The organism is Paenibacillus sp. MAH-35, from assembly GCF_058135425.1.
Genome location: NZ_JBYUPU010000003.1, coordinates 288,358 through 346,028, shown reverse-complemented (window position 1 = coordinate 346,028; position 57,671 = coordinate 288,358). Strand labels below are relative to the sequence as shown.

36 protein-coding genes and 1 riboswitch (2 of these 37 only partly in view) are annotated in these 57,671 nt (G+C 56.4%); of the genes, 30 read left to right on the top strand and 6 right to left on the bottom strand.

What is annotated here, in order from left to right; genetic code table 11:
• Positions 1 to 40: riboswitch (cyclic di-GMP riboswitch) on the top strand (it extends 103 nt beyond the left edge of the window).
• 108 nt (positions 41 to 148) lie between these two features.
• The 4 genes from AC3Y2E_RS04915 to AC3Y2E_RS04900 all read left to right on the top strand — a co-directional run bounded on the left by AC3Y2E_RS04915 (position 149) and on the right by AC3Y2E_RS04900 (position 4,958).
• A complete protein-coding gene (locus AC3Y2E_RS04915) occupies positions 149 to 790 on the top strand; it encodes an HD-GYP domain-containing protein (protein WP_379207750.1) in 642 nt (213 codons plus the stop codon).
• Between the two features lie 275 nt (positions 791 to 1,065).
• The gene (locus AC3Y2E_RS04910; protein WP_379207747.1) at positions 1,066 to 2,217 is read left to right on the top strand and encodes a serine hydrolase; all 1,152 of its coding nucleotides are present in this window, start codon (positions 1,066 to 1,068) and stop codon (positions 2,215 to 2,217) included.
• 150 nt (positions 2,218 to 2,367) lie between these two features.
• A complete protein-coding gene (locus AC3Y2E_RS04905; RefSeq protein ID WP_379207745.1) occupies positions 2,368 to 3,102 on the top strand; it encodes a response regulator transcription factor in 735 nt (244 codons plus the stop codon).
• Entirely contained in the window at positions 3,099 to 4,958 is a 1,860-nt protein-coding gene (locus AC3Y2E_RS04900; RefSeq protein ID WP_379207743.1) for a sensor histidine kinase, read from the top strand. The genes AC3Y2E_RS04905 and AC3Y2E_RS04900 overlap by 4 nt, the downstream gene beginning before the upstream one ends.
• 203 nt (positions 4,959 to 5,161) lie before the next feature.
• Here AC3Y2E_RS04900 and AC3Y2E_RS04895 read toward each other — a convergent pair whose 3' ends face one another.
• Entirely contained in the window at positions 5,162 to 5,476 is a 315-nt protein-coding gene (locus AC3Y2E_RS04895) for a protein YxiS (RefSeq protein ID WP_379207741.1), read from the bottom strand.
• Positions 5,477 to 5,539: 63 nt separating this feature from the next.
• Here AC3Y2E_RS04895 and infC point away from each other — a divergent pair, with 63 nt between their 5' ends.
• The 22 genes from infC (at position 5,540) to AC3Y2E_RS04785 (ending at position 46,156) form a co-directional block, all read left to right on the top strand.
• Positions 5,540 to 6,013, top strand: a complete 474-nt coding sequence (infC, locus tag AC3Y2E_RS04890; RefSeq protein ID WP_379207739.1) for a translation initiation factor IF-3 — start codon at positions 5,540 to 5,542, stop codon at positions 6,011 to 6,013.
• Between the two features lie 192 nt (positions 6,014 to 6,205).
• Entirely contained in the window at positions 6,206 to 6,646 is a 441-nt protein-coding gene (locus AC3Y2E_RS04885; protein WP_332075043.1) for a MarR family winged helix-turn-helix transcriptional regulator, read from the top strand.
• Between the two features lie 395 nt (positions 6,647 to 7,041).
• Positions 7,042 to 10,254, top strand: coding sequence for an efflux RND transporter permease subunit (locus AC3Y2E_RS04880; protein WP_379207736.1), 3,213 nt, complete (start codon positions 7,042 to 7,044; stop codon positions 10,252 to 10,254).
• Between the two features lie 213 nt (positions 10,255 to 10,467).
• Positions 10,468 to 11,790: a replication-associated recombination protein A gene (locus AC3Y2E_RS04875; protein WP_379207734.1), complete on the top strand. Its 1,323-nt coding sequence runs from the start codon at positions 10,468 to 10,470 to the stop codon at positions 11,788 to 11,790.
• An 883-nt stretch (positions 11,791 to 12,673) separates the two neighbouring features.
• On the top strand, positions 12,674 to 14,476 hold the full coding sequence (locus AC3Y2E_RS04870; protein ID WP_379207732.1) for a right-handed parallel beta-helix repeat-containing protein: 1,803 nt from the start codon (positions 12,674 to 12,676) through the stop codon (positions 14,474 to 14,476).
• Between the two features lie 326 nt (positions 14,477 to 14,802).
• Positions 14,803 to 18,912, top strand: coding sequence for an immunoglobulin-like domain-containing protein (locus AC3Y2E_RS04865; RefSeq protein WP_379207730.1), 4,110 nt, complete (start codon positions 14,803 to 14,805; stop codon positions 18,910 to 18,912).
• A gap of 257 nt (positions 18,913 to 19,169) precedes the next feature.
• On the top strand, positions 19,170 to 20,804 hold the full coding sequence (locus tag AC3Y2E_RS04860) for an extracellular solute-binding protein (RefSeq protein WP_379207728.1): 1,635 nt from the start codon (positions 19,170 to 19,172) through the stop codon (positions 20,802 to 20,804).
• Between the two features lie 62 nt (positions 20,805 to 20,866).
• Positions 20,867 to 22,708 carry a sensor histidine kinase gene (locus tag AC3Y2E_RS04855; protein ID WP_379207726.1) on the top strand — a complete coding sequence of 614 codons (1,842 nt, stop codon included), beginning with the start codon at positions 20,867 to 20,869 and terminating at the stop codon, positions 22,706 to 22,708.
• A gap of 77 nt (positions 22,709 to 22,785) precedes the next feature.
• Complete coding sequence (locus tag AC3Y2E_RS04850) at positions 22,786 to 24,405, top strand: response regulator (RefSeq protein WP_379207723.1); 1,620 nt, start codon at positions 22,786 to 22,788, stop codon at positions 24,403 to 24,405.
• A 13-nt stretch (positions 24,406 to 24,418) separates the two neighbouring features.
• On the top strand, positions 24,419 to 25,708 hold the full coding sequence (locus AC3Y2E_RS04845; protein WP_379207721.1) for an ABC transporter substrate-binding protein: 1,290 nt from the start codon (positions 24,419 to 24,421) through the stop codon (positions 25,706 to 25,708).
• A gap of 157 nt (positions 25,709 to 25,865) precedes the next feature.
• The gene (locus tag AC3Y2E_RS04840) at positions 25,866 to 31,736 is read left to right on the top strand and encodes an OmpL47-type beta-barrel domain-containing protein (RefSeq protein WP_379207719.1); all 5,871 of its coding nucleotides are present in this window, start codon (positions 25,866 to 25,868) and stop codon (positions 31,734 to 31,736) included.
• A gap of 254 nt (positions 31,737 to 31,990) precedes the next feature.
• Positions 31,991 to 33,022 (top strand): SGNH/GDSL hydrolase family protein, encoded by a 1,032-nt coding sequence (locus tag AC3Y2E_RS04835; RefSeq protein ID WP_379207716.1) that lies wholly within the window; start codon positions 31,991 to 31,993, stop codon positions 33,020 to 33,022.
• A 58-nt stretch (positions 33,023 to 33,080) separates the two neighbouring features.
• A complete protein-coding gene (locus AC3Y2E_RS04830; protein ID WP_379207714.1) occupies positions 33,081 to 34,262 on the top strand; it encodes a M20 metallopeptidase family protein in 1,182 nt (393 codons plus the stop codon).
• 239 nt (positions 34,263 to 34,501) lie between these two features.
• Positions 34,502 to 35,278 carry a DeoR/GlpR family DNA-binding transcription regulator gene (locus tag AC3Y2E_RS04825; protein ID WP_379207712.1) on the top strand — a complete coding sequence of 259 codons (777 nt, stop codon included), beginning with the start codon at positions 34,502 to 34,504 and terminating at the stop codon, positions 35,276 to 35,278.
• A 155-nt stretch (positions 35,279 to 35,433) separates the two neighbouring features.
• The gene (gene phnX / locus AC3Y2E_RS04820; RefSeq protein ID WP_379207709.1) at positions 35,434 to 36,243 is read left to right on the top strand and encodes a phosphonoacetaldehyde hydrolase; all 810 of its coding nucleotides are present in this window, start codon (positions 35,434 to 35,436) and stop codon (positions 36,241 to 36,243) included.
• Positions 36,240 to 37,382, top strand: coding sequence for a phosphonoacetaldehyde reductase (locus AC3Y2E_RS04815; protein ID WP_379207707.1), 1,143 nt, complete (start codon positions 36,240 to 36,242; stop codon positions 37,380 to 37,382). The genes phnX and AC3Y2E_RS04815 overlap by 4 nt, the downstream gene beginning before the upstream one ends.
• A 42-nt stretch (positions 37,383 to 37,424) precedes the next feature.
• Positions 37,425 to 39,080, top strand: coding sequence for an extracellular solute-binding protein (locus AC3Y2E_RS04810; RefSeq protein ID WP_379207705.1), 1,656 nt, complete (start codon positions 37,425 to 37,427; stop codon positions 39,078 to 39,080).
• 19 nt (positions 39,081 to 39,099) lie between these two features.
• Entirely contained in the window at positions 39,100 to 39,990 is an 891-nt protein-coding gene (locus AC3Y2E_RS04805; RefSeq protein WP_190932102.1) for an ABC transporter permease, read from the top strand.
• Between the two features lie 16 nt (positions 39,991 to 40,006).
• Positions 40,007 to 40,897 (top strand): carbohydrate ABC transporter permease, encoded by an 891-nt coding sequence (locus AC3Y2E_RS04800; RefSeq protein WP_379207702.1) that lies wholly within the window; start codon positions 40,007 to 40,009, stop codon positions 40,895 to 40,897.
• Between the two features lie 41 nt (positions 40,898 to 40,938).
• Positions 40,939 to 41,856 (top strand): metallophosphoesterase family protein, encoded by a 918-nt coding sequence (locus AC3Y2E_RS04795; RefSeq protein ID WP_379207700.1) that lies wholly within the window; start codon positions 40,939 to 40,941, stop codon positions 41,854 to 41,856.
• A 449-nt stretch (positions 41,857 to 42,305) separates the two neighbouring features.
• The gene (locus tag AC3Y2E_RS04790) at positions 42,306 to 44,063 is read left to right on the top strand and encodes an ABC transporter ATP-binding protein (protein WP_379207698.1); all 1,758 of its coding nucleotides are present in this window, start codon (positions 42,306 to 42,308) and stop codon (positions 44,061 to 44,063) included.
• A 17-nt stretch (positions 44,064 to 44,080) separates the two neighbouring features.
• Entirely contained in the window at positions 44,081 to 46,156 is a 2,076-nt protein-coding gene (locus tag AC3Y2E_RS04785) for an ABC transporter ATP-binding protein (protein WP_379207776.1), read from the top strand.
• A 78-nt stretch (positions 46,157 to 46,234) separates the two neighbouring features.
• Here AC3Y2E_RS04785 and AC3Y2E_RS04780 read toward each other — a convergent pair whose 3' ends face one another.
• Genes AC3Y2E_RS04780 through AC3Y2E_RS04765 form a run of 4 tightly spaced genes read right to left on the bottom strand, consistent with a single transcriptional unit; the run spans position 46,235 to position 50,357 of the window.
• Positions 46,235 to 47,374, bottom strand: a complete 1,140-nt coding sequence (locus AC3Y2E_RS04780; protein WP_379207695.1) for a GerAB/ArcD/ProY family transporter — start codon at positions 47,372 to 47,374, stop codon at positions 46,235 to 46,237.
• Positions 47,375 to 47,391: 17 nt separating this feature from the next.
• Positions 47,392 to 47,622 carry a hypothetical protein gene (locus tag AC3Y2E_RS04775; RefSeq protein WP_379207693.1) on the bottom strand — a complete coding sequence of 77 codons (231 nt, stop codon included), beginning with the start codon at positions 47,620 to 47,622 and terminating at the stop codon, positions 47,392 to 47,394.
• Between the two features lie 5 nt (positions 47,623 to 47,627).
• Positions 47,628 to 48,827: a Ger(x)C family spore germination protein gene (locus AC3Y2E_RS04770; protein WP_379207691.1), complete on the bottom strand. Its 1,200-nt coding sequence runs from the start codon at positions 48,825 to 48,827 to the stop codon at positions 47,628 to 47,630.
• 12 nt (positions 48,828 to 48,839) lie between these two features.
• Complete coding sequence (locus tag AC3Y2E_RS04765; RefSeq protein WP_379207689.1) at positions 48,840 to 50,357, bottom strand: spore germination protein; 1,518 nt, start codon at positions 50,355 to 50,357, stop codon at positions 48,840 to 48,842.
• A 150-nt stretch (positions 50,358 to 50,507) separates the two neighbouring features.
• Here AC3Y2E_RS04765 and AC3Y2E_RS04760 point away from each other — a divergent pair, with 150 nt between their 5' ends.
• From AC3Y2E_RS04760 to AC3Y2E_RS04750, 3 genes are all read left to right on the top strand, one after another.
• The gene (locus AC3Y2E_RS04760) at positions 50,508 to 51,602 is read left to right on the top strand and encodes a GerAB/ArcD/ProY family transporter (protein ID WP_379207687.1); all 1,095 of its coding nucleotides are present in this window, start codon (positions 50,508 to 50,510) and stop codon (positions 51,600 to 51,602) included.
• Positions 51,603 to 51,693: 91 nt separating this feature from the next.
• Positions 51,694 to 52,131 carry an Hsp20/alpha crystallin family protein gene (locus AC3Y2E_RS04755; protein ID WP_379207685.1) on the top strand — a complete coding sequence of 146 codons (438 nt, stop codon included), beginning with the start codon at positions 51,694 to 51,696 and terminating at the stop codon, positions 52,129 to 52,131.
• Between the two features lie 997 nt (positions 52,132 to 53,128).
• A complete protein-coding gene (locus tag AC3Y2E_RS04750; protein WP_379207683.1) occupies positions 53,129 to 54,706 on the top strand; it encodes a MutS-related protein in 1,578 nt (525 codons plus the stop codon).
• An 889-nt stretch (positions 54,707 to 55,595) separates the two neighbouring features.
• Here AC3Y2E_RS04750 and AC3Y2E_RS04745 read toward each other — a convergent pair.
• On the bottom strand, positions 55,596 to 56,480 hold the full coding sequence (locus tag AC3Y2E_RS04745) for a LysR family transcriptional regulator (protein ID WP_379207680.1): 885 nt from the start codon (positions 56,478 to 56,480) through the stop codon (positions 55,596 to 55,598).
• A gap of 113 nt (positions 56,481 to 56,593) precedes the next feature.
• On the opposite strand from AC3Y2E_RS04745, the gene AC3Y2E_RS04740 reads away from it, so the two are divergent.
• Positions 56,594 to 57,671, top strand: the 5' portion of a protein-coding gene (locus tag AC3Y2E_RS04740) for an adenylosuccinate synthase (protein WP_379207677.1). The gene runs 200 nt beyond the window's last position; only the first 1,078 of its 1,278 coding nucleotides appear in the window; the start codon lies at positions 56,594 to 56,596; the stop codon falls past the right edge of the window.

The window sequence follows — 57,671 nt, the reverse complement described above, 5'->3', positions numbered from 1 at the left end:
GGATGCAACCGTATTACGTCATGCCAGCCAGGTCGCCGAACTATGAGACGGGACCCCTCTAACCTGAGGGTTTTTTTGTTGATCGGAACCCCGCGATTATCAGGCCGACACACGATTTCAGCTTATTGCCGATGAAGGGGGAGAAGTAATGCTGTACGCGATCAACCGTCTTTTGCAGCGATTGTCGGATAAAGACAGGGAGACGTTCGAACATGTAGGCCGGGTCGGGGCGCTCGCCCAGTGCTGGGTCACGCATTATCCGTTGGCCGGACCGGAGGACCGGCAAGTTTTTATTGTGGGATGCTGTGTGCATGATGTAGGGAAAATTAAAATCGAAACAGCCATTTTGCAAAAAACGTGCAAGCTTGACCAGGGCGAATGGGACCGGATGCGGACGCATCCCGAATCGGGCAGCGAACTGCTGATGCAGGAAGGGATGAAAGATGCCCGGCTGCTGGATATCGTCAAGTATCATCATGAGCGGTGGGACGGGTCCGGTTATCCGACGGGGCTCGGCAGCAGCCGGATTCCCCGGTTGGCCCGCATGTGCTCGATCGTGGACGCGTTCGACGCCATGACCTCGGACAGGCCTTACAAAAAAGGAAAAACGGTCGAACAGGCCAAGGTAGAACTTCTCGAGCAAAGCGGCATCCAGTTCGATGAAGAGCTGGTGCGGCAATTTCTGAGCTTGCCGGATCATCTGTTGCGCAATCCTCCGGCGGTGAGGCTGGATGAAGTGGCGGAACAGGGAGATTTGTTTTACGAGTTGACCTCGCACCGCAAAAACTGAATACAAGCAGCTCCGTTCTGCGCACAATCCGAAGCCCGAACCTGCCCGCCTCCTGTCTAGGAAGCGGAGCGCGTTCGGGTTTCGCCGCGAAATTCAATGAATTAAGGTGCCGTTAAGGTACGGTTTGAAGTCAGGTAAGCTTCGTCCGGTACAATACGACTAGTACAAAGTCGGAGGCGCGGCTGGAGAACGGCTGGATGGCCGCCGAACCCGTTGATGGCAGACACGTAAGTTTGACTTGTATCAGGTAATCAATGACCGGGAGGAGACTTATCTTGAAACTTTGGATGTGGATCGGAATTGGCGTCGGGACGTTGCTTGCAGGTGCGGTTATTTGGATCGGGGGGACGGCGTATTGGGCGAAAAAAGCGAATGCCGACTATGTATGGAAATTCGTAACGAACAATCCGGAGAAGGCGGCCATTACGCTTCGGAGGGACGGTCAAACGATTGCGCAGTCGAATTCGGACCGGGTCATGCCGCTGGCGAGCGCCGTGAAAACGATGATTGCGATCGAGTATGCGAAGCAGGCCGCGGCCGGCACGATTCATCCGGAAGAGCGGGTGCCGCTGTCTGTGCTGGACCGTTACTATTTGCCGAATCTGGACGGAGGGGCTCATCCGGCCTGGCTGGCGTATATCGAGGAAAGCTCGAAGGCCGAAGGCGACGCCGTGACGCTGGAAGAGGTGGCGAAAGGCATGATCCGGTACAGCTCAAACGCCAATACCGACTATTTGCAGGATAAGCTTGGTCTGGAGCGGATTCACGGGACTATCGCCGAGCTCGGACTCCGGCATCACGAGCCGTTGTTCCCGCTTAACGGGGCGCTGCTTATCCCGTACGAACTGATGAAGGGGTATTCCGGGCTCGACGGGAATGAGGCGAAGGCGAAAGCCAAGGAGGAGCTGTTCGCCATGCCTGCCGATGTGTTCCGGGCGATGGCCGTCCAGACAAGCGGCAAGCTGAAGGCGGATGCGGACGGTTCCTACAAGCGGGAGGCGAACCTGCGGAGCTGGTACGATCCGGAGTTCGACCGGTTCTATTCCGACCGTCTGACCGGATCGACCACACAGGAGTATGCCTCGGTTATGGCTAAGCTGAACGGCCGCGACCATTTCACTGCGGAGGTGCACCGGTACCTGGACCCGGTGATGGAGGGGCTGATGGAAAACCCGGCGAACCGGGAGCTGTTCCGGCATGCCGGCCGCAAGGGCGGGTCGACGGCGTACGTGCTGACGGATGCGATCTATGCGACCGCGAAGGACGGCACCCGGACCGAGCTGGCTTTATTTTTCAACGGTCTGAACGCCGTCGAGATGATGAAGTTGTCGGCCAGTCTGAACGCCTTCGAGCTGAAGCTGCTGACAGAGCCGTTATACGCGGAAACGGTCGGCCGCAAGATCGGGAGCGGGGAAGCCCGGCCGTAATTTCTGAACCTGATTGCAATCCGCAATCCGCAAACTGCAACCCGGCCGATTCAGCCGCGGTTAAGGCTCCGTTAAGGTTCCGGTAAGCGAATGCGCCAGCCGGTTATGATACAATGCAGAGGTAAAGTCGGCAAGAGGAGTGAACTACCGATGGAGTTGCTGGAGGCTAACCTGCTGCTGGTCGACGATGAACCGGCTATTTTGCGGATGATGAAAACCGTGCTGGAGAAGGAAGGCTTTAAGTGGATCGAGACGGCCGCTTCGGGTGAAGAAGCGATCGCCGCCTGCGAAGCGGCGGTGTTCGATCTGGTCGTGCTGGACGTGATGCTGCCCGGGCGCAGCGGGTTCGATATATGCCCTTTTATCCGCCGCACGACCGACGCGCCGGTGCTTTTTCTGACGGCGAGAACGACGGACCTGGACAAACTGACCGGATTTGCCGTAGGCGGCGACGATTATATTACGAAACCGTTTAATCCGCTCGAAGTGGTGGCCCGGATCAAGGCGCAACTGAAGCGGTATTTGAAACCAGGGACGGCTCAGGCTGCCCGGACGGCGGCGGAGCGGAACGTGTACGATTACGGCCGATTCCAGCTGGATGCGGATGCAGGCGAACTGCGAGTGTGCGGCGAACCGGTCGTTTGCCCGGCGCAAGTGTTTCAGCTGCTGCTGTTTCTGTGCCGTCATCCGAACCGGATCTTCACGAAGTCTCAGCTGTACGAGCACGTATGGGGCGACGAATGTCTCGGTGACGACAATACGGTGATGGTGCATATACACCGGATTCGCGAGCGCATCGAGCGTAATCCGTCGGAGCCCGAGCTGCTGCTGACGGTGCGGGGACTCGGCTACAAGCTGGTGCGGCGGGAGGAAGGCGGCCTGTGAGCGGCGGCAGGAAGGAGACGAGGGCGGGAACGCTGCCGGTGGTCAGGAACAGCAGGCAAGTGCGCTCGAAGCTGATTTGGCATTTTGTGCTGAGGCTTGTTGCGGCGGGCATGATCGCGATCCTGCTGTTGTTCGGAGTATGGCTCGCGGTGGCGGACCGGATGATGAAGGAGGATCTGAAAGGGAATTTTGCGGAAGCCGGATTGCCGCTTCTCGTGGATTCGGTACAGCTTCGCGATGGACGGGAGGAGTACGATCCGAAGCTGCTCGACGCGGTCCGCCGAAGCGGAGGATGGCTCCAGACGCTGGACGAGCGGGGGACGGTTACCTCTTCCTTTTATACGCCGGACGATGTGCCTTCGCATTACGATCCCGGAGAACTGACCGACTACTGGATGAAAAACAAGCCGTTCCGCTATTCGCTGTATGTATGGATCGAGAAAAAAGAGGGGCGGACGTACACGCTTCTGTACGGGGTGAAGCGAACCGGGGAACGCCTTCTGGAGCGGCTCCACACGGAAGCGGTCTATGAGGAAGGCCGGTTAAAACTGGCCGAGCCGCTGCTGCAGGAGCTTGTGCGCAACCGGGCGTCGGTGCAGCTCGTGAACGGGGAAGGCGGCGAGCTCGCTTCGCTGAACAAAAGAGAGGGCATTCCGGACCGGTATACGGTCGAGGAGCTGGTCTTGCGCAGCGGTTACCCGAACCGGTATGGCCTGGAGACGGCTTCCCGCTACGACGAAGCGAGCGGGCGGACCTGGATCGTAACGGTGCCGCTCGGGCTGCCGGGCGACGGGGATTCGGGGCAATCTCCCGCAGGAGATCAGACTCCGCATACGACGATTTTGCTGGGCGGGGTATTCGTGTTCGTGACGGCGGTGCTGGTCTTATTGCTTGCCTTGTCGATCTGGTACGGCCGCAGATTCGGAACGCCGATGCTGCACATGATGGACTGGCTGCACACGCTGAGCCAAGGCGTATACCGGGAGCCGGAGGGGCGGTCGGGCATCCCCCGCAGCAGGAAGAAAAACGGCAAACTGAGACGAAAATACAGGCTGTACGAGGATGTGCTCCGGTCGCTCGACCGGCTGACCCACACTCTCAAAGATAATGAAACCGTAAAGCGCAAGCTCGAGCAGACCCGCGAGGAATGGATCGCCGGGGTGTCCCACGACTTGAAGACGCCTTTATCCTCGATCGTCGGTTATGCCCATATGCTGGAGACGGACGCGTACGAGTGGACGAACGAAGAAGTGCGCGAGTTCGCCTCTACGATGAAGGACAAAGCCGCGTATATGGACCGGCTGATCAACGACCTCAGCTTGACGTACCGGCTGAAAAACGGGGCGCTCCCTATTGAGCGGGAACTGTGCGACGTCTCGGAGCTCGTCCGGCGCTCGGTGTTGTCGTTTGTGGACGATCCCCGGTTTGCCGGAACGCCGGTAACGTTCTCCGGACCGGACGAACCGGTTCTGTACCATGTCGATCCGAAATGGTTCCGGCGCATCGTCGATAATGTGCTGGCGAATGCGCTTCTCCACAATCCTCCGGATACGGAAGTGAAGCTGTCGGTATGCCCGCTGGAGCCGGACGGTTTTACACTGGACATCGAGGACCGGGGGAGAGGGATGAACAAGGATACGGTCGACCGGCTGTTCGAGCGGTATTACCGGGGGACGAATACGGAAGGGGCGGGCAACGGTACCGGGCTGGGCATGGCGATCGCTAAGCAGCTTGTGCTGGAGCACGGAGGTACGATCAAGGTAACGAGTGAAGTGGGACGGGGAACGCGGGTTATTTTGACGTTCGGGCGACAGGGCCGCATTTCCGGGAACGGGGCCAGGGAGATTGAAGAATAGGCTGTCGGAAACGGGGGCGAGCCAGCCTGATGGCGGACCGTACCCGTACAGTCCGGAGAGGCTGCGGCAGCTTGAGGAAGCCGCTGCTCGGCGGCCGGCCGGATGCGAAGCTTGCGTGTACAGGTAGAGCTGGTGTGTCCCGACGGAATGGAGTTTGCGCGTACAGGTAGGGATGGTGTGTCCCGGCGGAGTGGAGCTTGCTGTCAGCTTTGTGCCTTTTTCCTGCCCCGCTTGGCGATCTGTTCGGTGACGACGAAGGCGAGCTCCTCGTTGCCGAATAAGGACAAGACACCGAGCACAGTCTCGTCGGGTATGTCCCCCGCTTCGTGCTTGGATACGGTCAAGTCGACGGCTTGCTGCAGGGCGGCATTTTCGGCCTGGTCCGGATAAGCCTGCTTGTACAAAGCTGGCGGGTCGAGATCGTTATTGACGCACCACTGGGCGAAAACGAGGATCATCATCGTCTCGTCTCGCTCGTAATTGCGGATGATTTGTTCTTCCAGTTGTTTGCGGTGCATTGAAAAATCTCCCCCAAAGACGTAATATGGGTTCATTATAACGAAAGATCAGGTGCGTTCACAATGATTAAAAATGAGAAAATCAAAGCGTCCGAAGTACATCTGACCGGCGTGGACGGGGAAAATTTGGGCGTGGTTCCGACCCCGGAGGCGCTCGCGATGGCCAAACGTCTCAAGGTGGACCTCGTATGCACGTCGCTGCTCAGCAGCCCTCCTCCCTGCCGGCTGATCCGGGCCGGAGCCGCCAAGGAAGCGGCCCAGCAGGAGCGCAAGCGGGAGCGGGGGCCGAAGGTGAAGGAAATCCGGCTTACGCCGCATATCGAGGAGCACGATCTGGAGACGAAGCGGCGGCAGGCGGAGAATATTTTAAGAGTGGGAGATGCCGTTTTGTTCGTCGTCCGCATTCAAGGCAAGGAAGGCGCCGCCGCCAAGGAGCTGCTTGAGGACCTGCTTAAGCAGCTCCGCCCGGTCGGCGCCAAAAAGACGGGCATTCAGCTCAGCGGCAAGCAGGCGGCCGTTCAGATCGACCCGTTGTAGACCGACCCACGCCTTTTCATTCAGACGCTTCCAATTTCGCTTCTGCAGCGGCTTGGAGGCGTCTTCGGCTATCTGCATATCCATGCGTTGACTATGCCCAGCCGACTGTGATATAGTTCCCTTGTTGAATTGTTTTACTGTAAAACTATTGGACAGTCGAATTAAATAATAGACAGGAAAAGGAGGGTTTTAATGGACGGGGAACAGCTCCATCAGTTGATTCACAGGTACGAGAGTGCGACGTTTACGGTTAACCGCCGGCTAAGCGCGCTAATCCGCGAGTTGATGCCCGGAGGGCTGACCGCCGACCAGTACGGAATATTGCGTTATATCCAGGAACGGCAGCGCTGCACGTCTTCGGAACTGGCGGATATGTTTTGCGTCGGTAAAAGCTCGATTACGGCGATCATTACCCGCTTGTTCGATAAAGAGCTGATTCGGCGAATGCCGGACGAGAAAGACCGCCGGGTTATCTATTTGCAGCTTACCGAGAAAGGGGCCGGCGTCGCGACAGAGATGGAGATCAAAATCCAGCAGTTGCTGGCGAGATATATCAGTCATTTCGAGGAGCAGGAGGCCGAGACGTTTATCCGGACTTACGAGAAGCTGGCTAAGGTGCTGACCGAACACTAGAAGAGGAAGAGGTTGTTCAAAAAGTCCGCTTTTGATCACGAAGCAGATCAAGAAGCCTACTCGACATCGAATATGGAATTCAGCCGAAACTTCCGGTGCTCACGTAGCTCCCACTACGCTCCGCTCCTCATTTCCTAACTTCATCCCATCTTCTCGGTGCTGAAAACCAGACTTTTTGAACTCACAATAGAAGAGGTTGTTCAAAAAGTCCGCTTTTGATCACAAAGCCGATCAAGAAGACTACTCGACATCGAATATGGCATTCAGCCGGAACTTCCGGTGCTCACAAAAGCTTCCACTACGCTCCGCTCCTCATTTCCTAGCTTCATCCCATCTTCTCGGTGCTGAAAACCAGACTTTTTGAACACGCACTAGAATGGAGGCTTGCTGGCATCATGAAAACGATTATTAAACTAAGGTGGGTTGTACTTGCGCTATGGCTGGCCGGTTCGGTCGTCCTGTTCCTGACGGCGCCGGATATGGCGCAGCTGGTCCGGGACAAAGGGCAAATTACGGTGCCGGTAGGACATTCCTCGACGATCGCCGCCGATATGATGAAGAAGATGAAAGACGATTCGGCCGGCGGCCCGGCAACGGCCGAGCGTACCTCCGTGCTCGTGTTCCATAACGAGAAGGGGCTCTCCTCCGCGGATATGAGCGAAATCAGGCGCGGCATCGACAAGCTGAAGAGCAGCCGAGACAGCTCCGGGGTTACATCGGTCACCACTCACTTCGATATGAAGGAGCTGGAAGATCAGATGGTGGCGAAGGACGGGAAGACGGTGCTTGCGCTCGTCGCTTCTTCGTCCGAAGGCCGCACGCAGGCGGAAGCGAGAGACGCGTTGTACGCCGCCGTGGCCGACGTAAAGGTCGACCATTATTACACGGGCAGTTGGCTGATTAACGAAGACGTCGTGCAGAGCTCGCAGGAAGGATTAAAAAAGACCGAGTGGATTACGCTCGTTTTTATTATGACGATCCTGTTCGTCGTATTCCGTTCGGCGGTAGCTCCGTTTATTCCGCTGCTGTCCGTCGGGCTGACGTATCTGGTCTCCCAGTCGGTCGTCGCCTTTCTCGTCGAATATCTCGACTTCCCGCTTTCCAACTTTACGCAAATTTTTCTGGTCGCGGTGTTGTTCGGGATCGGCACGGACTACTGCATCCTGCTGATCAGCCGCTTCAAGGAGGAGCTGGCTCATCGCGGAGACAAGACGGAAGCGATTATCGAGACGTACCGGACGGCGGGCAAGACAGTCCTGTTCTCGGGTCTTGCGGTGCTGGTCGGCTTCGCCTCCATCGGATTATCCACCTTCGTGCTCTACCGTTCGGCGGTAGCGGTGGCGGTTGGGGTAACCGTACTGATGGTTGCTTTGTATACGCTGGTCCCGTTTTTTATGGCTGTGCTCGGAAAAGCGATTTTCTGGCCGGCCCGGGGATCGCTTGAGCATAAGCCGAGCCGTTTGTGGGGAGCCGTCGGTTCGTTCTCGCTGAAGCGTCCGTTAGGCGCCCTGCTTATTCTTGCCGTTATTATCATTCCTTTCCTGACGGCTTACAAAGGCTCGATCTCGTATAATTCGCTGGATGAGATCGGCGAGAAATACAACTCGGTTAAAGCGTTCCAAGTCATCTCGAACAGCTTCGGCCCCGGCGATTCGCTTCCTTCGACGATCGTGATGGAGGCGGACCAGCGGATGGATACGCCGGAGGGGTTGGCCGCGATCGAGCAAGCGACCCGGGAGCTGGCGGCAGTCGACGGTGTGAAGACGGTCCGCAGCGCTACAAGGCCGACCGGAGAGCCGATGAACGACTTCCAGGTCACCGAGCAGATCGGGATGGTGGACGACGGTCTGGGCCAGAGTACAGACGGCCTGGGGCAGATCGGCCAAGGATTGTCCGAAGCGAGCAAGGCGCTTAGCGGCAACGCTCCGAAGCTGAACGAAGCGGTGCAGGGAGCCGAGCAGCTCGTCGCGGGCACGAATGCGCTGAAGGCGGGCGTCGTCCAGCTCGGCGCAGGGCTGAAGCAGCTGGAGCAGGGCTTGCGCGAAGGATCGGTAGGCGCAGGCGAACTGCAAGCGGGACTAGAGCAGGCCAAGACGAGCGCGGAGCAGCTTGCGGCGGCTAGCCGTCAGATGCGGGCCGGCTATGGCGAGATCGGCAGCGGTCTCGGACAGCTGGCGCAAGCTTACGGCGACGTTGCCGCCGAGCAGCAGAAGCTGGCTGACGGGCTTGCCGAATTGAGAGCCGGGCTCGGCGGATTGGAGCAAGCTTATCCGCAACTGAAGGAAGATCCGAACTTTGCCCGGGCAATCGGCGCGGTGACCCAATTGCAGGCGGGAGCGGCCGGAATCAGCGAAGGTTTGAAGCAGTTGAACGGGCAGCTCGCCGGACTGGATCAGGGTATCGGCCGGGCGAATGCAGGCTTCGAGCAGGCGGCAGCCGGTCAGGCCGCGCTTGCCCAAGGACTTGGCCAGCTGGCCGAAGGCATTGCGGGCCTGCAAGCCGGGATCGAGCAGGCGGCGGACGGCCAAGGCCAGATTACGGCGAAGATTCCGGAGATGACGCGAGGTCTGGACCAGCTGGCAGCGGGACAAAAAGAGCTGCAGGCCGGATTCGCCGAGCTGAACGGACAGTTGGGACAGCTGACGAGCGGACTCGACCAAAGCGTGAACGGCTTGTCGCAAGTATCCGGCGGTCTCCAGACGGCGCAATCGTTCCTGAACGAGCTGTCGGGAGCGCCGAATAAGCAGATGACCGGCTGGCACATCCCGAACGAGGCACTGAGCAACGTCGATTTCCAAAAGTCGCTTGACGTCTATATGTCCGGGGACCGGAAAACGGTCAAATTCGATGTCGTATTCGCTGGCAATCCGTATGCGACGGAAACGCTGATGAAGATGGAGGAACTGAACGCCGCGATGGCGCGTGCGCTGAAGGGAACTTCGTTTGAACAGGCAGCTTACGCGATCGACGGAGTAACGAGCATGAATCACGATCTGAAGTCAATTTCCGACGCGGATTACTCTCGCACGATGATTTTGATGCTGATCGGAATATCGATTATTTTGATCGTGCTGTTCCGCTCGATTGTCATGCCGATTTATCTCGTATTGTCGCTGCTTGTCACGTTTTATACGTCGATGGCGATTACGGAAGTGTTGTTCGTCCGGATTCTCGGTTATGCGGGCATCAGCTGGGCGGTGCCGTTCTTCGGCTTCGTCATGCTGATGGCGCTTGGCATCGACTACAGCATCTTCCTGATGGACCGGTTCAAGGAGTACCGTCATCTGCCGCCGCAGGAAGCGATCCTGAAGGCGATGCGGAACATGGGGACGGTCATCATGTCGGCGGCGGTTATTCTGGGCGGAACGTTTGCGGCGATGCTGCCGTCCGGCGTCATGTCGCTGCTGCAAATTGCGACGATCGTATTGTGCGGATTGTTCCTGTACGCGCTCGTCATGCTGCCGCTGTTCATTCCGGTGATGGTGCGCACGTTCGGGGAAGCGAACTGGTGGCCGTTCATGGAGCGCAGCGGGCAGTCCCAGCGGCAGAGCGGCCGGGTTCCGGGCGGGATGGCTTCGATCCATTCGCATCAGGATCATTCCGGATAAGAGCGGCAGGCCGGAAGAATGCCGGGTTTATTGACCCGGTTCGGGTAGAAAACCCGCAGCTGCGCTGGTATAATTAGAGAAGGACAAGGCGAAGGGCCGTCATCTCCGGGTGACGGCTTTCGTATTGGCTTGCAGGGCCGGCGGTGGGAGAGAGGCCGGAATTCGATCGCGTGCAAGATCGGCATTTATCGATTAATCAGGGTGGGGAATCTAGTGGACTTATTTACATATGACGATGCGTCGAAAAGCGCGGGCAGGCTGCTAGCCGACCGGATGCGGCCGCGGACGCTGGACGAATATCTGGGACAAGAGCATATCGTCGGACCCGGCAAGCTGCTCAGGCGGGCGATCGAAGCGGACCAGGTCACCTCGATTTTGCTGTATGGGCCGCCGGGGACGGGGAAGACGACGCTTGCAAACATTATATCGAATGCGACGAACGGGGAGTTTGTCCGGCTGAACGCCGTTGACGCTTCGGTGAAGGACGTTCGCGAGGTGATCGAGCAGGCCAAGGCGAATAAAGCGATGTATGGCAAAAAAACGATATTGTTTCTCGATGAGGTACACCGGTTCAATACATCCCGCCAGGATGCGCTGCTGCCGTCTGTCGAACAGGGGATCATTACGTTTATCGGGGCGACGACGGAAAATCCGTTTCATCATGTGAACGGAGCGTTATTGTCGCGCTCGACCTTGTTCGAGCTGAAGCATCTGACGTTTGAGCATTCGCTCGGCGCGATGAGGCGAGCGCTGGAGGACGGCGAGCGCGGACTCGGCTTTATGCAGATCGAAGCCGAAGAGGAGGCGCTGCAGCATATCGCGCAGATGGCGAACGGCGATATTCGCCGGGCGTTGAATGCGCTGGAGCTGGCGGCGCTGACGACGTCGCCCGATCCGCACGGCATCGTCCGCATCACGCTGCAGGTGGCGGAGGAATCGATCCGCCGCCCGACGGTGAAGGCGGATGAGTCGACGCAGTACGACGTGTTGTCCGCCTTTCACAAAAGCGTGCGCGGATCGAGCGACGCGGCGCTGTACTGGTTTCTGTATGCGGTCGAGCAGCTCGGCATGGACCCGATGACGTTTCTGCGGCGGCTGATCGTCGCCTGCAGCGAAGATATCGGGCTGGCGAATCCGCAGGCGATGGTGCAGGCGGTGACGGCGATGGACGCCTACCATAAGATCGGCTGGCCGGAGGCCAAGTACAACATCGCACAGGCGATCCTGTTTGCCGTCGAGAGTCCGAAATCGAATTCGATTCCGATCGCGATCGCAAGCGTCATGGCATCGATCGAGCGGACGAAATCGGCCGAAGTACCGCTTCACCTACGTGATACCCATTACAAAGGGGCGGCGCAGCTCGGCCACCAGGGGTACAAGTATCCGCACGATTACCCAGGGCATTACGTGGCGCAGCAATATTTGCCGAACGAGATCCGCGAAGCCGTATTTTTCGACGCCTCCTCCCAAGGGATGGAGGAAAAGATGAAGCAAAATCAGCAGCTGCGCAAAAGGCAGGACGGCAGGGGCCAATGAGGCTGGGGCGGTTCGGGGGGGCACCACCGAGGGCTAGGGTGGGAGATCAATAAGAGCGGTTTGAGCCTCTTATTCCGTAAGAATTCAGGTCCCAAATGCAAATAAGAGCGATATGCAGCTTCTATTTTTCGTCAAATGGCGGATTTCCGGCGGATTAGCTGGAATAAGAGGTGCAAATCGCTCTTATTTTATCCCTTTTCAAGAAAACATACCCAATAAGGGGTGCAAACCACTCTTATACGACCGACGCCAAGTTGTGAAAGGAGAGAGGCCGCTGAATCCTTCCACATCCGAAGGAGAAGTCATCATATTACCAACGGATGAAATGTTTTCGTCTATTGGCAGCGAGTCGAATGATTTTATAATAAAACATGAAAGCGATTTCAATTTTAAGCGTAGTCTGGCTCGCTTCACAGTTCAGTTTGATGCACAGTCTGGCTCGCTTCACAGTTCAGTTCGATGCACATCTGGCTCGCTTCAGAGTAAGATTCGCTTCATAGTCCGTGTCGATCCATAGTCCTGACCGCCGCAACCGCCGCGGCAGACCGTCCAGTCAACTCATGGAAGAGGCGCTGCCGGCTACCCGATCGTTATGTCGAAGTCGGAGCCAATCGGTATGCTCCGGGACCGTCATTTTGAAGACGGAATCGCCATATCAGTTGCTCCGGGACCGTCATCTTGAAGACGGAATAGCGCCATATCAGTTGCTCCGGGAGCGTTATCTTGAAGACGGAATAGCGCCTTATCGGTATGCTCCGGGACCGTTATCGTGAAGACGAGATAGCGCCTTATTGGTATGATCCGGTACAACAGCGGAAGGTGCGTCTTATCCAAGGCCATCCATAGTTCAGTCATATAAACCATCCGTAATGGAGGAATGAACATGTCCGAACAAAATCGCAGCGAAGAGGCAACCGGAGCCGAGCGGCAGGAAAACGGAAACAGGTTGCAGGAAAACGGAAGCAGAAAGCAGGAAGACGGAAGCAGAAAGCAGGAAGACGGAAACAGGTTGCAGGAAGACGGAAGCAGGCCGCAGGAGGAGCAGCCGATTAGGCAGCAACCGGACCGGACGGACGGTTCTGAAGAGCAAGCGGCGGCGAGAGCGTCAATTAGCCGAAGAAAGCTGCTTGCGTCGGTTGGCCTTGTGAGCGCTGCGATGGCCGCAGGCACGGTAATGAGCAGAATAACGCCAGGATATGCGAGAAGCAAGGATGGTGAAGTAGTGGATTCCGTGTACGAGAATACGGCCGGCAAGAAAAAAGCGAAGCTGCAGCCATTGATTTCGATGACAGGGCCCATCGTGAATGTGAGGGATTTCGGCGCAGCCGGCGACGGGACGAATGATGACACGGCCGCCATCCGCAGCGCGTTAAGCGCCGTACCTGAAGGCGGCACTGTTTTTTTTCCGCTAGGCACATATCTGGTGACCGGGAATTTGTCCGTGCAAACGAATTGTATCACGCTGGAGGGACAAGGCTGCCAATCGAAAATCGTGTACACCTACGAGCAGACGGTGGCCGACACCGAGCAGACAGCCAGCTTGTTCACGTTCCAGGCTGGATTGACCGGCATTACAGTGAAAAGGCTGAACCTCCACTATACCGGCACTTTTTTCCCGAACGTCGGTGAAAGCTATAACGGCAAAGTAAGTGCGCTGATCTTCAACCGGTGTGAAGATGTGCTTGTCGAGAAGGTGGATATCTCCGGGTTTAATGCTAATGCGATTTACGTGTCGGGAACGAGCTCCGCTTATGCCAAACGGTTCAAAGTGCATCAGTGTTATCTTCATCACAACCGTGTTGCAGGCGTATTGTTCGGTTATGTCGAATTTATCAGCATCATCGATTGCGATCTGGAATACCACGGCTCTCAGCTGGACGGAGGAACCGGCTACGGCTGCGCCGGATTCTCGGGAGCGATGCCCATGCACATTCAGATCATCGGCAACCGGGCCAACTACAATTACCGCAAAGGGATCGACCTGCATGCCGGACTTAACGCGATCATCGAGGGCAATATTTGTCACGGCAACCGGCTGTACGGGATTTATGCGGTTGGGCCCCGGACGGGAAACGTGACGATTCGCGGCAATTTCATTTCCGGCATGCGCAGACAGACGATCGGAATTCCTGCTCCCTACACCTGGATTACCGGGATCAGTTTCGGCCATTATTCAACGGCTCTCACCCCGTACGAGTACGAAAACTACCTGATTGAAGGCAATACCTTAACGGATTTCGGGATGGGGGAGGGAGAGGCTTACCCGATCTACGGCTACTTCAACTTTCAAAAAGGAACCGTGCAGATCAAAAACAATGTGATCCGGGCCGGCCGCATTTCTTATTTGATCCTGTTGTCCACGGCCACTTCAGCCGGAAATCGCGATACGAAGGTTGACGTTTCAGGCAATCAGGCTTTTGTCGAGGAGTGCACCGAGTACACGCTCTATTTGCCGCAATGCAAGCAGTTGAACGTACAGGGCAACCAACTATCGACCCATCAGACGAACCGTCACGATGGGGTGACCGTTGTGGACAACGGAAGCTTACAAACGTTTACCTGCATCGGCAATCATATCGAAGATCCGCTCATCGCCCAACCGTCCGCCTTGAAGGGATACAACCAGACTTGGCTGACTTCAAAAAGTTATAAAGCCGGAAACTTCCTTAACGGAACGCTGGAGTAGAGAGAGGGGGGATCGCTGACGGATAAAGGGATTTACAGCCGGACGAGCCCATCAGGCCGGAGGGGAGGAGCGCAATCGGGTAAGGCGAACGTTCCCTCTTCGGGAAACGAGGCGGCCGAGGGCATTCCTGCTTTAGCGAAACGGAGAGCTCCTCCATACGAATACAATTCGTGCTAGAGAAGTCATCAAATTACCAACGGATGAAATGTTTTCGTCTATTGGATACGATGCGAATGATTCTATAATAGAATTTGTAAGCACTTTCATATGCAGCCTGGATTTATCAGATATCCTAACACCGCCTGGGATGCGAATAGGAGGTCGTGATGGCTTTGCAAAGGATGGCATGGAAGAAGCAATCGCTTGTTCTATTGTGTATGGTGCTGGTGATTACAATGTTAGGAGAAATGCCGGGTATGCTGCAAAAACGAGCAAACGCTTTCGCGCCAGGAGACCACGACTGGCATCTGGCCGGAGGACAGCTGCTGTTCAGCGGGCCGATCAACGCGCACGATGTGCTTGTGACTCCGCTGCAGTGGACGAGCGCACCGAATCAGATCGTGGCCGAGGCGGACATTACGCCGATGGAAAATGCGGGAAGCTCCTGGGCGCCGTCGCTGTTTCTGTACTGGAGCACGTCCAAGTGGGTATCCGTCGGGATTTCCGGAAACGCCAAATACAATACGAATCCGGGCGGGTATATCGGCACCGCTCCGTTAAAGACGACGTACCGGGTCCGCATCACATGGGACAACGGTACCGTCAAGCTGTGGGGAGGCCCCGCCGGAGCCGCGCCGGCCTTGCTGCATACCGCAGCGGCGCCGGAGTCCGGACCGCCGCCGTACTTGATTGTCGGCAAAGGATTCGGAGCGGCGACTACCTATACGCAGCCATTTCTCGCCAACGATTATACGGATGTGGGAGCGGCCGGCTACGTATACATTGATAATATATCGGTGCAAGCCGATAGTCAGACTACGTTTACCGAGACGTTCGAGAGCGGCATCGACCCGCTCCGCTGGCAGCTGTATACGTCGCCGGCCAGTATGCCGAATCCGCCCGTCGACCTGGAGGAGCTGTTCCCGAACTGGGTGGAGCCCGCGCAGCGCGGCGATATTTCGCCTCCGAAGGCGATCTACAAGGAGAACGATTGGATCGCGTACCGGGCGCGTTATGCGTCGGACGCTGCGTTCCGGACCTATGCAGACAGCCAGATCAACGCGCTGATCAGCCAGACGCAGCTCGTCATGGGCTACGACCAGAACCAGATCGCGAACATGATTCCGGAGACGACGCCGCTGGTCGATCTGTTCACGCCTTGCCCGATTCAACCGGAATACGGCTTTCCGCACGGGGTGTGGACATGGAGTCCGCTTGACCCGGATAAGGCGTATTGCGGCGGAGTCGCGTTTCCGAACGAGACTTATCCCGAAGAAGGCGTGATGACCGCTTATTGGGGCGGTCCGACTGTTCAGACCATTACATATTACAATCGGCAGTCGTACGACTTTGCCGGATTTCAATTGTCGCCCAGCTTCACGTCGTACATCCGGGCCAAAAAAGTCGCCTACATGTCCGATCAGGTCGGCAAAATCGCCCTGCTGTACCGGCTGACCGGCGACATCGCTTATGCGGAGCAGGCGAAGAAGATTTTGCTGCGGATGGCGGAGGTGTATCCCCGCTGGCTGCTGCACTCCGGGTACGGCGAATACGCGGATATGGACCCGAAGGACGCTGCCTTCGCGATCGGCCGGCTGCCCAGCTATGAGCTGACCGCACCGCCCAACGTGCCGAACCGGCAGCTCCATGCCGGCTACTGGATGGCCGGGAGAGGGATGGCGAACGGGATGGAGGGCTTGTTCATTCTGCCGCTCGTCACCGCTTACGATCTGATTCGCGACGCGGCTGCCGGTCCGGGCCTGCTTCTATCGGATGCGGACCGGCTGGCGGTCGAACGGGATCTGTTCCTCGAAGCTTCCACGTTGTTCGTGGCCGATCCGGCTTACAACAACAAGTCGATCTATAACCGTACGGCTGCCGCCGCAATCGGCGTATTGATCGGCGAGCCGGAGCTGGTACGGTTCGGCGCGGATGCGTTCGACAAGTTTTTGACCGACTGGTATAAGCCGGACGGAACGCCTGCCGAGACGGCGGCGTACGGGCTCCAGGTGCTGCAAACGATGTGGAAGCTTGGCGAGATCTTGAACGGATATTCCGACCCGGCCGGTTACGTGCCGCCTCCGGGACAGTCGCGGATCGACAACTACGAAGTGTATAGCCGCCCGGACTATCAAATGGTGTTCCGCGCGCTCGGCGATACCGTGCTGCCGTCGCTGAAATATCCGCCGATCGGCGATTCGTATACGACGAGCGCGCCATCCGGCCAGTTTTTGCTGATCGGGGCCAAACGAACGGGACTTCCGATCCTGCTCAGCATGCTGAAGAGCGGCCAGTTCCCGTACGGCGGCGTCGAGGCGCTGCTGTATTACCCGGACGGACTTGATGAAGCGGGGCCGATCGAGCTGCCCGATCTGCTGCTGCCGGACTGGAAGCTCGCCTACTTGCGCGGGGGTCCGAACAATCTGGACAGCGTCGCGCTGCTGAACGCCAGCGACTGGTACGGACACCGCCATCTGGACAGTCTGGACCTCACGTATTGGGCGAACGGCGGAGAATCGTTATCCGATATGGGGTATTTGTGGGATCATCCGCAGCAGGCGATGACCGTCCGCTCGGCAGCCCACAATCTCGTTATCGTCGATAAGAAAAATCAGCGGAGCAGCGGCAAGACCGGAAGTATCCGCTTGTATACGGGAGAAGGACCGGTCCATGCGGCGGAGGCGGAGTCGAACGCTTATGCGGAGACCGACATGTACCGCAGAACGGTCGTTCAGGTTCAAGGGCAGGATGATCCGGCGAAGCCGGAGTATGTAGTCGACTTCTTCCGCGTCCGCGGCGGCGCTTCGCACGATCTGATCGTTCACGCGCCTACGGACGGCGTCGTGACGGGCGGAATCCCGCTTCAGCCGGGCGGAGCGGGCGAGGTTAGCGCCTACGGACTGACTGGCGTGACGACCGCAGCGGCCGCAGGCGTATGGACGGCCGACTGGGCGAACAACGGGGGCGGAGCCAGGACGAAAGCATGGCAAGTTCCGTCGGCCGAAGAGGACGTTTACGTCGGGCAGGGCTGGGGACAAAGAGGGAAGGATGACGCGGGAGCCGAGCTGCCTTATCTCGTTCGCCACCGCGACCAATCGACAGAAGGAAGCACGTTCACGACTTTGTATGAATCGTACCGTGCGGCGCCTACTGTAGAGAACGTGGAGCCGCTTCTGCCGCAAGGCTGGACGGCAACCGTACAGACGCCGGTCGGGGTAAGCGTATACGGGGATGGCTGGCGCGACTACGTCGTCAGCGGGACCGGCAGCGGAGGCGCTCAGCCGCTGCAGCTGCTCCGGAACGGAGATGTGAACCCCGTTCAGTTCGCCGGACAGCTTGGTGTGTTGTCCTTCGGAGCGGACCCATCCGCAGCCGCAGCAGCCTGTAACATGAATGCGGTGTATTTGGCCGGAGAAGGGCGGATCGAGTATAACGGGGCGGGACTTGCGATCGCCGGCGGGCAAGGGAAGGAAGGGCAGATCGGCGGGGCGCAGACGGACGGCTTCACGGCAACCGCTCTGGTAGCGGGAGCGGAGCAGTGGATCGGCGGCATGGTTTATGTCAAGCGCGGAACCGTATGGACGGCGTACCCGGTCCTTGACGTTACCGTGCAGGACGGGAAAACGAAGTTCGTCACCTATGAAGCGCCGGACGGTTATCCGTTCCCTGGCGGAGAAGCATGGAAGCTCGTTCCATACGCCTATGCCGCGAAGTCGGAAGCCGGCGCTTGGAACATCGTATCGGTAGGCGGCGGCGCCGAGCTGCTGCTGCCGGACTGCGATCCGCCGGCGCTGACGCTGCTCGGCGCCAACCCGCTGACGGTAACCGTCGGGGCGCCTTACGCGGAACCCGGCGTCTCCGCCTGGGACGGCCGCGAAGGCGATCTGTCCTCGCAGGTGACTGTGACCGGCTCGATTTATACGCAGGCGGCCGGAACATACGCGCTGACGTACCGCGTGGCCGATACGTCGGGCAATGAAGCGACCGCGGTCAGGACCGTGCACGTCACGACCGGTCCGGACGTGATCGACCAGCGCATCAACGCCGGGGAGGCGGACGGCGATATCGTCCATTCGCTGGCCGTCAAGCTCCGCAACAGTTTGAAGCAGGCGGTGCATCAGCTGGAGAAGGGGGACCCGGGGAAGGTGGCCAAACATATCGGCGACTTCCGGAAACATCTCGACCGGAGCAGCACCCCCGGCGATATAAGCAGCGGCACGAAAAGCTGGCTGGAGCTCCAGACGGACGCCTTGCTGCAAATCTGGACGGGAGGGTGAGGGAGGGCGGAACGCCCTCTTCCTTCATGCAAGTCTTACCGGGCGTCATAAGAGGTTGTTCAAAAAGTCCGCTTTTGATCACGAAGCAGATCAGGAAGCGTACTCGACATCGAATATGGAATTCAGCCGGAACTTCCGGTGCTCACGTAGCCCACTACGCTCCGCTCCTCATTTCCTGGCTTCATCCCATCTTCTCGGTGCTGAAAACCGGACTTTTTGAGCACGCACTATAAGCGAAAAGGAATGGAGCTGATGAGATGAAGACGATAAAGATCGGTCTCGCAGGCTTATATACGATCGTTCTTCTGGGCAGCGGCTGCACCTCTTCCTTGCGTCCGGACAGCATACCCGGGGAGGGCGGGCTTGATGCCCGGGCGACCGGCGCGGAACTTGCGTCAGCGCAGGAGAAGCTCGTATTGAACTGGTTTGTCCACGGGGCCAACAGCGCGTCGCTGCCGTCCCGCGACAAAGACTTCGTCCGGCAGGCGATCGAACGCAAGTTTAATGTCGAATTAATCGTCGAACATATGCAGATGAGCAACGATTATACGAACCGGCTGAATCTGCGGCTGGCCGGGAGCGGAGCGCCGGATCTGTTCATGGTCGACGGGGGCGTGTCGAACAAATATATCATGGACCGGGTCGCGATGGATTTGACGGAGCTGGTGACGCCGCAGACGATGCCGAATTACTTTAAATACTGGATCACGGAGACGGAGCTGAAACGGTACCAGGTGCAGGATATGTTCCGCCGTGCGCCGGTCCCTTATCCGAAGCGGGCCTATATCTCCTATTACGTTCGCAAAGACTGGCTCGACAAGCTCGGATTGCCGATCCCGAAGACGTACGAGGATATGATCGAGACGATGAAGGCGTTCACGTTCAAAGATCCAGACGGCAACGGCAAGCAGGACACGTACGGCTTTACAACGGCGGGCGGCGGGTATACGGTTCCGATCGTGTTTCCCGAGTTTTACAAAAACGGAATATACGGCGGCCTTATGATGGAGAACGACATGTTCGTGGACGGCACGACGGACCCCCGGATGGAGCAGGTGTTTACCGATCTGCTGGAGACGATCCAGCTTGGGGTGATCGACAAAGACTGGTTTCTGCAAAAGTCCGGCGAAGACATCAACAAAGCGGTTCAGGGAAAAGTCGGCATCGTGATCTCCGGCGGCGCCATGGCGGCGTATGACCATGCGACCTGGTCCATCCAGTACCGGACGAAGGAAGTGCTGAGGCAGGCCGGCAAACCGGAGGAAGCGGCCAAGGTCGATTGGCAGCCGTTCCATCCTTGGGCGGATACGGGGGTGGCGACGATGACGCTGCCCGGGGCCCCGTTCATGTTCAGCTCCAAAACGACGATCGAGAAAGCGAAGCGGTCGATTCAAATTCTTGACTGGCTCGCAAGCGAGGAAGGGTTCATGCTGACGCGATTCGGAATCGAGGGCGTCCATTACACGAGAGACGGCAATAAAATCACAATTGATCCGGTCGCGACCAAACGGGACATTGCCGACAACGGATACTTTTTAGCCGTGTATAGCTTCTTCTCTCAGGGCGATGCGCAGACGTTAGGCTTGGAGGTCATTCAGCCGGATGAGACCGAGCGCGACCGGAAAATTTTCGAGAAAATATCGTCGTATGTATTCAAACCGTCGATCGGCACGAACGTAGCCCCGCCGACCGGGCTCGATATCAGCTCGTTCCGCAAGGAGATGTGGAGGTATCAGGCCAGGGTGCTGTTCGAGGACAAAAGTGCGGCGAACTGGCCGAAATACCGCCAGGAGCTGATGACGACGCACCGAGGCAAAGACATATTCGAAGCCTACGCCCGGCAAATGAGCGAAGCTTTTGGCCGTACGATCGGCTTCCGGGCGGAGCCGTGACGGCCGCGCCGTTACCCCGATAATCGCACATGCAGACACACCATAACGGGAGGCGGGCGCACATGAGACTGCTGTATGCAATACGCGATGCCTATCGGAAGTCGACCCAGCTGAGGCTGACCTCATATTTCATGGCGATCCTGATTCCGCTGGTCGCGGTGAGTCTGTACGCCAATGTCCAGTCCCAGCGCATCCTCAACGAGCAGGTAGGCGAACGGACGCTGGCGGCGCTGCGCTCGACGATGGCCCACATCGATCTTACGCTGCAAAACGTCGAGGAGCTGTCGGTTCTGACCGCCACCGATTACAACATGAATCAGCAGCTCCGGCACCAGGACGTCGATTCGCCGGCCGAAGCGACGATCGATTTTCAGAAAGTGCTGTTCAGCCTGACCAATATGAACGCGGTGAACACGATGCTGACGCAAATCTCGATTTACCATGCGAGGTCTGGGCTCATCTTCTCGTCCCGGTACGGCGTCCGGCGTCTGGAGGAATACCGCAGCGAAGCTTGGTACACGCGGACGGTCGAGGCCGGCGGCGACAGCGTCTGGATGATTCCCGACCGCAATATGTATGTTGGAGGGGAGCGGGAGGTCGACCCCATCTTCAACGAGGACAGCGTCACGCTGCTGCGCCTGATGGATCAGCTCGACAGTCCAGTCAGACAAAATATATTGATGATGACGATCGGCAAGGAAAAGTTTCTGAACGTGATCCAGAATTTGACCGCCTCGACTCCGTCCAGCCGGGTGCTGCTGCTCGACCGGTACGATAATCGGATCGTCGGCTCCGATCGGGAAGAGAGTATCGCGGAGATTCGGGCCACGGAAAACCGGGAAGGCGTGATGATCCCGACCGGCGACGACGGAGACAGCTTATCGATGCGGGTGCGCTCGAAGTCTTCGGGCTGGTCGCTCGTGCTCGTACAGCCGGAGAAAGCGATATATGCAAAGTCGAACAAGGTGCGCCAGTTCACCTATCTGATCGCGATCGTGAGCGTGCTGCTGGCGCTGCTCATCTCATGGGGCGTGTACCGCGGCATTGCGGCTCCGCTGCTCAAGCTGGCTTACGGGATCAAGCAGATCCGGCTCGGCAATCTGAACGCCCGGCTGTCCGCGAGCCGTCCCGACGAATTCGGTTTTTTGAACCGTTCGTTCAACGAGATGGCCGAAGAACAGCAGCACCTGATCGAGAATATTTATAAACAGCAGCTGTATACGGCAAAGACGGATTTGAAGTTTCTCCAATCGCAGATCAACCCGCATTTTTTGTACAACACGCTCGATTCGATCTATTGGACGGCCAAAAATTACGATGCCGAAGAAATCAGCGAGATGGTCGTTCATCTGTCCCACTTTTTCCGGCTCAGTCTGGGGGAGGGGCGGGATATTTTTACCGTCGAGGAAACGATCGAGCATCTTCAATATTATTTGCAGGTGCAGCAGATCCGGTATACGAACCACTTCTCGGTCAAGTTCGACGTAGATCCGGAGACGCTGCAAATTCCGATCCTGAAGCTGCTGCTCCAGCCGCTCGTCGAAAACGCCATTCTGCACGGCCTGGAGAAAAAGCCGGAAGGGGGAGAGCTGTATGTGGGCGCCCGGATCGAAGGCGCTTACTTGCGACTGGAAGTGAAGGATGACGGGGTGGGCATCGATCCGGAACGGTTGTCGTTTATTAACGGCGAACTGAATAAGATTACATACAAAGACGTACTGCGAGTGACAAACGCCGGAAGCGAGTCTGTCGACCTGTACGGATTATCCAACGTTAAAGCGAGGGTCATGCTGTTTTACGGAGAAGACGCGCGAATTCGCATCGAAAGCGAGGAGACGGCCGGAACGGCGGTGACGATCTGGATACCGCTTGAGAAGATGCATGCGCTTGCAGCAGGCATGTAGCGGGCGTACGTCCGCCCCCGCTGCGCCGGTCGAACAAACCCGGACGAAAGTCCGACACAACAAGGAGCGTGCCGCCGATGAACCTGATGGTCGTAGAGGACGAAGCCAAGCTGAGGGAAAATATCGTATCGGGTATCCCGTGGGAGCGGCACGGCATTGAAGTGGTAGGCGCCGCCGCAAGCGGACGCGAAGCGCTGCAGCTGTTCGACGAGACCAAGCCGGATATCGTCCTGCTCGATATCCGGATTCCCGAGCCGGACGGTCTCGTCGTCGCGGCGACGGTCAGCGAGCGGAATCCCCGGGTCAAAATCGTGCTGCTGAGCGGACACGACAACTTCCGGTATGCGCAGAAGGCGATTGACGTTAATGTGGTCAAGTACCTGCTGAAGCCGGCCCGGGATACCGAGATTTTAAGCGCGGTGCTCGAAGCGAGGAAGCGGATCGAAGAAGCCCGCGAGTCGACGCATACACTGGAGGAGCTGCGCCGGAAGTGGAACGAGCACGCTCCGCGGCTCCAGGAGCTGTTTTATCAAAATTGGGTGGCCGGCACTTATTCCGGCTGGGAGGTGGATAAACAAAGCGAAGATCTGACGATCGACCTGTCCGGCGTCACCCGGTATGCGGCCGCCGTAGTCGAGCCCGACCCGCTGCGGGAAGGAGATACCCGTTACGGCGAACGGGACGGCTCGCTGCTGCAATATTCCGTTACGGTCATCGCCAAAGACTACTTCGCCGAAAAACCGGGACAGCTGGACTGCAAAGTGTTCCCCGACTACCGCGGCTCGACCGTTCTGCTGTTTTTGAACCGGGGCGAGCGGACGGAGGAGCAGTTTGTCGCCGAAATTCAATTGTTGACATCCAGATTGCTGACGATGATTAAAGAGTACTTAAAAACGACGGCCAGTGCCGGGATCGGTCTAGTTACCGCGGACCCGGAAGGCGTGAGCAAATCGTACCAGCAGGCGAACAAAGCGCTGCAGGAGAGGATCGTCTACGGCGACGACTTGGTCGTGCCGTACCGCGAAGGGAAGCAGTCGCATCTGTGCATCCCCGCAGCGCCGCCGCTGGAGAAGCAGCTCGAGAACGCCCTGGAGACGGGCAACCGGGAGAAGGCGCTGGAGACGGTTGACCGGCTGATTGAGGAAGGAATCGGTCAGGCTGCGACTGTCGAGGAGGTGCACGAGAACGTGCTTTATTTCAGCAGTCTTCTCGTCCGTACCGTTCATGCCCAAGGATGGCCGATGAAGGAGGTGGCAGGCGACACGTACGATACGTTTCAGGATTTGCGTTCGCTGCATACGAAGGAGCAGATCCGGCAATGGCTGCACGGCACGATCCGCGCGATAACCGACTATGCCAGCAAGCGCAACAGCGTCAAGCTGCATGATATCGTCCGTTCGATGCTGGAGGCGGTCGAGAAGGACATTCATCGCGACCTGACGCTGCACGTGCTGGCGAGGAAGCTGTTTTTGACTCCGTCTTATTTGTCCCGGCTGTTCAAGCAGCATACGGGGCAGGCGTTCTCCGACTATGTGCTGGAGAGGAAGATGAAACGCGCCATGGAACTGCTCGAAAGCGGGGCGAAGGTGCTCGAGACGTCGGCCGCGATCGGCTACCGCGACGTCAGTTATTTTACGAAAGTGTTCCGCAAGCATTGGGGCATGACGCCCGGGGAAATCAAAAAAACGAATGGTTAAGGGGGACATACCGATGTTCGCAACGGCAAGAAAAAAATATGCCTGGATGATGGTATCCGTATCCGTCATGCTGCTCGCCGCAAGCTGTTCCGGCAAATCGAATGAACCGGCGGCAACTGAGAAAAAACCGATCGACATGCATATGTTCAGCGCCAGCGGCGGAGGAGCCGAATGGTTCGAGAATACGTACGGCAAATTTCTTCGCGAGAAGTTCCCGCATATTACGTTCAAAGTGTATTACCCGACCGACATTTCCATCGCAGACTACGTGGCTACCTCCAAGGATCCGCTTGATATCGTATTCGGAGCTTATACGACCTTCCATACTTCGATTCTGAACATGAATCTGCAAAACGACATCTCCGATCTGATCAAACGCGACAAATACGATCTGAACAAGCTAGAGCCGACTGTAGTCGAGCTCCAGCGCCAGCTGGCAGGCGGCGGCATTTACGGGCTGCCCGCTTTCATAGGCACGTCGGGGTTGTATTACAACAAGGATCTGTTCGACAAATTCGCCGTGCCGTATCCGAAGGACGGCATGACCTGGGACGAAGTGTACGATCTGGCGGTGAAGCTGACGAGGCAGGACGGGGGGACGCAGTACTACGGATTCGCCAACGACAATTATTCCTATATACAGGTAAATCAGCTGTCTCTTGATCTCATCGATCCGAAAACGCACAAAGCGAGCTTTAATACCGACGAGTGGAAACGGGTCGTGCAGATGATGACGAAGTTTATGAGCATTCCGGGCGTCGATATCGCTCAGGCTACGGTCGCTAACTTTAATACGAAGGGTACGGTGGCGATGGCGACCAACTATACCGGCTGCTGCGGATTCACCCCGGGCGATGCGGTCAAAAACTGGGGCGTCGTGCGGATTCCGGATTTCCCGGATAAGCGCAACATAGGCCCGCAGGTATTCCCGAACTACTGGTTTATGAGCTCTACGAGCAAGCAGCGCGACGCGGCGTTCGAAGTAATCAAATATGTCGCATCCGAGGAATTCCAAATCTCGCTGAACTCGCGCGGACTGGCGACGGCGTTGAAAGATACGAAGCTGCATGAGAAGTACGGGCAGGATCTGCCGAAGTACCAAGGACGCAACATGTCGGTTCTGTTCCCGAAACCGCATGCGAAAATGTCCAACATTACCGAGTATCAAATTGTGGCGGCGCAGAAGCTGAACGCCGCGCTTACGCAAATCGTCAAAGACGGCAAAGACGTCAATACGGCGATCCGCGAAGCGGCGGAGGCGGCTGATAAAGATATTCAGGCGGCCAAGGCGAGCAAGAAATAAACAGCACCCGGATTCGTGCAAGCTTCCCGGCGCAGGTTGCGGCCGGGGAGCCTTTGCACGGGCGGGGAAGGAAACCGGAGAAGGAAGGCGGAGAAGGACGGCAACTGGAACGAAGCAGGGAAACCATCTGAACAACGAAAGGTTAGGTGGTACGGGTATGAAACGATTCGTTCGCAGGTCGGTCCTGCGAACCGTCGCGCTGGTGATGGCGGCGGTCCTGGTGTTAGGCGCTGTGCCGTTCGTTCCGGGACAGACGGTTAAGGCCGAGGAGATTGCGGTACTGGAACCGGAAGCGGGAATGGAGACGCAAGTTGAAGTTGGAGCTGAAGCTGAACCTCAACCTGACCCTGAAGTTGAAGCAGAAGCAGTAACGGGAATTGAAGCGGAAGTTGAAGCGATTACGATGGAGGAAGCGGGGGACATGATGAGCATACAGCAAGCGCCCGAACTCCCGAACGGCGGATTCGAGGAGATCGCGGCCGGGCGGCCCGCCGGGTGGAGCTACATAAGCGGAGGCGTCGAATCTTCCACCGCCCAGGTGCGCGGGGGAGCCTACAGCGTGAAGCTGACCGATACCAGCTCGGCCAGCTCGACCGGGCTGCGCAGCGCCAAAATGCCGGCAACGGCCGGTCAGACGTATGAAGCGAGCGTGTATTCGTATAACCTCGAAGGCGTTTCCCAGCTTTATCTGGAATATTGGGACGCAAGCAATAACTACACGCAAATTTATATCGGCAGCAATTCTTCGCTGAACGGGTGGGGCCGCATCCAAGTGTCCGGCGTCGCCCCGGCCGGGACGGTTGCCGTAAGTCTCCGATTATATCTGCATGTGGCGAACACAGGGTCCGCCTATTTCGACGACGCCTCCTTCAGTCAAGTGCTGACCGGTCCGCAGCCGGGACTGCTGAACGGCGGACTGGAGGAAGTCGATAACGGCCGCCCGAAATATTGGGAGATGGCGGCTACGGCCCAATTGTCCACCGAGCAGAAGCGGTCCGGCACCTACAGCGTCAAAATCAACGACCCGACCAGCACGGCCGGCGTTACGGTCCGGAGCCACCGGATCGCCGTCACGGCGGGACAGCGGTACGAATCGACCGTATGGTCGTACAATCTGCAGGGCGTGTCCCAGTTGTACCTGGAGTTTTGGGATGCGAACAACAACTATACGACGATTTTGACCGGAACCAACGATACGCTCAATGCCTGGAAACAAATCCGGGTGGAGGGACTAGCGCCGGAAGGAACGACTCAGGCGGCCGTCCGGTTTTATTTGCACAGCGCGAATATCGGAACGGCATACTTCGACGATGCGACGTTCCGCGAGTCGCCTGCCGTCCCGGTGCCGCAGCTGCAGAACGGGAGCTTCGAGCAGGTGGTGCAGAATAAGCCGGTCGGCTGGAAAGGGGTAAACCGCGACGTTCAACTGTCCGGCGATCAGACGAAAGACGGCGTGAACAGCGCGAAGATCGCGTATTCCGGCAGCGGAGCCGTCCCCGGCGTACGAAGCCATCCGGTAGCCGTAACGCCCGGAGAGCGGTATGACGGCACGATCCATGTCTATACGACTTCAGGCGTTCCGGCGCTTCATCTGGATTATTGGGATGCGGACGAAACGCTGCTCGCCTCGGCAGCGGCCGAAGGCACGGGCGCCGGAACGTGGGAGCCGCTGACCGCGGGCGGCATCGCGCCGGCCGGGGCGAAAAGCGTGACGCTCCGTCTGACGATGAACGCCTCGCAGGCCGGAGAAGCTTACTTCGACGACGCCCTGCTGCGCCGTGCGGATACGGCCGTCAACGCCAAAACGCGCACGACTTATTACACGCCGGCCAAAGTGACGGCTGCCCGGAGCAACGTGTTGCAGTACAACTGGGCGGCAACCTTGAAGGACGGGGCCGTCGCCCGGGCCGACAAATATACGGTCAAAGGGCTCGATTTCCTATGGAACCTCGTAACCGGACCTAACCTGCCGCGCAGTTACGGCGTCAACCAGACGATCGGCAGTCCGATTACCGGCAGGCAGATCGATCAATACGGCAACTATCCGTACAAGGCCGATCCAATTAACGACCCGTGGAAAATCGTCGATCCGAGCAGCGGCTACAAATTCCCGACGAACGACTTCGGCGCGTACTATGAGAGCGGACTGGACGATCACGGCATTTTCCAGCCAAGTCTGGCCGACCGCAGCCTGCTGGTCAACACGCTGTATCCGGAGAAAGGTCCGGATTGGGGCGTCGACGACGGTTTCGGCTGGGTCGACGAGAACGGCCACCGCTATACGTTTATCGCCTATTACAATCACTGGTTCGTCTGGTACGGGAGCGGCATGATTCAGGATGCGATGCAAGGACTCCGCGACGCTTACCTGTACACCGGAGACGTCAAATACGCGCGGGCCGGATCGGTGCTGCTCGACCGGGTGGCCGACGTCTACCCCGAGATGGATACGATGAAGCATGACAAAACCGTCTTCCTCAATTCTCACGGGGGCACGGGGCTCGGATACGCCGTCGGCTCGATCTGGGAGACCGGGCTGGTGAAAGATTTTATATCGGCCTATGACGCGTTTTTCCCGGCGATGAACGACACCCAGCTGACTTCGTTTCTGGAAGGGAAGCGAAATCTGTATAAGCTGATCAACAGCAAAAGCACCGGTGCGGGCATCAAACGGAACATCGAGGACGGCATCCTCCGCGAAGTGTTCCCGGGCGTGAAGGCGGCGCGAATCCGCGGCAACGACGGCATGCACCAAAGCGCGCTGGCGATGGCCGCGGTCGTGTACGACACGCTGCCCCAGACGAAAGAATGGCTTGACTTTACGTTCCAGTCGGGCGGCAATGTGGCGAGTCCTCCGGGCGTATCGGGCGGCAACATCCTGAACTCGCTGATCAGTGTCGTCGACCGCGACGGCAACGGGAACGAAGCGTCGCCGGGCTACAACATGCTCTGGCTGTCGACCCATCAGCTGACGGCGGACATTCTGGAAGGCTACGATCTGTACCCGGAAGCCGATTTGTATGAAAACGTCAAGTTCCGCAAAATGTTCTCGGCCTTTTACCCGCTCATCTTAAGCGAGAAATATACGGCGAATATCGGGGATACCGGTTCGACCGGCAACCCGAGCATCTCGGTGAAGCTGACCGACATGGTGAAGGCGTTCTACAAGTTCGGAGACCCGGTTTATGCGCAGATGGCCTATTTCCTGAACAACAACCGCGCAGACGGCATCCATCTGGACGTATTCTCAGCCGATCCGAACGCGATAGCGGAGCAGATCCGCAGCGTGATCGCCCTGCACGGCCCGCTTAATCTGGGCAGCGACAATTTGACGGGCTACGGCTTCGCCGCCCTTCGCGACGGGGCCAATGTGTTCAACAGCTTCGGACTGTCGTACGGATTCCCTTCGATGGATATCGCGTACCAGAATACCGACGTGAAGCTGTTCGAAGCTTCGGGAACGGTGCAATTGGAAGCGAACAATCCCGGTGCCGACATTACGTTTGAATTTACCGTGACGAAGGCGGACGATTACGAGATCGATCTGCTGCCGTTCAAGGCGCCGACTTACGGGATCTACCGCATCTCGGTCGACGGGCAGCCGATGATGGACATGGACTTTTACGGTTCCAACTCGAACGACTTCATCGCGCTCGGCCGGAAGCAGCTGTCCGTCGGCACGCATCAGATCCGCTTCGAGAATATCGGCAAAAACGCCGCCTCCGGCAACTACAAGATGGGCGTCCGCAACTTGAACTTGCTTGACGAATCGGCCCGCCAGCAGCGTGACCAGGCGGGGGTTCAGGCGAACACGCTGCGCGATTTCTGGATGTACTACGGACGGAACACCGGACACGGCCACCGCGATACGCTGAACCTGGGCGTTCACGCATTCGGGCTTGATCTGTCCCCGGATCTCGGTTATCCCGAATTCGCCGACAGCATCGACATGCACCGCGCACAGTGGGTGATTAATACGATCAGCCACAATACGGTCGTGGTCGACAAAAAGAAGCAGCTGGCGCAGTTCGTAGCCGAACCGAAACACTTCGACGACGGCGGCATGGTGAAGCTGATCGACGTCGAAGCGCCGAAAGTATACACGCAGACCGATCTGTACAAACGGACGACCGCGATGATCAAAATCGACGACGCCAACTCGTATGCGGTCGACTTTTTCCGGGTGAAGGGCGGCAGCGACCACTATTTCAGCTTCCACGGAGCGGAAGGAACGGCAACCGCCGAGGGGCTTCAGCTCGTCCAGCAGCCTACGGGCACCTATGCCGGTCCGGATGTCGAATACGGCCAGCGGGTCGATGACGTGGCAGGTCCCGGCTATATGGGCAGCGGATTTCATTATTTAAAAAACGTATCGCGGGATACGAGTCCGGCAGACACGTTCAGCATCGACTGGAAAGTAGTCGACACGTGGAAGGTGCTGCCGGCCCCGGCCGATATCCATCTGCGCCTGACGATGCTCGGACAGGTGGACGATGTGGCGCTGGCGGACGGCGTTCCGCCGCAGAACAAGCCGGGCAATCCGAAGACGCTTCGTTATATGGTCGCCCACCGGAACGGGACCAATCTCGACAGCCTGTTCACCTCGGTGATCGAGCCGTACAAGGACAACCGCACGATCGCTTCGATCGTACCGGCTGCGGTGAAGGCGGGAGGCCAGCCGGTAGACGGCAACGACGTCAAAGCGGTGAAAGTGACGCTGGCAAACGGCCGCGTCGATTACATCGTCAACGCCTTAAATACGACTGTCGAATATACGATCGACGACAAGCTGCGGTTTAAAGGGTTTATGGGCGTTTATTCCGAACAGAACGGCCAAGAGGTATACCGCTACGTGCATGACGGCTCGTATATGGCGCCGGTCGGCGAGAATGCACCGGATGCTGCCGGAGCGCTGCAGGGCACGGTGGTTACCTTCACGAAGACGCCGTCCGTTCAAAACGAGATCATTGTCGAGATGGACTTGACGGGCGCAACTCTGGAGCAATTGACGGGCAAAACGATCTATGTCGCAAGCGACGGCGTCCGCAACGCGGCTTATCGGATTCAAGGCGCAGCGTCACTCGGCTCCGGGCGGTATAAGCTCGACATCGGGGATATTACGCCGATCCGCTCGTTTGCGGATGCGTACGATTTCAGCAAAGGTTATATCTACGATATGGCCGAAGGCGCCGCCTTCCGGATTCCGCTGACGAGGGCGTTATATCAGGTGCAGACCGTCGCGGCCGTGACGGGACAGCGACATCAGGGCTGGTATACGTCGGAAGCGACCGTCTCGCTCAGCGTATACGGCATGGCCGGCAGCGTCAGCTCGTCGGTGTACAGTCTCGATGGCGGGACCAACTGGCAGACGTATCATACGCCGTTCGTATTAAGCGATAGCGGCACTCATGTCGTCCAGTTCCGTTCGACGGACGCTGCCGGCAACGCCGAACCGGTCCAATCTGTAACCGTTCCTGTAGACCGGCTGGCTCCGGTTACGCAGGCGCAGACGAGCGCGGAAGCGGGGGTGGGGGGCTGGTACGCTTCGCCGGTATCTGTGGCGCTGACGGCCTCCGACGCGCATTCCGGAGTAGCAAGGACGGAATATGCGTTGTCGGTAACGGGGAGCACTTATGGGCAGCAGAGCGGCTTCCAGCTTTACACCGGACCGATTGTGCTGCAGGACGGCAGCCATGTGCTCCAATTCCGCTCCGTTGATATGGCCGGGAACACGGAAGAGCTGCAAACGGTTGAGGTGAACGTAGTCACGCTGGACGGAATGAGCGCGAAGGTGGATTCGTACGCCGGCAGCGGCCATATTCAGGCCACGTTTGCCTCCCAGCTAAGCTACAGGCTTTCGATTATTAAACTGCTCGTCAGTCAAGGCTCCATGCAGACGGCGATCGACTATATGAACGATTTTCTGGCTTATATACGCGATCCGTCCGTGCAGCAGCAAGGCCTGCTGTCCGGTAGAGCGCTGGGGGATCTGGTCAGCAGCGCCCAGCATTGGATTCATGGGAACTGACTGAGACGGTAATGTGAAGTGGGGCGATTGACTTGGCGGACAGCCGGTCAGTCGCCTCTTTTTTTGCTATTCGGCGTCCTGGAACGCGGATAATTGTCAAGGGCTGTTAGCGTCCGCGCATACGAGCCGGCATGGGAAGACGGTGCCGGAAAACACAGACTGATTCCAGTAGAGGAAAATTATTGGTTGCGCATGCGCCCCTTAGTCTGTACATTTAATAGTGGGAATTGACGATGGAGAGGGGACAAATACGAATGCTGCGAACGATTGAACTTCAACATGCGCTGTTTCAGGGCGCGGTATCTTTGGAGCCTGTAGAAGGCGGGATCAAGCCGTGGAGAATCCCGTACAAGGATTATGTGTTGTATCCGCCGAACGGAATTAACAAAACGTCGGAAATATCGGCGGGGGTCCGCTTGCGGTTCGCCACCGATTCGGCCGTGATCCGGATCGAGCTGGCTCCTGTGCTGGCGGCCGTCGAGCTGGACCTCGTCATCGGCGGAACAATAATACAGACGTGCAAGCTGGCGCAGGGGGATTCGCTCGCGGTTTTTGAAGGGCTGCCGGGGCAAGACAAAGTTGTCGAGGTGTATGTGCCGCAAAAAACGGCGACGATCGTGAAAGCGGTTGCGATCGAGGAAGGAGCGGATTTCCGCATTCCCGGGGACACCCGCCCCAAATGGATCGCGTACGGCAGCTCGATTACGCAGTGCAACGGGGCGTTCAGCCCGGCGCAGACATGGCCGGCTATCGTCGCGCGCCGTTTCGGCCTGCATCTGACCAGCCTCGGCTTCTCCGGCAACTGTCACCTGGAGCCGATGGTCGCCCGCCTGATCCGGGATCTGGACGCAGACATCATCTCGTTGTGTCTCGGCATTAACGTTTATGGTGGAAGCAGCTTGAACAGCCGGACGTTCCAGGCGGCGGCGATCGGCTTCGTGCAGCTCATTCGCGAGAAGCATCCGGACAAGCCGATCGCCGTCATGTCGCCGATCTGGTCGCCACCGAGAGAAACTGCGAAAAATACGGCCGGGTTTACGCTTTGCGAGATGCGGGAGCAGATCAAGGAGGCGGTCGGGTTTATGGCGTCGCTGGGAGACGACCGGCTGCATTATGTGGACGGGTTGACCATATTCGACGATCAATTGGCCGAGCATCTGCCCGATCAGCTTCATCCGAACGGTAAAGGTTATGCGATCATGGGAGAAAACTACGGAACGACCGTCATGGAGCCGCTGCTGGCCCGTTACGGACTGTTACGCGGCCAGGAGGCCGTAAAGCCGTAACGTTGTTGGGGCAATCAAGATCATGCCGTCCGTCAACCGGACATGGAGGGACGTACCGATGAGCACATCCGAACTTGTTATGGAGCAAGCACGGCGGTTCGAAGCCGATTTGATCGCCATTAGGCGCGAGCTGCACCGGTTTCCCGAGCTGAGCTTCGAGGAATCCCGGACAGCCGCCGCGGTAGCGGCAGAGCTGACCCGGCTCGGCCTGGAACCGAGAACCGGCGTCGGCGGTCATGGCGTCGTTGCCGACCTGAAGGGCGGACGGGAAGGGCCTCTGATCGCCTTGCGCGCCGATATGGACGCCTTGCCGGTGACGGAGGAGACCGGGCTGCCGTTCAGCTCCGAACATCCCGGCGTTATGCATGCATGCGGCCACGATGTCCATACGTCGGTTCTCATTGGAGCTGCGAGGATTTTAACGGAACACCGGGCTGAGCTGAGCGGTACGGTGCGGTTTATTTTCCAGTCCGCCGAGGAAATACTGGCCGGGGCTAAGGCTATGATCGAGCAAGGAGTTATGGCCGGAGTCGATGAGATCTACGGGCTCCACAATCTGCCCTCGCTGCCTGCCGGAACCGTATCGGTCAAGCCGGGGGTGCTGATGGGCTCCATCGATCGTCTGGAGATCCGGATCGAAGGCAAGGGCGGGCACGGCGGCTACCCGCATTCCTGTATCGACCCGATCGTCGCCGCATCGGCTGTCGTGATGGCACTGCAGACAGCGGTAAGCCGGGAGATTCCGCCTACCCGGGGGGCGGTAGTCACGATCGGTACGATTCATGCCGGTACGGCCAACAATATTATTCCGGATACGGTGGAGCTGACCGGCACGGTGCGCAACCTCGACAACGAGTGGAGAGAGAAGATGCCGGGGATCGTCGAGCGTATTGTCGCAGATACTTGCAAAGCTTACCGGTGCGAAGCGAAAGTAACGTATATCCGGCAAGTTCCGCCGGTGATGAACGACGAGACGTGCACCCGGCATGTCGTGGAGGCCGCCGACCGGCTGATCGGCAGAGAGAATCGCTACGAGCCGGATCCGATGACGTACGGGGAAGATTTCGCGGAATATACCGAGTTCGCCAACGGTTGCTTCTTTTGGCTGGGCTCGGGTCCCCGGTCCGGCGCGGACGAGGCGGCGGGACTCCACAGTCCGAGATTTAATCCGGATGAGAGCTGCATCGGCCTAGGTGCGGCTATGCTGGCGGAGATTACGCTGCAGCGGTTGTCTACCTGATCCGCAAAATCGTCAAACAGGCATAAGCGGGAAGCCACTCCCTTCCTGCCAATCATTAAAGAGAGCTTCCGCCAGCGGCGACGCCGGACGGGCGGAGCTCTCTTTTTGTTTTTCATGCCGCCAATTGTTGATTTATTATATGATTGTCCCACGGAACGTTTACGAAAGCAGCGTTTTTTGATACGATTTAGGCGTGAAACAAGCAAAAAGCCGCAATAAACGGCAGGGAGGCTCCTCGGATGTTAGTTCAGGAAAGACATAAATTAATCATTATGGAGTTGGAGTCCAAAGGCAACGTATCGGTAACCGAATTGAAATCGCTCTTGCAGGTTTCGCTCGATACCGTCCGCAGAGACTTGGCCCAATTGGAGAGCCTCGGAAAGCTTCAAAGGGTGCACGGCGGTGCGACATCCAAAAATAATGTCGTAACCAATCAAGCGTATCTTCAAAGGAAAATCTCCCTAATCGACAGAAAACAGGAACTGGCCGGATATGCCGTTGAACGGATTAAGGAAAATCAGGCGGTCTGCCTCAATGCGGGAACGACCAATATAGAAGTGGCCAAAAAGCTGGCGGCCCGGTTCGAACGGCTGACGATCATAAGCAACTCCTTGAAAGTAGTGGAATGTCTCGCACATAAGAAGGGATTTACGGTCATCCTGCTCGGCGGAATTCTGAATCACGACGAATATTCGCTGCACGGAAGGTCGATTGAAAACGAAATCGCTGGCTTCAATATCGACGTATCGTTCATTAGCATCAATGCCATCTCGCTGGAAAAAGGGTTGACGGATTTCAGGCAAGGGGAGTCGGATGTGATCAATGCGATGATCCGCAGCTCCAGACAATCGGTCGTGGTGGCCGATTCCAGCAAGTTTGAAACGGTATCGTACCTGAATATTTGCAGCCTGAAGCAGATCGATGCCATCGTTACGGACAGTCAGATGGATGATACGCTGCGCGAGCAGTATATAGAAAACGGGGTTTCGATCGTGAACGCTTATCCAAACGGATAAGCGTTTTTTTATGCTTTGTTCACTTGATAAAACAGCAAAACAAAGCAATATCATGTAAATTATTTGTAAAATAACGCAAAAGTTATTGAATCGTCAAAGAATAGAGCTTATACTCAAGCTGCAACTCACCCAAACAGACAAGAGGAGTTATTAAAATGACTAGTAAAATCCGGGCTGTAGTATTGGATTGGGCGGGAACGGTAATCGATTATGGTTGTTTTGCGCCGATGGAAGCTTTTATGAATTCGTTTGAGAGTGCGGGGGTTCCCATACGGGTAGAAGAAGCGAGAGCTCCGATGGGATTGAAGAAGCGGGATCACATTCAAGCCCTGTTAAGTATGGAACGGGTCAAGCAAGCATGGATTCGTCAATATGGCGGAGAAGCGACCTTGTCCGATGTCGAGCGGTTGTACGAGTCTTTCGAATCTCTGCTGATGAAATCTTTGGCGAATTTCACCGACCCCATCCCCGGAGTCGTTGAAACGATTGCCAGACTTAGAAGCTCGGGCATCCAAATCGGGTCTTCCACGGGTTATACGAAGACGATGATGCAAGTGGTGGCGCCGCAAGCCAAAAGCAAAGGATACGAGCCGGACTTTCGCATCGCCTCCGATGAAGTCAAAGCGGCGAGACCGTATCCCTACATGATCTATCGAAATATGGAGGAGCTCGGCGTGATGTCGGTTCGAACCGTCGTCAAGGTTGGAGATACGGTAGCGGATGTGCTGGAGGGAAAACATGCGGGCGTTTGGACGGTTGCCGTCGTTAAAGGGAGCAGCGAGCTTGGACTCACGCAAGAGGAGGTCCGGACGATGGAACCGTCGGAGCTGGCAATTCGGATGGAGGAAGTGCGCGGCAGATTCGAACAAACGGGTGCGGATGCTGTAGTCGACTCGATCGCAGAGCTTCCGGACATCGTCGAGAAATTGAATCTTCGATTGAAGGAAGAGGGGTTGCACGCGTGAGTACGTTTTATAACCCGGTCGCGGTTTATTGCGGCAACGAGTCTGTGGCGCCGTTTTTAACGGATCTTACCAAGCGGCTTGCACCGGGGGCAGACCGGATCCTGCTGTTGACTCGAGGTGGCGGCGTCGAAGGCAGCCCCTGTCTTGCTTCTCTATACAACTGGCTGCAAGGATACAACGTGACGAGCATAGAAATCCGGATCGCCAATCCTGACGTTACTGACATCTGGGAGTTAAAGAACCGGCTGGAGGGGACGGATTATCAGCTCGTGATCGCCATCGGCGGCGGCAGTGTCATGGACGTCGCGAAGGTACTTTCCGCTTTTCAAGGCATCTCACTGGAGACGAAGGATGCGCTCAGGGAAGCGGTCATCGACAAAAGCTACCGAAAACAGGAACGTTATGCGCCCTGGATCGGCATACCGACCACATCGGGGACGGGCTCGGAAGTAACAAGCTGGGCCACCATCTGGGATGAAGAAAGGGGAGTGAAGTACTCCGTTGACGATCCGCGGTTGTACGCCTGTGCAGCCATAATTTTGCCCGAGCTTGCCGCTTCTATGCCGCTGAAGCTAAGCGTGTCTACCGCTCTCGATGCGCTTAGTCATGCGGTGGAAGCGTACTGGTCGGTTCGCACGAACCCGATTACAAGGCTTTACTCGCTGCAAGCGATCGAACGGATCATGGAGGCGCTCCCGCAGTTGAAGGAAGATCCGGCGAGCGAAAAGCTGAGGGAGCAGCTGGCGTATGCGAGCCTGTACGCCGGACTGGCATTCAGTAATACGAGAACGACGGCTTGTCACTCCATCTCTTACCCTTTGACGATGCTGTATGGGATCGAGCACGGTATAGCGACGAGTATTACGATAGGCTCCATATTATCCCTCAATAAGGAAAGATTAATAGAACCTCACAGACTGCTAAAGGCGTTTTGCGCGGATTCCGTGGAGGACGTTCAACATATTATTTTTGATATCTATAAGCTTTATGGGATTCCAACCCGCCTTCGGGATTACGGCGTCACTGCCGACAGCACCGGTGAGATTGTGAAGCGGGCGTACACAAAAGGACGAATGGACAACAATCCGATCGAAATGACCGAGCAGGACGTACATGATGTGCTTCAAACGTTGTTGTAAAGCTGATTCCAATTCACTGTACCTATAATGGGAGGATTCGAAATGAAAACGGTCAAAAAGAGCGTTTCCCTGTTGGTGTTGTCATCTCTTGTATTCACTGCGGCTTGCAGCAGCAAGACGGACGGTCCGGATAGCGGCAAGGATACGAAACCGGTCAACCTGGGCAAGTATGAAGAGCCCGTAACGATGAACATCGGCTACGTGATGAATCAGGATAGCAAATGGCCGTCAGGCTCGAACGATTCGTTTACGGACAATCGTTATACCCGCTGGTTTGAGGAGAATTTGAACATCAAGTTTAACTATGCGTTTCAAATTCCGGGCGGAGGTTACGACCAGAAAGTCAATCTGCTGATCTCGGGCAACGACATTCCCGATTTTATGCGCGTGAACGAGGCGCAGTTCAAGCTGCTGGCGGAATCGGATATGCTGGAAGATTTGACGAACGTGTACGAGAGCTATGCTTCGCCGCTTCTAAAAGAAGTGATTGGCGGATTCGGCAACCAACTGACGAACCGGGTGTCTTCTAACGGCAAGCTGCTCGGCATTCCTTCAACCATTCCGGCCCACGACAGCGACCCGGTCGTATGGATCCGCAAAGACTGGCTGGACAAAGTCGGAATCAACCTGCCGCTCGGCATCACGATCGATGATGTCGAGAAAGTTGCAAAAGCGTTTATCGAACAAGATCCGGATCAAAACGGAGTAAAAGATACGTACGGTATCATGAGTACCTCCAATTTTGTGACGAATTCTACCGGCAATAACTCGCTGGACGCCTACTTCACTTCTCTCCGGGCTTATCCGAAATTTTGGACGAAGGACAAAAACGGCGATATTGTCTACGGTTCGACGACTAGCGAGACGAAGCAGGCACTGGGTAAATTGCGCGAATGGTATGCGGCAGGGCTGATCGACAAAGAATTCGGAACGATTAAACCCGACCAGTTTGCCAAAGGAAACAGTGCGGGTAAAGCGGGTATCTCGACGGGAGCCACCTGGTCGCCGATGAGCGCATTGGCCGACTCGGTCAAGAACGATCCGAAAGCGGAATGGAAAGCGCATATGATCTTGTCGCAGGACGGCAACTATTATCCGAGACAGCCCGACCCGCTAGGTACGATCTATGTCGTCAAAAAAGGCGCCAAACATCCGGAAGCGCTGCTGAAAATGATCAATGTAGCCGCCGAGATTGATAACAACCGGCCGAATTCCCCGCAGCTGTATGCGGACAGTCCCGGTACGAACTGGAACGTGCGCCCGATGCAGGCGACCTACCGGCTGAAAACTACGCTTAAAGATCGTTTTCAAAGGTTTCAAGATACAGCGGCCGGTAAGCTGAAAAAAGCGGATCTCCCTCCGGCCGATGTCAGCATATTCGACAATTACAGCAAAGGCTGGGATGCTATTAAAAGCGTTCCGCAGGATTGGGCTTACACGGCTTACCAGTTCTTAGGCGGTCAAATTGTACTGGATCCACGCAACAAGGAAGTGTACAGCCAATTTTACGGCAGCACCAAAACGATGGAACTGAAGTGGGCGAATTTGACCAAGCTGGAGAATGAAGCCTTTGTCCAGATCATTACCGGCAACAAGCCGCTTGAGTACTTCGACACCTTCGTCTCGGAATGGAACAAACAAGGCGGAGACGAGATTACGCAAGAAGTCCGGAAAGCGGCGAAAGGCTCGGGCACTTGATGCGGGGCGGTGAACGCGGATGAGAAACTGGAACGTACAATGGAATTATCATGCGATGCTGCTCCCGGGCATGGCGATACTGGCGGTATTCAGCTTTTATCCGATGTTCGGTGCGGTGATCGCGTTCAAAAAGTTTCTTCCGGCCAAGGGGATTTGGGGATCCCCTTGGGTCGGTCTGGACAATATTTTATTCATGTTCCAAATATCGGACAGCAAGATCATTTTCTTCAACACGATCTATATTGCCGTTATGAAAATCATTGCCGGTCTGATTGTGCCTATCCTGTTTGCGCTCCTATTGAATGAAATCCGGAACCGCCACTTGAAACGCTGGGTTCAAACGATCGTTTACTTGCCGCATTTCATGTCGTGGGTGCTGTTATCCGTCATTTTGCTTAACCTGTTGTCGCTCAAGGGTATCGTCAATCAAGTGATCGCGTTTTTCGGCTTCGAGCCGATCCTGTTTTTCGGCAGCAATACGTGGTTCCCGCTCGTTCTGGTCGGCAGCGACGTATGGAAAGATTTCGGGTTCTCGGCCATCGTGTATTTAGCCGCTCTTACTGCGATTAATCCGGCGCTGTATGAGGCGGCGGATATCGACGGCGCCACCCGATGGGACAAGCTGGTTCATGTGACGTTACCGTCGATTACCCCCACGATAGTTCTGCTGACCACACTGTCGTTAGGGAACGTCCTGAACGCCGGATTCGAGCAAATCCTGAACATGTACAACCCGCTAGTCTATGCTTCAGGCGATGTAATCGACACGTATGTGTACCGGGTCGGTTTGGTTCAGATGCAGTACGGAATCGCCAGCGCAGTCGGTCTGATGAAATCGCTGGTCAGCTTTGTACTCATCGTGATGTCCTATTTGTTGGCTGCTCGTTTTGCAAACTACCGGATATTCTAGAGAGCGGGGAGATCCTTTGATTGTCCACAGCAATAGGCTAGGCACAAAAATCACGGATACGGCCATTATCATTATCGTAGTTCTTATTGCGTTTCTGTCGTTATTTCCAATCTTAAATACGGTGTCGGTATCCTTAAGCGATAAGGCCGCCGTTACTTCGGGTGCAGTGACTTTATTTCCGATTGGGTTCAGCTTTTATAACTATCTAACTTTGATGCAGGATACGCAGTTTTTTCAATCGTTCATCGTTTCCCTGCAGAGAGTATTGCTGGGCGGAGCTTTGCAGTTTCTGATCACGGTGCTAATGGCTTTTCCTCTATCGAGGGACAACAGCAAGTTTAGAGGACGGAACGTGTACATGTGGGCGGTTGTGTTTGCGATGATCTTTTCCGGTGGCCTGATCCCATGGTATTTGACGGTAAAAGCGGTCGGACTGATCGACACGATCTGGGCTCTCGTTCTACCAGGAGCGGTTCCGGTGTTTAATGTCATCCTGCTGATGAACTTTTTCCGCAGCTTACCAAAAGAACTGGATGAAGCTTCGGCGATGGACGGAGCCGGACCGTGGTACTTGCTGCTGAACATCTACATTCCTCTCTCGCTTCCGGCACTTGCGACCGTGACTTTGTTCAGTGTCGTCGGGCATTGGAACGCTTTTTTCGACGGCCTGCTGCTGATCCATTCTCCGGAAAAAATGCCGCTGCAAACGTATATCAACTCCTTCCTGCTTCAGCCGGCTCAGTTGGAAGGACTCGATCCGGAGCAGTTGAAGATTATGATGCAAACGTCCGACCAAGGACTGAATGCCGCTAAAGTCATGGTCAGCATGATTCCGATCCTACTCATCTATCCGTTGCTGCAGCGGTATTTTATACACGGTATAGTACTTGGTTCGGTAAAAGAATAACGATCCTCGGGGAGGACGGTGAAGATAAGGTGGGGTGCAGGTTGGCGAAGCCGGTTATCCGATTCGGCATTATGGCCGATGTTCATCAAGACCTGATGTATAACGCCGAGAAACGGCTAAAGGATTTCATCCTCCGCATGAATGCGGAGAGGGTAGACTTTATTATCCAACTGGGCGATTTTTGCCATCCGATTCCGGAAAACGGTTCCTTTCTGTCGATATGGAATGAGTTTAACGGACCGCGCTATCACGTGCTCGGCAATCACGATATGGATAAAAACGATAAAAAGACCGTCATGAGCTTTATCGGCATGGATCGGAGCTATTATTCCTTTGACCGGGGCCCGTATCATTTCGTCGTTCTGGACGCCAACTATATCAAGCTTGACGATCGAGAGATCGATTACGAATTCGGCAATTACGTCCGGCATCCGGGTCATATTGACCATATATCGGCCGAACAGCTGGAATGGCTGGGGCAGGATCTGGCGGGGACGAATAAACCTACGTTCATCTTCAGTCACCAAAACCTGGACGATTCGGAGCTCGGCATTAAGAACGGGGAACAGGTGAGGGCGATTCTTCGTACTGCCAATGAAGCCGCCGGTTTTCGCAAAGTGGTCGCCTGCCTGAACGGCCACAATCATCTGGACGGCGTCAAAGTCATCGACGATATTTATTACATTCATATCAACAGCATGTCATACTACTACATGGGTCCTACGTTCAACGTAATTCGCTATTCCGAAGCGCTTACGAGAAAGTATCCGATTCTTGCGCAGTCAGCGCCCTATGAGGACCCGCTTTATGCGATCGTTACGCTCGAACCCGGGCTACTGACCATCGAAGGCAAGGAAAGCGGATTTGTCGGGCCGGCTCCGATCGATTGCGGCCATGTGAATACAGCCGGCGGCCACCGGGTGACCGCGAACATATCCAGCCGCAAATTGAAGTACTGACCTTACACCCGTATCGCGGGTGATGCGGGTCTACATTGATTATAGTTGTTTTTTCTTAGGAAGAACGATTGACAGACGAAATCCGGCCGTGATAACGTAACAGATAGGTTCGAATTACTTGAGTCCCGGAAAGGAGAAGCCAATATGCTCAGTATGGAATTCCGTCAACGCGCAGATCAACAACGCTTTATCCGGAATTTCAATACAGGTGGCTTGGCTTCCTTGGCAGCCGGGAGATCGGGTCGGACGCGGTAAGCGCGGTCCGCTGCTCTGCCGTATTCAAGGCGCAGGTCACGTTTAGGCTCGTGGCGTGCGCCTTTCGTTTTCTTTAACGGAGCACATCGCTTTTCGGGCGGTGTGTTTTTTTGGGTTGATGGAGAAGGGAGGCATACACGAAGCCGGCGCTGGACCGGCTCAGGCGGGCCCTAAGGAGAGGAGCGTAGAGAGAGATGCTGTCGGTACTGCACAAGCTAGGCTGGTTTTTCAAATTGGAACGGAAGAGGTATATTTTCGCGATCGCGCTGCTGATCATAGCGGGGATTCTGGAGATCGTACCGCCGATGATCGTCGGGCAATCGATCGATGCGATTCAGAGCGGCGCGCTGACCTGGGAGAAGATTACGGTCACGCTGCTGATTATGCTGGGCATTACGCTCATTGCGTACATTACGAACTATTATTGGCAATACAAACTGTTCGGCGGGGCGTTCGTGCTGGAACGGATGCAGCGTTCCTTGCTCATGAGGCACTTTTTGAAGATGACGCCTTCCTTCTATGCACGGAACCGGACCGGCGATCTGATGGCGCTGGCGACCAACGACTTGCAGGCGGTCTCGCAAACGGCGGGCTTCGGCATCCTGACCTTTCTGGATTCGACGATCTGGATGGCGACGCTGCTCGTCACGATGGTGTTTTTCGTCTCGTGGAAGCTTACGCTGGCGGCGATCCTGCCTTTGCCGATCATGGCGGTGCTGGTCAGCCTGTACGGCAAATGGATTCATAAACGGTTCATGGACGCGCAAGATGCATTCGGCCATATGAACGACGGGGTGCTCGAGACGATATCCGGCATTCGCGTCATCCGCGCCTACGTGCAAGAGCGCGAGGCGGAGAAGCGGTTTGCCGCCGTAACCGGGGACGTGCTGGACAAAAATATTGCGGTCGTCCGCATCGACGCCTTGTTCGAGCCGACGATGAAAATATTAACCGGCGCGAGTTACCTGATCGGTCTCGGCTACGGCGCCTACCTCGTCTACAACAGCGAACTGACGATCGGCGGACTTGTTGCGTTTAACGTCTACTTGGGCATGCTGATCTGGCCGATGTTCGCGATCGGCGAGCTGATCAATATTATGCAGCGGGGAAGCGCCTCGCTGGACCGGGTCGGAGCGGCGCTGGGCTCGAAGCAGGACGTTCCGCCTCCTGCGGTTCCGGTAACGGTCGATGCACCCGAGAGAATCGAGTTCAACAACGTTACGTTCCGTTACCCGTCCTCGCCGGTCGATAATTTGCGCGACGTAACGATCACGCTGGAGCCGGGCATGACGCTCGGCATCGTGGGCCGGACGGGAAGCGGCAAGACGACGCTGATCAAGCAGCTGCTGCGGGAATATCCGCCGGGAGAAGGGACGGTATCCATCTCCGGCACGCCGATCGAAGCGATCGCGCCTGAACAGCTGAAGTCGTGGTACGGCTACGTGCCGCAAGAGCACTTCCTGTTCTCCCGCACGGTACGCGCGAACATCGCATTCGGCAGCCGGACCGGCGGTGCCTCGACGGAGGAACTGGAGAAGGCGATCGCCGTGTCAGCGCTGCGCAAAGATATGAGCTTCCTGCCGAAAGGGCTGGAGACGATGGTCGGGGAGAAAGGCGTATCGCTGTCCGGAGGCCAGAAGCAGCGCGCCTCGATAGCCCGGGCGCTCGTATCCGATCCGCCGATTCTGATGCTGGACGACGCGCTGTCGGCTGTCGATTCGCGCACCGAGGCGGAGATCGTGGCGAACATCCGTACGGCGAGAGCCGGCAAGACGACGCTGATCGCCACGCACCGGCTGTCCGCCATTCAGCATGCGGACTGGATCGTCGTTATGGATGGGGGACGGATCGCCGAGCAAGGAACGCACGACGATCTCATCCGGCTCGGCGGCTGGTATAAGGAGCAGTATGAGGTGCAGCAGCTGGAGATGAAACGGACCGGAGGGGAGTGAAACGATAGATGAGCGATATGGAGCATTATGATTTGGATATCGACCGGTCGGCGGGCAGCAAGAAGCAGACGCTGGCGCGGCTGATCAAGTACGCGCTCGGCTTCAAGACGCAGCTGCTGCTGGCGCTGCTAATGCTGGCCGTCGCGGTGACTGCTGAATTGGCCGGTCCGTTCGTCGCGAAGCGGATGATCGACCTGCACATTTCTGGAATCGAGAAGCCCTGGTTCCGCGCGGAATCGGCCGGCGCCGCTGCCGTCACATTCGACGGGGCGGCCTACAAGCGGGAGGACCGGTTCGGGGAAGGGGAGCCGAAAGGAGCGGAAGTCCGGATTGTTCAGGCGGGCACCGCCTACTACTTTATAGATGGCAGCATCGCCTTCGACGGCTCGCGCTCCGTGACGGAGCGGGGGGAGGTACGGATTCAGTCTGGTGCCGAATCCCGCACATACGAAGCGCGCCAGTTGACGGCGCAAGAAACGTTCAGCTTTTTCCGCCCGGAGATTGCCGGCATGATCCGGCTTTGCTGGTTTTACTTCGGCCTGCTGGCTGTATCCGCGCTGTTCTCCTACGGCCAGCGCTACTTCCTGCAGTCTTCGGCGAACCGGATTATCCGCGATATGCGGACAGACGTATTCGGGCAACTGAACCGGATGCCGGTCCGCTACTTCGACAATTTGCCGGCAGGCAAGGTCGTCTCCCGGGTAACGAACGATACGGAGACGATCCGCGAGCTGTACGTAACGGTGCTGGCGAACTTTTTTACCGGGGCTTTGTATATGGCCGGCATCTTTGTAGCTTTATTTATTCTCGATGTGAAGCTCGCCGCCATTTGCCTCTTCATCCTGCCTGTGCTGGCCGTCTGGATTTACGTATACGGCCGCAAGGCCAAACGCTACAACCGGACGATCCGGTCCGCCGTCGGCGAAATCAACGGCGTGATCAACGAATCCATCCAAGGAATGCCGGTCGTTCAGGCGTTCGGAGGCGAGAAACGGATCGAGGCGGAGTTCGAAGCGATTAATTCCAGACTGTTTACGTTCCGCAACAAGCTGCTGAACTTGAATTCGTTCACCGGTCACAACCTGGTCGGGGTTATCCGGAACATCGCCTTCGTCGCCGTCATCTGGTATTTCGGCGGCACCGCCTTGTCGGGACCGGGGGCGGTCGTGACGCTGGGCGTCTTGTACGCGTTCGTCGATTATTTGAACCGGCTGTTCAATCCGATCGTCAACATCGTCAATCAACTGCCGAATCTGGAGACGGCGCTCGTCTCCGCGGAGCGGGTATTCGTGCTGCTGGACGAGGAAGGCGAGGACGTGTCGGACCGGAGGATGGACCGGTTCAAGGGTGACGTCAAGTTCGACGACGTATGGTTTGCTTACAAGGAAGAAGAGTACGTGCTGAAAGGAATCGGCTTCGAGGCGAAGCAGGGGCAGACGGTGGCGCTGGTCGGCCATACGGGTTCGGGCAAAAGCTCGATCCTGAACCTGCTGTTCCGGTTTTACGACACGGAGCGGGGAACGATCTCGATCGACGGCACCGACATCCGCCAGGTGCCGAAGCAGACGCTGCGCCAGCATATGGGAATCGTGTTGCAGGACCCGTTCCTGTTCACCGGCACGATCGGCTCGAATGTGTCGCTTGACGACCCTTCGATCACACGCGAGCGTATCCTGAAGGTGCTTGCCGACGTCGGTGCGGACCGGCTGTTGGAGCATCTGCCCAAAGGCATCGACGAGCCGGTGATCGAGAAAGGGAGTACGTTGTCCGCCGGCCAGCGGCAGCTGATTTCGTTCGCCCGCGCGCTGGCGTTCGATCCGGCGATCCTGATTCTGGACGAAGCGACGTCCAATATCGACACCGAGACAGAGGCGCTGATCCAGAAAGCGCTCGAGGTCGTCAAGAAGGGGCGGACGACGTTCGTCATCGCGCACCGGCTGTCGACGATCCGCAGCGCCGACCTCATCCTGGTCCTCGACCGGGGCCGGATCGTCGAGCGCGGCAGTCACGACGAGCTGATGAAGCGGCAGGGCAAATATTATCAGATGGTCCAGATCCAGCATGGGGATCTCATTCCGGCGGGTATGGGCTAAAGTCGGATCGTACGACTAACCGACACTTAAATGAAACGCCCCGGCTGTCGATTTGTTTGCGGCGATGGCCGGGGCTGTTTATTGTCCGGCGCCCGAAGTCGGAGAGCCCTGTCGGGTTTTCCCTTGCCTTGCGCTTCGTACCGATCCGACGACCCATAGCAGCAGGGGAAGGAGCAGCCCGAACGTCTGAATATAAGGCGGCCATATTTTGCTGTCCCACATTTTTGAATATGCGGCATTCGGGTACATCGTCAGCGATATCACGACAAGAAGCACGCAGACGGGAGCGATTAGCACCGTGTCGTCCTGCAGCTTGAGCAGTTGGCCGATTCCTTTGAGTCCGGCATAAAAATAAATGATCAATTTATAAAACAAAGAAATGATCCACAGTGTAGCCATAATGACCTCGATTCGGGTCAAAAAGTTGGCGATGTTGATTTTTTTGGCAAGCGCATAGCTCGGGTATACTTGCTGCAGCGTATTTTCCAATCCTAGCACGGAGATGCATACGACCGTAATGATCAGCAGATAGGCGCCTCCCTTCAAGCTCCCGATGTATAACGCTTTTACGGCTTCTTGGCGCGTCGCGTCGACCAGACCGGGAAAAATCATCATAAAAAAGACGAGGGGCATACTCGAAAAGCTGACATAGTCCAGCGTTCCGCTTAATACCGGCTTAACGCCGCTTGCAAAAGCGGGCTGCAGATGCTCCAGCTTCATATTAGGTAGTACCATTACGATTAAGGCGACGAACAAGATGAAGAAAGCCGGATACATCACTTCGGAAGCGCGGGCCAGCGTTCCGAGTCCTAATTGCATCCCCATCAATACGACAAGAGTAAATAAGATATGTATGACGGTCGCAGGAGTATCCTCTATAATTTGGGTGATGATAAAATTGCCCAAATAGCTGATCAGCGAGGCGGCGCCTGTCGCGAGAGCGGTGAATATATACAGGACGTTTACCGCGGAGCCCAACCATTTGCCCAGCCATTTGCGGTTCATCTCTCCAATGGTGCAGCCCGGCGCCAGCCGGCTGATAACGGTGTACAGCTTTATCAGCCCCAGGCTGAAAGCCATACCGAGCATGATCGAGATCCAGGCATCCTGCTTGGCTTGGGAGGATATGCTCAGCGGGATGAACAGAGCCGAGCTGCCGACCGTAAAGAGAGTAACCAGATGCTTTAGCTGGCGGGCGGTTATTTTCCGTTGATTCATCGGTCTCTTCCTCCCGGTTATTTCAGCAAGCCGAACAAAAAATCGCTGAACGGCTTATATACGTAGGCGATCCAGTCCAGCGGATTGGGCAGAGGAACGCGGAGGCTTTTCGCTATGCCGAGGCCGAATGACACGGCCATGAACGTATAAAACGCCGCTTTCTCCCGTCTGCCGAGCTTTCGCAGCTTGGGGAGCTCCAACCAGATTATCGCTATTCCAGCTGCCGTGATCCCAACTATTGCCAGCATAAATGTCACCGCTTCATCTTGTTAATGAAAGAATTACTTTGGGTACCGGTTCTGAGAGTGGTTACCTGAATGTTATATTGAACGGGCACCTTCGGGAATATCTTCTCCCAGTCTTCCTGCAGACGCTCCCACTCCTTCGGATCGCTGCGGCGGATCGCTTCGCCAAACCCGAAAATGTCCGATTTGTACTTCTTCTGGGCCCGCTGAACGGTTTTCTCCACGATCGACTTTATTTTCTTTTCCCCTTCTCGGTCCATCCGGTTTATGGTATCCAGATCCGATATATCGATATTGCACGCCACTTCCGCGACGTTTTGGTCGATGCGGATATCGAGCGTTATTCCGGGCTGACCGTCCACCACTTTGCCCGACAGCTTCGTTTTGGTCCGAATCACCTCGACGTCCATTTGACCTCCTCCCGGACAAGGGAGAACGCCGACCGTGCTTTTCACCCGGTTCACAATGTAGTTGTATCCTTTGCTCTCTTCTTCGTTTAACCAGCCGACCAGCTTGTCCTTGCGGAATACCCCGATCGTCGAATATTTGAGGAAGGCGTTCGTTCGCGTCGTCTTTAAATTATCGACCGTGATGCCGCCCTCCGCATCTCCCATTACCCGGACCCCGGTTAACGTCGCTTCCTTGCCCGTAGCCATCAGATCGGTCATCAGCTCGTCCAGAAATACCCCGACTGTCGGCGCCCATACGCTCTCCGACGTTTGCAGCGTCTTGTACAAGAAGTTGGCCGGCACTTTCTCGAGCGGCTGCAGGATGCTGAGCACCTGCTTCGCTTCGGTATCCCGGGCGACGATCACGTAAAAGTCGGTGCGCATCTCGTGGTCCCGGGCGAATACGTCCAATATGTTTTGGATGCCTTCCTTGGCCACTTCCTCGCTGATGATCAGCATCCGCAGATGGGACATGTAGATTTTGCGGGGCGTATGCGTCGTCATCCGCCGGAAAATCTCAAACATCGTTTTGCCCGTTTCCTCGTAGATCGTCACGGGAGAGTTGTCCCCTCCACCTTTTCGGGCGGCGATCTCCTGCGGATTTACGATCTGGATCGATATCCGGTATGTCTCTCCTTGCTTATCGATACCGACTCCGAGGGCGATGGACAGATCGTTCAGCTCCCTGCGGTTCCAGCAGCCCGACAGCAGGGCGATCGCCAATAAGCTGATTGCAAAGGTTGCCGTTATCCGCTTCATATTCGCCCCCGCTTATGTTTTGTCTGGTTGATGTCCTTGTTCTCCCGAAGGGGAGGTGGACGCCTGCTTATCGCCGCCGGAAGATGTTCCCCCGCGTCCGGCCGCGGCCGGTCCGCTTCGGCGATTCATTTGCCACCAAGGGACGCGGACTACGTTGTCTTTTTGGTCCTTGGTGTTAAACGGGGTGAAGGGCGTCATGTACGGAATGCCGAATGATTGCAGGTGGCACAAATGAAGGACAAGCGCAATCATTCCGATAATAATTCCGAAAAAGCCGAACGACGCCGCCAGCCCCATGAAGGCGAACCGCAGCAAGCGGATGGAGATGCCGATCTCGAAGCTGGGAAAAATAAAGCCGGTAATCGCGGTAATCGATACGATGATGACCATGGCCGGCGAGACAAGCCCAGCTTCGACAGACGCCTGCCCGAGCACGAGAGCGCCTACGATCGAAATTGCCGTACCGACAGCGCGGGGCATCCGGACGCCCGCTTCCCGCAGCAGCTCGAACGTAATCTCCATCATGAGCGCCTCGATAAAGGCCGGAAACGGGATGCCTTCCCGCTGGGCCGCCAAACTGATCAGCAGGGAGGTCGGAAGCATTTCTTGATGAAACGTCGTTATGGCGATATACAAAGCGGGCGCAAGCAGCGATATAAACAAGGCGAGATACCGGAGCGCGCGTAAAATTCCGAAATCGGCGCGGTGATAATAATCTTCCGGGGATTGCATAAATTGGGTGAACAGCCCGGGAACGAGCAGGACGAACGGCGTCCCGTCCACGATTACCGCCACTCTTCCTTCCAGCAGCGCAGCAGCGACAACATCGGGGCGTTCGGAATTGTTAACCGTCGGGAATACGGTAAACGTCGCATCCTGAATAAACTCCTCGATATAATTGCTTTCCAGCACGCCGTCAAGCTCGATCGTCCCGAGCCGATCCTGCAGCTTGGCAAGCACGTCTTCTTTTACAAGACCGTTGATATACATAACTGCTACATCGGTCTTCGTTACTTTGCCGATTTGTTTCATCTGGAGCCACAGGTTCGGATCTTTGATTCTTCGGCGGATCAGCGAGATGTTCGTATGAATCGCTTCGGTAAACGCATCTTGAGGACCGCGGACGACCGTTTGCGACACCGGCTGGGCCACATGCCGCAGCTCGCCTCCGCGGGTGTCTACGACGACCGCAACGTCCGAAGCGTCGGACCAGACGACGGTATCTCCGGACAGCATGGCCGTTTGGATACTGTCATAATCGGTTTTGCAGCTTATATCGCCAACGGTTATAGCCAGGTGGCGGACAATGGCGGTCGAATCGTCCGGATCGATGGAATGGCTGTGAAGGAGCATCGTTTCCATCAGCCGGAACACCGAATCTTTGTTGACCAGCCCGTCCACATAGGTGATCGCGAGCTTGCCTTCCCATTTCGGGCTTAATGCCAGTTCCCGCACGATCAGGTCGTTGCTGTTCCCAAAGTTCATTTTCAACTGGGATATATTTTGCGCAAGGGAATGGCGGATGTTCATGGCGGCTACCTCAACGTTTGTTTATCTCCATTATGTACCAATCGGATTCAGTTTATAATCCGGCGTATATCCCCCGGTCATTTGGAAAAAATTAATCCGTATAAACGATGGCGGATTTGTAAGCAGCGCTGGACGGCAGGGAGGGCAGCCATGAAGCGGGGAATCGTAACGTCGCGTCAATTCACTTTGCTCGTCGCCCTTTTCGTAATTGGCGACACTATCCTGTATTTGCCAGCGAAAATCGTGCAGGAAGGACAGCAGGACGCATGGCTGTCGGGAGTACTTGGAATTGCGGCGGGTCTGGCAATCGTAACGATGTACGGAGCGCTAGCCGGACGATATCCGCGGCAGCATGTGCTGGAGATGTACGGCTCGGCGTTCGGTAAGATGGCGGGGACCGTAGTAGGAGTGGCGGCGATCCTGTTTTTTATAATTGATGCCGGGGTGGTGCTGTGGCAGGTAGGCGATTTTATGGTGACCCATATTATGCCGGAAACCCCCATACAGTCGTTCCTCATTTTGTTTATGGCGGTTGTCGTGTTGGGGTACCGTCTCGGGATCGGAACGATCGCCCGTTCGGCGGAAATTTTTTTTTATTTGGTACTTTTCTTGTTTGTCGTGCTGATCCTGCTGCTTATTCCGGAAATTGAGCCGAAACGTCTGCTTCCGGTGTACGAGAAAGGGGCGAATCCGGTGCTGCGGGGCAGCCTCCTGCTGGTCGGTTATTACTGCGAAACTGTTATTTTAATGATGGCGCTGCCGGCGATACGGCCCGGGCAACGGGTCGGGAGAGCTTATCGAATCGGCATGCTGATCGGCAGCTTGGTGCTGGCCGTTACGATCCTCATCTGCCTGCTTGTCCTGGGAGCGCCGATTACGACTCTTCAACTGTTCACTTCGTTCGTATTGGCCAAAAAAATCAGCATTGCCGATTTTCTCGAACGGATCGAGGTATTTATGGCGACGCTCTGGTTTCTTACGTTATTTGTCAAGCTGTTCGTATGCTTTTATGCGGCGGCGATCGGGACGTCTCGTCTGTTGAAGCTGAAGGATGACAACGTGCTATCTTTACCGCTTGCGGCACTTGTTATCGTAGCTTCGTTCGTCATCGTGCCGACGAGCATTTATTTCAACCAGTTCATTCAGCATACCTGGTGGGCTTTCAGCGCCACGTTCGGATTGCTTATTCCCGCTGTGATGCTGGGAAGCGTGTGGGTCCGTTCCTGGTCTCCGGTAAAAAAATAACCGCAGGGCGCCGATGACGCATATTCGGACCGGGGAGAAGGAAATCTATTCAGGAAAACGATTCTAGAAACAAGCCGGGAGGGTATTGGCAATGGCTTTGATTCCGCACGATTCGTTTCGCAATCTGGAAGGCTGGAGACGGGATCTGGACCGTCTGTTTAACGATTTTCCGGCCTTTGTAAAAGGCGATCAGCAGTTCGGCGCCCATCGGATCGACATCCACGAGACCGAGCATGAAGTGGTGGCTACCTGCGATTTGCCGGGACTGGAGAAAAAGGAAGACGTGCATATCGACGTTGACGGCAATATGTTGACATTTGCCGGAACCGTTAACCGGACTCACGAGGTGAAAGACGAGCAGATGCATCGGCAGGAGCGGTTTTACGGCCGGTTTCACCGGTCGGTTACGCTGCCCGCCGCAGTGAACGAAGAGGCGATTAAAGCGAGTTACCGCAACGGCGTGCTCGAGATCCGCATGACCAAGCTGCAGCCTCCTCCGAAGAAAAAGATCGATATTGAGTTTCACTAGAGGGCAGCAAACCTCAGAAGCGCAGCAACCCCCAAACCGGCCGCTTTGGCCGTGGTTGGGGGTTTGTTGTTTTTTTGAATGTTAAAGGATGTTTAACATTAATAAAGCGTTAAAGTGGTTTCATATCAGAAAAGCCTCCACTTACGCAGCGTCATTCATCGTGCAAAGGGGGCGTTTAGAAGCTCTTCTTAAGAGATCAGAATGTTGATGTTCTTCACCGTATTAAAGCGAAGATGAGCCCGGGATGTAAGCTAAACCATACTCTAACGGACATGGTGGAGGCTATTTCGCTAAAAAACAGTTTTTTTAAATGTAACGGTCACCACAGCGCTTATTTACTCCGAACCACCTCTAAAAGTAACATTTCCCAGCAAATAGTTGCATCCATGTCCGTTAGAAACCAATTGGATCGAAATTCACCGTAATAACGACCGTTGTGTCCGTTAGAGTTCTTGTTCTCTCAAGTTCGTTCGATGGCTAACGAATCGGATCGTACTTATGGCTGAAAAACGACGTTATTCCAGTCGTAACGAATCCGGGCATCGTTATCGAACCGAAAGTGGAAAAAACGATCCGATTTGGCGGGAATAACGATACAAGAGTTCGTTACAAATTCAAACGTCCGCATTCGGCTCCGATAACGAATGCGGGGTTCGTTAGCCATACCACCGCATGAAGGCAACACGATTATAGAGCGAGCGGCTGTAGCGAAAGTATCCATTCCCTTCCACGCGCTGGCGTATGGGTTTGCACGTCAAAGAACCATCGGGTGATTGTCGGACGGTTCTTTCTTTTTCCGATGGTGTAAGCCCCTCTTCGAACGGATGCAGCTTAAGAATAAGGGCGTCAGCCTCCGCTTTACAGTGAAATTGGGGTCCTATAAAATTCACCCCTGAATTTCCGTTGACATTTTCCAGTGATTTGAAATAATGAATGGAAAAGCTTGCAAGCGAAACGACGGTATCCGCCGTCTGTTTATGTGGAGGTGCTTCAGCTCATGGCAAATGCCGAACGTGTCAGCCTGCTCTGGCTGTCGGAAGCTTTAAAGGAACAGTACAGGGATGTCGTGCATATTTCCCCGTCGGCCTACCGTCTCGATATTATGGAAGATTTCTGCTCCGTCTCCGGACTTGGCGACGACTTCGAGAAATTGCTGCCCGCTCTTCATAAGCTGGGTACTTACAATCATTCGAAATATATGAAAAATGCCGAGCCGCTGCGCAATATAGCTTGGCAGCTGGAGATATTGGGCCTATACGTCGAATGCGTCTCCGGGCTGAACCGGATCTTGACCGAATATAAGTCGGAGATTCGTTCCGAGGGGCTTCAGCGTTTGCTTCGGTTCACCGCGCAGTTGATGGAGGGAGATTCGTTTCAGGCGCTTGTTGAGGAGCTGCCCGATTTTCAGAACAAGCTGCAAAGCATGTCGAGCGTGACGATCCGGATCGACTTGGATTACGAGTTTAAGCCGGCCGACGCGGTTATTGTCGCGCTCGAATCGAAGACTGTGAAGAAGCGTCCCCTGGTGTCCCGATTGCTGGGACTGAAGTCCGGCGAGGAGTCGTACGAAGGCGTTTCCTTGCATCAGCCGGTCCGCAAGCTGAGCCACACGCCCTTGGACGCGGGGATGTCCAAAATCTTAGTGGAGCTGTTTAACGACTCGATTATCCCGATCGGGAACGCGCTGAAGAAATATATCGATCTGAATACCCGGATCGTTGCCGATCTGGAGGCGGAGCTGGGGTTTTATATCGGCGCCTCCCGGTTGACGCACAGAATGAACGCTGCAGGATTAAAGATGTGCAAGCCGGAAACGGCCGCCCCGGATGAGCGGATCTGCCGGCTCGAAGGAATGGCCGACCTGATTTTGTCGATCGGCTTGACCCGCCAATATCCAGGAATGGATCTTAGCCATTCGATCGTCGCCAACGATGTCGAGTTCGGCCCGGACGGCAGAATTTTTTTGCTGACAGGCCCCAATCAAGGCGGCAAAACGACTTATACCCGGGCGATCGGAGTCACTCAGCTGCTGTTCCAGGCCGGTATCTTCGTGCCGGGACGGAGCGGGGCGATCAGCCCGGTTGACCGGATTTTTACTCACTTCAGCGAAGAGGAGAAGCCGAATATCAACAACGGCCGATTGGGAGAAGAATCGAAGCGGATCAGCATAATTTTCGGCGAAGCAACCCGGACCAGTCTTATTTTATTAAATGAATCGCTGTCGAGTACGAGCCATGCGGACAGTATGCATCTGGCCCGGGACGTGGTCAAAGGGATGCGCGTGTTAGGGTGCCGGGCGGTGTATGCCACGCATTTGCTGGAGCTGGCCGCGGGCGTGGAGCGGATTAACGAAGAAGTGGAAGGCGACAGCAAGCTGATCAGTATGGTCGCCGGTGTCGAGCGGTTGGGATCGGGGGATGGCCGGCCTGCGGCAGCCAAAGGGAAACGGACCTACCTCGTGAATCCCGGACCTCCGAGCGAACTCAGCTTTGCGAGGGATATCGCGGAGATGTACGGGATCAGCTTCGAGCAGATCGTAAGCTCGCTGAAGGAGCGCAAAGCGATCGACCCCTAGGACGGCGGTCTGTCGGAATGTCGGAAATAAAACGAGAGAGCTTTCGCACTCGCCGCTTTGCGGGTGTGGAAGCTCTCTTGTTGGGATTCGGTCCGGGGAGAAGCTGCGGCGGCGCTTACGGCTGCCGGATCTGGACCGCGCTTAGTACCCGTCGGTCGTGCGGCCCATTTCCTCGGCCATCTCCACAAACATCCGCTATTCTTGTCTGGCGCCCAAGTTTGTTGAAATTAAGAGGTGCAAAAAGCTCTTAATGATGCTGTAGCCGAGAGAGCAGGTGTGCTAATGGTAATATCTGTTAGATTCGATTTGCGATCATCCCGACACAAGTACACTACGGAGCCGATGTACGACAAAGGTGCGTCCAGTTTTGTGGATGTAGAGTAAAATATATAATAATTGGAAATTTAATATCCGAACACCGGGACTTGTACGAATTTGCCTCCCAAGCACACGCCGATTAAGTCACATATTATCTAAAGTACTCCTAGCAACTACCGCCAACGAAAGTAACTCCCTCAAAAAGCTACTCTTACCGCCAATTTACTCACTACTGCCAACTTCCTCCTATTGCCGATACACGATTAACCCAACATGCTCCCGAAACCAATTTACTCTATACGTTATGGGGGCGACCGACAGCTGTCATGCGGCGAAACAACGTGTGCTGGGAGCTGCACACGGCGCGTACAAGAGTTACCTGCCAACGAAAATAACTCCCGCGCAAAGCTGCTCCCGCCGCTGATTCACTCTCCGCGTCAAATTGCAACGCCGCGCATTACCTGGCTTGCCCGGATGAGCGCCGGGGAGAACAGCATCCGTCAGGGAGCCGCCTCTGAGGAAGAGGAAGCTGCCTTGGAGCGGGTTACTGATTGCTGCCGCAGACGTTCCTCTAAGGCAGCATCTCCAGCAGCCGCTGGGCCGCAGCCGACAAGGGCACGTCGCGCAGCGTGACCAGCCCGACGTTGCGCGGGGGCAGCGGGTCGGCGAGCGGCACCTCGCTCAGCGTCCCGTCGGCCAGCTCGACCCCGACGAATTCGCGGATGACGCAGGCGATGCCCAGCCCGATGCCGGCGAATTGGACGAGCAGCTCGATGCTGCCGAGCTCGATCTCCGGCTGCAGCCGGACGCCCTTCGATTCCGCGAACGCATCGACATAGCGGCGTATGCTGCTGCCCCTCTCCAGCATGAGCAGCGGCAGCGCTGCGAGCTCGTCCCACGATCGGGGCGACTCGGGGTCGGGCCGCCCGGTCCGGCCGGCGACGAAGCAATCGTGCAGCTGCATGCTTTCCCGGATATGGAGCTGCCGGTCGTCGCTATGCATCGGCAGGTTGACGATGCCGAAGTCGATCCGCCCATCCTTAAGCAGCGCGATCGTTTCGCGTGACGTCCGGTTCGTGACTTGAATTTTAAGCTCCGGATACTGTCTGTGGAACGAGTCCAGATGCGGCAGCAAATAATAACGGCACAACGTATCCCCTGCGCCGATCTTCACCTCGCCGGCCATCAGATTGCGCATCTCGGCAATTTTTTTCTCCCCGTTCTCAAGAAAATGGTGCGCCTGGGAGACGAATTTGTACAGCACCTCGCCTTCGGCCGTCAGCTTCACCCCGCGGGATGTCCGGAAAAAAAGCGCGCCTCCGAGCCGGAACTCCAGCTGCTTGATCGAATGGCTCACAGCCGGTTGCGTAATAAACAACCGTTCGGCCGCTTTGGAGAAGCTGCCCGTTTGCGCAACCTCGTAAAACGCCCGGTACCATTCCATATTTTCAATCATGGGTATCAATCCTTTTTATATCTCAGATTATTAATATTCATTTCATTTATAGGGACATCTCCATTATAATTTGTGTTGCAGGAATATGACAAGAACGGAAGGGGTAATGCGGTGTGCCAGTAACGGCGATCGTAGGAGCCAATTGGGGAGACGAAGGCAAAGGGAAAATAACGGATGCGCTCGCGGGAACGTCCAAGTACGTCGTCCGCTTTCAGGGAGGCAGCAACGCGGGGCATACGATCATAAACGAATATGGCAAAATTGCGCTTCATCTGCTGCCCTCGGGCGTCTGCCGTCCGGGTACGGTGAATGTAATCGGGCCGGGCGTGGCGTTTCATGCCGGAAACTTTTTCGCGGAGCTGGACAATCTGGCCAGCAAAGGAGTACCGGAGCCGGACATCCGGCTGTCCGAACGGGCGCAGCTCGTGCTGCCGTACCATATTTTGTTCGATGAGCTGGAGGAGGAGCGGCTCGGAGCGAGACAATTCGGCTCGACCAAAAGAGGCATTGCGCCTTTTTACGCGGATAAATATTTGAAGCTTGGCGTCCAGGTGGCCGATCTGTACGACCCGGATCGTTTGCTGGAGCGGCTGGAGACGGCGCTGGAGTCGAAAAATGTGCTGCTGCCGCATCTGTACGGCAAACCGCAGCTTTCGGCCGGGGAACTGGCGAAGCAGCTGCTTCGCGACGCCGACAAGCTGAAGCGTTACGTCTGCAATACGACGGAGCTGCTGCAGCAAGCGTGGAGGCAAGGAGAGTCAATTCTGGTCGAGGGTCAGCTCGGCGCGCTTCGCGATCCGGACCACGGCATCTACCCGTACTCGACGTCCTCCTCGACGCTGGCCGGCTTTGCGACGGTCGGCGCGGGGCTGCCGCCGTATGCGATCGACCGTGTCGTGGCTGTAACGAAAGCGTACTCCAGCTGCGTCGGCACCGGTCCGTTCGTCACCGAGCTGCACGGAGAGGAAGCGGAGGAGCTGCGCAAGCGCGGCGGGGACGCCGGCGAATACGGCGTAGTCACGAAGCGGCCGCGCCGGGTCGGGACGTTCGATGCGGTAGCGACGCGTTACGGCTGCATGGTGCAGGGGGCGACCGAGGTGGCTTTGACGAATTTGGACGTACTCGGTTATTTGGACGAGATTTCGTTGTGCACCGCTTACCGGACCGATGCGGGAGAGACGAACGTATTCC

Excerpts from the sequence above, each read along its gene's own strand:
- AC3Y2E_RS04915 (WP_379207750.1), top strand. The coding sequence starts at position 149 with ATGCTGTACGCGATCAACCGTCTTTTGCAGCGATTGTCGGATAAAGAC.
- AC3Y2E_RS04905 (WP_379207745.1), top strand. The coding sequence starts at position 2,368 with ATGGAGTTGCTGGAGGCTAACCTGCTGCTGGTCGACGATGAACCGGCT.
- AC3Y2E_RS04895 (WP_379207741.1), bottom strand. The coding sequence starts at position 5,476 with ATGCACCGCAAACAACTGGAAGAACAAATCATCCGCAATTACGAGCGA.
- infC (WP_379207739.1), top strand. The coding sequence starts at position 5,540 with ATGATTAAAAATGAGAAAATCAAAGCGTCCGAAGTACATCTGACCGGC.
- AC3Y2E_RS04885 (WP_332075043.1), top strand. The coding sequence starts at position 6,206 with ATGGACGGGGAACAGCTCCATCAGTTGATTCACAGGTACGAGAGTGCG.
- AC3Y2E_RS04880 (WP_379207736.1), top strand. The coding sequence starts at position 7,042 with ATGAAAACGATTATTAAACTAAGGTGGGTTGTACTTGCGCTATGGCTG.
- AC3Y2E_RS04870 (WP_379207732.1), top strand. The coding sequence starts at position 12,674 with ATGTCCGAACAAAATCGCAGCGAAGAGGCAACCGGAGCCGAGCGGCAG.
- AC3Y2E_RS04865 (WP_379207730.1), top strand. The coding sequence starts at position 14,803 with ATGGCTTTGCAAAGGATGGCATGGAAGAAGCAATCGCTTGTTCTATTG.
- AC3Y2E_RS04860 (WP_379207728.1), top strand. The coding sequence starts at position 19,170 with ATGAAGACGATAAAGATCGGTCTCGCAGGCTTATATACGATCGTTCTT.
- AC3Y2E_RS04855 (WP_379207726.1), top strand. The coding sequence starts at position 20,867 with ATGAGACTGCTGTATGCAATACGCGATGCCTATCGGAAGTCGACCCAG.
- AC3Y2E_RS04850 (WP_379207723.1), top strand. The coding sequence starts at position 22,786 with ATGAACCTGATGGTCGTAGAGGACGAAGCCAAGCTGAGGGAAAATATC.
- AC3Y2E_RS04845 (WP_379207721.1), top strand. The coding sequence starts at position 24,419 with ATGTTCGCAACGGCAAGAAAAAAATATGCCTGGATGATGGTATCCGTA.
- AC3Y2E_RS04840 (WP_379207719.1), top strand. The coding sequence starts at position 25,866 with ATGAAACGATTCGTTCGCAGGTCGGTCCTGCGAACCGTCGCGCTGGTG.
- AC3Y2E_RS04835 (WP_379207716.1), top strand. The coding sequence starts at position 31,991 with ATGCTGCGAACGATTGAACTTCAACATGCGCTGTTTCAGGGCGCGGTA.
- AC3Y2E_RS04830 (WP_379207714.1), top strand. The coding sequence starts at position 33,081 with ATGAGCACATCCGAACTTGTTATGGAGCAAGCACGGCGGTTCGAAGCC.
- AC3Y2E_RS04825 (WP_379207712.1), top strand. The coding sequence starts at position 34,502 with ATGTTAGTTCAGGAAAGACATAAATTAATCATTATGGAGTTGGAGTCC.
- phnX (WP_379207709.1), top strand. The coding sequence starts at position 35,434 with ATGACTAGTAAAATCCGGGCTGTAGTATTGGATTGGGCGGGAACGGTA.
- AC3Y2E_RS04810 (WP_379207705.1), top strand. The coding sequence starts at position 37,425 with ATGAAAACGGTCAAAAAGAGCGTTTCCCTGTTGGTGTTGTCATCTCTT.
- AC3Y2E_RS04805 (WP_190932102.1), top strand. The coding sequence starts at position 39,100 with ATGAGAAACTGGAACGTACAATGGAATTATCATGCGATGCTGCTCCCG.
- AC3Y2E_RS04790 (WP_379207698.1), top strand. The coding sequence starts at position 42,306 with ATGCTGTCGGTACTGCACAAGCTAGGCTGGTTTTTCAAATTGGAACGG.
- AC3Y2E_RS04785 (WP_379207776.1), top strand. The coding sequence starts at position 44,081 with ATGGAGCATTATGATTTGGATATCGACCGGTCGGCGGGCAGCAAGAAG.
- AC3Y2E_RS04780 (WP_379207695.1), bottom strand. The coding sequence starts at position 47,374 with ATGAATCAACGGAAAATAACCGCCCGCCAGCTAAAGCATCTGGTTACT.
- AC3Y2E_RS04775 (WP_379207693.1), bottom strand. The coding sequence starts at position 47,622 with ATGCTGGCAATAGTTGGGATCACGGCAGCTGGAATAGCGATAATCTGG.
- AC3Y2E_RS04770 (WP_379207691.1), bottom strand. The coding sequence starts at position 48,827 with ATGAAGCGGATAACGGCAACCTTTGCAATCAGCTTATTGGCGATCGCC.
- AC3Y2E_RS04765 (WP_379207689.1), bottom strand. The coding sequence starts at position 50,357 with ATGAACATCCGCCATTCCCTTGCGCAAAATATATCCCAGTTGAAAATG.
- AC3Y2E_RS04760 (WP_379207687.1), top strand. The coding sequence starts at position 50,508 with ATGAAGCGGGGAATCGTAACGTCGCGTCAATTCACTTTGCTCGTCGCC.
- AC3Y2E_RS04755 (WP_379207685.1), top strand. The coding sequence starts at position 51,694 with ATGGCTTTGATTCCGCACGATTCGTTTCGCAATCTGGAAGGCTGGAGA.
- AC3Y2E_RS04750 (WP_379207683.1), top strand. The coding sequence starts at position 53,129 with ATGGCAAATGCCGAACGTGTCAGCCTGCTCTGGCTGTCGGAAGCTTTA.
- AC3Y2E_RS04745 (WP_379207680.1), bottom strand. The coding sequence starts at position 56,480 with ATGATTGAAAATATGGAATGGTACCGGGCGTTTTACGAGGTTGCGCAA.